The organism is Saprospiraceae bacterium (genome assembly GCA_016709995.1).
Lineage (GTDB): Bacteria > Bacteroidota > Bacteroidia > Chitinophagales > Saprospiraceae > JADJLQ01.
Map to the genome: position 1 here is coordinate 57,672 of JADJLQ010000003.1, position 57,671 is coordinate 115,342.

The 57,671-nt window shown below is 41.6% G+C and carries 45 protein-coding genes, 1 tRNA gene and 2 pseudogenes (2 of these 48 cut by a window edge); 23 read left to right on the forward strand and 25 right to left on the reverse strand.

From position 1 onward, the window contains the following. A protein-coding gene (locus IPJ09_19455; GenBank protein MBK7373569.1) for a hypothetical protein crosses the window boundary here: on the reverse strand, nucleotides 1-90 show its start. Its footprint begins 450 nt before the window's first position; only the first 90 of its 540 coding nucleotides appear in the window; its start codon is at nucleotides 88-90; its stop codon lies off the left edge, out of view. A gap of 414 nt (nucleotides 91-504) precedes the next feature. Here IPJ09_19455 and IPJ09_19460 point away from each other — a divergent pair, with 414 nt between their 5' ends. After that, nucleotides 505-2,013, forward strand: a complete 1,509-nt coding sequence (locus tag IPJ09_19460; protein MBK7373570.1) for a hypothetical protein — start codon at nucleotides 505-507, stop codon at nucleotides 2,011-2,013. A 27-nt stretch (nucleotides 2,014-2,040) separates the two neighbouring features. Here the strand turns inward: IPJ09_19460 and IPJ09_19465 are convergent, their stop codons facing one another. Continuing rightward, a complete protein-coding gene (locus IPJ09_19465; GenBank protein ID MBK7373571.1) occupies nucleotides 2,041-2,325 on the reverse strand; it encodes a hypothetical protein in 285 nt (94 codons plus the stop codon). Between the two features lie 292 nt (nucleotides 2,326-2,617). On the opposite strand from IPJ09_19465, the gene IPJ09_19470 reads away from it, so the two are divergent. The 15 genes from IPJ09_19470 to IPJ09_19540 all read left to right on the forward strand — a co-directional run bounded on the left by IPJ09_19470 (nucleotide 2,618) and on the right by IPJ09_19540 (nucleotide 19,483). Then, a complete protein-coding gene (locus tag IPJ09_19470) occupies nucleotides 2,618-4,030 on the forward strand; it encodes a hypothetical protein (GenBank protein MBK7373572.1) in 1,413 nt (470 codons plus the stop codon). Between the two features lie 1,455 nt (nucleotides 4,031-5,485). Then, nucleotides 5,486-5,656, forward strand: a complete 171-nt coding sequence (locus IPJ09_19475; protein MBK7373573.1) for a hypothetical protein — start codon at nucleotides 5,486-5,488, stop codon at nucleotides 5,654-5,656. Between the two features lie 20 nt (nucleotides 5,657-5,676). After that, entirely contained in the window at nucleotides 5,677-5,895 is a 219-nt protein-coding gene (locus tag IPJ09_19480; GenBank protein ID MBK7373574.1) for a hypothetical protein, read from the forward strand. Between the two features lie 89 nt (nucleotides 5,896-5,984). Then, nucleotides 5,985-6,671 carry a CPBP family intramembrane metalloprotease gene (locus tag IPJ09_19485; protein ID MBK7373575.1) on the forward strand — a complete coding sequence of 229 codons (687 nt, stop codon included), beginning with the start codon at nucleotides 5,985-5,987 and terminating at the stop codon, nucleotides 6,669-6,671. Between the two features lie 186 nt (nucleotides 6,672-6,857). After that, on the forward strand, nucleotides 6,858-7,955 hold the full coding sequence (locus tag IPJ09_19490; GenBank protein ID MBK7373576.1) for an HlyD family efflux transporter periplasmic adaptor subunit: 1,098 nt from the start codon (nucleotides 6,858-6,860) through the stop codon (nucleotides 7,953-7,955). Between the two features lie 93 nt (nucleotides 7,956-8,048). Further along, complete coding sequence (locus tag IPJ09_19495; protein MBK7373577.1) at nucleotides 8,049-10,190, forward strand: peptidase domain-containing ABC transporter; 2,142 nt, start codon at nucleotides 8,049-8,051, stop codon at nucleotides 10,188-10,190. A gap of 873 nt (nucleotides 10,191-11,063) precedes the next feature. Next, nucleotides 11,064-12,347, forward strand: coding sequence for a F0F1 ATP synthase subunit A (atpB, locus tag IPJ09_19500; protein ID MBK7373578.1), 1,284 nt, complete (start codon nucleotides 11,064-11,066; stop codon nucleotides 12,345-12,347). Between the two features lie 47 nt (nucleotides 12,348-12,394). Then, nucleotides 12,395-12,601 (forward strand): ATP synthase F0 subunit C, encoded by a 207-nt coding sequence (gene atpE / locus IPJ09_19505; GenBank protein ID MBK7373579.1) that lies wholly within the window; start codon nucleotides 12,395-12,397, stop codon nucleotides 12,599-12,601. 89 nt (nucleotides 12,602-12,690) lie between these two features. Beyond that, nucleotides 12,691-13,203: a F0F1 ATP synthase subunit B gene (gene atpF, locus IPJ09_19510; GenBank protein ID MBK7373580.1), complete on the forward strand. Its 513-nt coding sequence runs from the start codon at nucleotides 12,691-12,693 to the stop codon at nucleotides 13,201-13,203. Then, a complete protein-coding gene (atpH, locus tag IPJ09_19515; GenBank protein ID MBK7373581.1) occupies nucleotides 13,203-13,790 on the forward strand; it encodes an ATP synthase F1 subunit delta in 588 nt (195 codons plus the stop codon). Before atpF ends, atpH begins: the two co-directional genes overlap by 1 nt. Before the next feature lie 27 nt (nucleotides 13,791-13,817). Then, entirely contained in the window at nucleotides 13,818-15,407 is a 1,590-nt protein-coding gene (locus IPJ09_19520; GenBank protein MBK7373582.1) for a F0F1 ATP synthase subunit alpha, read from the forward strand. 6 nt (nucleotides 15,408-15,413) lie between these two features. Then, nucleotides 15,414-16,307 (forward strand): ATP synthase F1 subunit gamma, encoded by an 894-nt coding sequence (gene atpG / locus IPJ09_19525; protein ID MBK7373583.1) that lies wholly within the window; start codon nucleotides 15,414-15,416, stop codon nucleotides 16,305-16,307. Between the two features lie 321 nt (nucleotides 16,308-16,628). Further along, nucleotides 16,629-17,573, forward strand: coding sequence for an RraA family protein (locus IPJ09_19530; GenBank protein ID MBK7373584.1), 945 nt, complete (start codon nucleotides 16,629-16,631; stop codon nucleotides 17,571-17,573). Between the two features lie 172 nt (nucleotides 17,574-17,745). Further along, a complete protein-coding gene (locus IPJ09_19535; protein MBK7373585.1) occupies nucleotides 17,746-19,023 on the forward strand; it encodes a mandelate racemase/muconate lactonizing enzyme family protein in 1,278 nt (425 codons plus the stop codon). Between the two features lie 142 nt (nucleotides 19,024-19,165). Then, nucleotides 19,166-19,483 carry a 2Fe-2S iron-sulfur cluster binding domain-containing protein gene (locus IPJ09_19540; GenBank protein ID MBK7373586.1) on the forward strand — a complete coding sequence of 106 codons (318 nt, stop codon included), beginning with the start codon at nucleotides 19,166-19,168 and terminating at the stop codon, nucleotides 19,481-19,483. A gap of 166 nt (nucleotides 19,484-19,649) precedes the next feature. Here the strand turns inward: IPJ09_19540 and IPJ09_19545 are convergent. From IPJ09_19545 to IPJ09_19565, 5 genes are all read right to left on the reverse strand, one after another. Further along, nucleotides 19,650-19,722 (reverse strand) — tRNA-Lys (locus IPJ09_19545). Between the two features lie 161 nt (nucleotides 19,723-19,883). After that, on the reverse strand, nucleotides 19,884-20,267 hold the full coding sequence (locus IPJ09_19550) for a DUF3127 domain-containing protein (GenBank protein ID MBK7373587.1): 384 nt from the start codon (nucleotides 20,265-20,267) through the stop codon (nucleotides 19,884-19,886). A 13-nt stretch (nucleotides 20,268-20,280) separates the two neighbouring features. After that, nucleotides 20,281-21,612: a xylose isomerase gene (xylA, locus tag IPJ09_19555; GenBank protein ID MBK7373588.1), complete on the reverse strand. Its 1,332-nt coding sequence runs from the start codon at nucleotides 21,610-21,612 to the stop codon at nucleotides 20,281-20,283. A gap of 6 nt (nucleotides 21,613-21,618) precedes the next feature. Next, nucleotides 21,619-23,799, reverse strand: coding sequence for an alpha-L-fucosidase (locus tag IPJ09_19560; GenBank protein MBK7373589.1), 2,181 nt, complete (start codon nucleotides 23,797-23,799; stop codon nucleotides 21,619-21,621). Further along, complete coding sequence (locus tag IPJ09_19565) at nucleotides 23,796-25,286, reverse strand: carbohydrate kinase (GenBank protein MBK7373590.1); 1,491 nt, start codon at nucleotides 25,284-25,286, stop codon at nucleotides 23,796-23,798. The genes IPJ09_19560 and IPJ09_19565 overlap by 4 nt, the downstream gene beginning before the upstream one ends. Before the next feature lie 139 nt (nucleotides 25,287-25,425). Between IPJ09_19565 and IPJ09_19570 the strand changes: the two genes are divergently transcribed. Then, nucleotides 25,426-26,334 (forward strand): EamA family transporter, encoded by a 909-nt coding sequence (locus IPJ09_19570; GenBank protein ID MBK7373591.1) that lies wholly within the window; start codon nucleotides 25,426-25,428, stop codon nucleotides 26,332-26,334. A 71-nt stretch (nucleotides 26,335-26,405) separates the two neighbouring features. Here IPJ09_19570 and IPJ09_19575 read toward each other — a convergent pair whose 3' ends face one another. The 15 genes and pseudogenes from IPJ09_19575 to IPJ09_19645 all read right to left on the reverse strand — a co-directional run bounded on the left by IPJ09_19575 (nucleotide 26,406) and on the right by IPJ09_19645 (nucleotide 46,425). Beyond that, on the reverse strand, nucleotides 26,406-28,622 hold the full coding sequence (locus IPJ09_19575) for an alpha-L-fucosidase (protein MBK7373592.1): 2,217 nt from the start codon (nucleotides 28,620-28,622) through the stop codon (nucleotides 26,406-26,408). Nucleotides 28,623-28,908: 286 nt separating this feature from the next. After that, nucleotides 28,909-29,961, reverse strand: coding sequence for a 2-oxoacid:ferredoxin oxidoreductase subunit beta (locus IPJ09_19580; protein ID MBK7373593.1), 1,053 nt, complete (start codon nucleotides 29,959-29,961; stop codon nucleotides 28,909-28,911). Continuing rightward, complete coding sequence (locus IPJ09_19585; protein MBK7373594.1) at nucleotides 29,927-31,780, reverse strand: 2-oxoacid:acceptor oxidoreductase subunit alpha; 1,854 nt, start codon at nucleotides 31,778-31,780, stop codon at nucleotides 29,927-29,929. Before IPJ09_19585 ends, IPJ09_19580 begins: the two co-directional genes overlap by 35 nt. Then, the gene (locus IPJ09_19590; GenBank protein ID MBK7373595.1) at nucleotides 31,768-33,552 is read right to left on the reverse strand and encodes an FAD-dependent oxidoreductase; all 1,785 of its coding nucleotides are present in this window, start codon (nucleotides 33,550-33,552) and stop codon (nucleotides 31,768-31,770) included. Before IPJ09_19590 ends, IPJ09_19585 begins: the two co-directional genes overlap by 13 nt. Nucleotides 33,553-33,898: 346 nt before the next feature. After that, nucleotides 33,899-34,533 (reverse strand): annotated as a pseudogene (locus IPJ09_19595) (peroxiredoxin). Nucleotides 34,534-34,604: 71 nt separating this feature from the next. Next, nucleotides 34,605-36,071, reverse strand: a pseudogene (moeB, locus tag IPJ09_19600) (molybdopterin-synthase adenylyltransferase MoeB). An 18-nt stretch (nucleotides 36,072-36,089) separates the two neighbouring features. Then, entirely contained in the window at nucleotides 36,090-36,521 is a 432-nt protein-coding gene (locus tag IPJ09_19605; protein ID MBK7373596.1) for a M67 family metallopeptidase, read from the reverse strand. Then, nucleotides 36,522-37,448, reverse strand: a complete 927-nt coding sequence (locus IPJ09_19610; GenBank protein ID MBK7373597.1) for a PLP-dependent cysteine synthase family protein — start codon at nucleotides 37,446-37,448, stop codon at nucleotides 36,522-36,524. Nucleotides 37,449-37,853: 405 nt separating this feature from the next. Continuing rightward, on the reverse strand, nucleotides 37,854-38,684 hold the full coding sequence (locus IPJ09_19615; protein ID MBK7373598.1) for a hypothetical protein: 831 nt from the start codon (nucleotides 38,682-38,684) through the stop codon (nucleotides 37,854-37,856). 15 nt (nucleotides 38,685-38,699) lie between these two features. Continuing rightward, nucleotides 38,700-39,098, reverse strand: coding sequence for a DUF3276 family protein (locus IPJ09_19620; GenBank protein ID MBK7373599.1), 399 nt, complete (start codon nucleotides 39,096-39,098; stop codon nucleotides 38,700-38,702). 136 nt (nucleotides 39,099-39,234) lie between these two features. Beyond that, nucleotides 39,235-41,022: an ABC transporter ATP-binding protein gene (locus tag IPJ09_19625; GenBank protein MBK7373600.1), complete on the reverse strand. Its 1,788-nt coding sequence runs from the start codon at nucleotides 41,020-41,022 to the stop codon at nucleotides 39,235-39,237. 86 nt (nucleotides 41,023-41,108) lie between these two features. Beyond that, complete coding sequence (locus tag IPJ09_19630) at nucleotides 41,109-42,191, reverse strand: helix-hairpin-helix domain-containing protein (protein MBK7373601.1); 1,083 nt, start codon at nucleotides 42,189-42,191, stop codon at nucleotides 41,109-41,111. Further along, nucleotides 42,188-44,239: a ComEC/Rec2 family competence protein gene (locus IPJ09_19635; GenBank protein MBK7373602.1), complete on the reverse strand. Its 2,052-nt coding sequence runs from the start codon at nucleotides 44,237-44,239 to the stop codon at nucleotides 42,188-42,190. Before IPJ09_19635 ends, IPJ09_19630 begins: the two co-directional genes overlap by 4 nt. 24 nt (nucleotides 44,240-44,263) lie before the next feature. Further along, on the reverse strand, nucleotides 44,264-45,517 hold the full coding sequence (fucP, locus tag IPJ09_19640) for an L-fucose:H+ symporter permease (GenBank protein MBK7373603.1): 1,254 nt from the start codon (nucleotides 45,515-45,517) through the stop codon (nucleotides 44,264-44,266). A gap of 50 nt (nucleotides 45,518-45,567) precedes the next feature. Then, nucleotides 45,568-46,425, reverse strand: coding sequence for a diaminopimelate epimerase (locus IPJ09_19645; GenBank protein MBK7373604.1), 858 nt, complete (start codon nucleotides 46,423-46,425; stop codon nucleotides 45,568-45,570). A 162-nt stretch (nucleotides 46,426-46,587) separates the two neighbouring features. On the opposite strand from IPJ09_19645, the gene IPJ09_19650 reads away from it, so the two are divergent. Next, the gene (locus IPJ09_19650) at nucleotides 46,588-47,466 is read left to right on the forward strand and encodes an OmpA family protein (protein ID MBK7373605.1); all 879 of its coding nucleotides are present in this window, start codon (nucleotides 46,588-46,590) and stop codon (nucleotides 47,464-47,466) included. A 1-nt stretch (nucleotide 47,467) separates the two neighbouring features. Beyond that, nucleotides 47,468-48,079, forward strand: a complete 612-nt coding sequence (locus IPJ09_19655; protein MBK7373606.1) for a hypothetical protein — start codon at nucleotides 47,468-47,470, stop codon at nucleotides 48,077-48,079. A gap of 17 nt (nucleotides 48,080-48,096) precedes the next feature. On the opposite strand, the gene IPJ09_19660 is transcribed toward IPJ09_19655, so the two are convergent. Further along, nucleotides 48,097-48,798, reverse strand: a complete 702-nt coding sequence (locus tag IPJ09_19660) for a rhomboid family intramembrane serine protease (protein ID MBK7373607.1) — start codon at nucleotides 48,796-48,798, stop codon at nucleotides 48,097-48,099. 57 nt (nucleotides 48,799-48,855) lie between these two features. Then, on the reverse strand, nucleotides 48,856-49,821 hold the full coding sequence (locus IPJ09_19665; GenBank protein MBK7373608.1) for a KpsF/GutQ family sugar-phosphate isomerase: 966 nt from the start codon (nucleotides 49,819-49,821) through the stop codon (nucleotides 48,856-48,858). A 163-nt stretch (nucleotides 49,822-49,984) separates the two neighbouring features. Here IPJ09_19665 and recQ point away from each other — a divergent pair, with 163 nt between their 5' ends. Together recQ and aroQ are read left to right on the forward strand one after the other, a co-directional pair. Beyond that, on the forward strand, nucleotides 49,985-52,261 hold the full coding sequence (gene recQ, locus IPJ09_19670; protein MBK7373609.1) for a DNA helicase RecQ: 2,277 nt from the start codon (nucleotides 49,985-49,987) through the stop codon (nucleotides 52,259-52,261). Nucleotides 52,262-52,331: 70 nt separating this feature from the next. Then, nucleotides 52,332-52,766 (forward strand): type II 3-dehydroquinate dehydratase, encoded by a 435-nt coding sequence (gene aroQ, locus IPJ09_19675; protein ID MBK7373610.1) that lies wholly within the window; start codon nucleotides 52,332-52,334, stop codon nucleotides 52,764-52,766. A 48-nt stretch (nucleotides 52,767-52,814) separates the two neighbouring features. Here the strand turns inward: aroQ and IPJ09_19680 are convergent, their stop codons facing one another. Further along, nucleotides 52,815-53,306, reverse strand: a complete 492-nt coding sequence (locus tag IPJ09_19680; GenBank protein ID MBK7373611.1) for a hypothetical protein — start codon at nucleotides 53,304-53,306, stop codon at nucleotides 52,815-52,817. A gap of 175 nt (nucleotides 53,307-53,481) precedes the next feature. Here IPJ09_19680 and IPJ09_19685 point away from each other — a divergent pair, with 175 nt between their 5' ends. Then, nucleotides 53,482-55,206, forward strand: a complete 1,725-nt coding sequence (locus tag IPJ09_19685; GenBank protein ID MBK7373612.1) for a M14 family metallopeptidase — start codon at nucleotides 53,482-53,484, stop codon at nucleotides 55,204-55,206. 117 nt (nucleotides 55,207-55,323) lie between these two features. After that, nucleotides 55,324-57,671, forward strand: partial view of a gliding motility-associated C-terminal domain-containing protein gene (locus IPJ09_19690; GenBank protein MBK7373613.1) — the 5' portion only. It continues 100 nt past the right edge of the window; the window shows 2,348 of its 2,448 coding nt (coding positions 1-2,348); the start codon lies at nucleotides 55,324-55,326; the stop codon falls past the right edge of the window.

Sequence of the window (57,671 nt, forward strand, 5' to 3'; positions counted from 1 at the left end):
AACCTGTGACTCTGAGCGACTTACACCCCAAGTGCTGGCCATGATACCCCAAGCTTCGATGAATTTGTGATTGGAATCGGGTTGATGCATTTTTTTTGTTTTAAAATCCTTCAGGTTGAGAAACTACTGCAAATGCAGCAAAAGTCCCTAAATAACCAATTGCTAATATTAATAAACACATAGTTTTGTAATTTGATAACAAAGCTATGACTAAAAGACTGCTGCATATTTATCTAAATTATTAAATTTAGGACATAGCAAAAGTTTAAAAATTATGTGATTAATATATTATATTGCTGATTATCAATAAGATATTACTGTTTTAGTGATAATACATATCAAGAATATTTAATCCGACCTACTTTTATGCTACAAATGTATTGCTTAAAATTGCAAAATATTTTATCATAAAATCCCATATTAGGACATATCAGTTAGGTGGGATTATTAAAATTTTTATACATAATTAATTAATAATCTGTTATTTATAATAAATTAATTATAATGAAAGATATCAAAACAATTGTAACTTTTTTAGATAAAGCAAAGATCGATAAATCAGAATTATTTACTTCTGATGATTTTCAAGGATCTAAGTCTAAGATGGCAAAAATATTTAATCTTATAAAAGAAAATAATTTTCACGATAAGAAAGAACTTGAAAAAGCGATGTATGGCAAAGTATTGGATGATTGGGGTTTTAAAAAATTATTTTATAGGTTTAAAGATAAATTGACTAACACCTTATTTTTTGCTGATACAAGTTCGCCGCTATTCAGTGAAAGGACCAAAGCTTATTATATATGCTCAAGAAGAGCTTTTTTATCAAGAATGCTTGTTGAAAGAGGAGCTAGAGATATGGCCATTGAGTTAGCAGAGGGTACTATATCTGTTACTCTTAAGTATGAATTTACAGATATAACAGTCTTGTTATCCAGGTTCTTGATTAAGCAATTTAGTATAATTCAACCAGACGCAAGAAGGTTTATAAAATACTTCGAAATTTTTAAAAAGAATTCACAGATACTTAAAGATGAAATTGAAATGGAGGAAATAATGTGCATATATTCTTTAAATGCCCATACCAAGGATGTTAAAAAACACTTAACTAACTATTTGAGAGAATCTGAAACTATCGTTTCAAGAACTCAAGAGTTATCCCAAAATGAGCCTTCTATTGAGCTTATCCTTTCTTGCTCTTCTATTTTATTAGAACATTATAAGATAAGCAAAGATTATAGAAGTTTTCAATTGTGGTCAGTTTATTTTGCAGATAAAATACTTTCAAAACAATTTTTATCTGTTGTTACTTTAGAGGTATTAGTTCACACACAATTGAGAATGGCTTTAATTTCAAAGGATGACAAAATAGCTAAAATATTATTTGAAAAATATTTTTCATTTCAAAATGTAGGTAATTATAATTGGTTTGTAAGTTATTATTATTTTATTATGATAATGTTTCATTCGAAGGAATATGAAGTAGGATATCACAATTTGATTTTTATCACAGAATATAAGACATTTAGAAACCAATCCCTTACTATCCGCTTATATTTTTATATGTTACTAGCATATGCGCACTTTTTAAAATTAATAAAAAAGTTAGAAGATGATGCTTCTAATAAGCAATTTAGGTTAAGTAAATTTCTAAACGAGGTTCCTGAATTTACCAGGGATAAACAAGGAACCAATATCCCGATTATCCTTGTTCAAATTTTATTTTTCCTCGCTGATAAAAAATACAATAAAATCATAGACCGTATAGAATCTTTAAACCTCTACTCCTACCGCCACCTCAAAAAAGATGAAAACTTCCGATCCCAGTGTTTTATCCGAATGATCTCAGAGATGGTCAGGGCTGATTTTCGCAAGACAGGTACAATATTCAGGACCGAAAAATTATTTAATAAACTCCAGGCGGTTCCGATAGAGACCTATCCTAATAGTGCTGCGACGGAGATCATCCCGTATGAGGATCTTTGGGCGATGATCTTGGAGCGGTTGGATTAGTTTGGTGGTGGAGACCACTACTTTTAATTAACCACTAAGGGAAGTAAGGGCACTAAGGAGGGGATATGGGGGTAGTGGTTGAGAGCCAATTTGAGTAAATTGGATAAATCTTTCAGTCTGTGGTACCTGTATGGAGTCGATGAGTGGCAGTGGAGGTATAGCCCAGTTTTCCCTTATAATATGCTGATTATCAATAGATATAAGCCCTCGGGGTATATTCAGTCCGGCTTGGTGGAGCTTTCTTTGTAGCGTCCTGAGGCTGATGCCTAATTGTTCAGAGAGCTGGTGCTTGGTGAGGGCGGTTTTGTTCATGTTTTGTAAGTTGTGATATCTAGATGGTTGAATTTTATTCAACCAAAATTGGTCTGATTAAAAGCTAATTCTTCTATCATTTATTTACTTTTATGAAGTGGTAAATAATGAGAATAGATGATATATATTTTATAAATAACTGAAAATCAATATTATATACTTTTAATCATAAATAGAAATGGACAAATTTTCTTTTGAGGAGGATAAAATTGTCGTCAAAATTATCGAGAGATCTAATATTGATGAACTGCAAATATTCTCTCGCCAGGATTTTGGGTCAAACAAAAACAAAATGACTCAAATTTTCGATTTGATGAGAAAGGATGCATCAATCTCTCTGCATGAGCTGAGGTCAAGAATATATGGAGCCACGATAAAATCCGAAAAAAGTTTTTATAGATTATATTACAACTTTAGAGAAAAGCTTATCAATACACTATTCTTCGTCGATACCAATTCTCCCTTATTCAGTGAGAGGGCTAAAGCATACTATAATTGCGCGCGAAGGACCATTGCTGTCAGAATGCTTGCAGAAAGAGGGGCCAGAAAAATGGCTATAGATCTTGCAGAAAGTACTATCCCGGTGACCATTAAATATGAATTCACTGACCTTACTGTATTATTAGCCAGGTTTTTAATTAGGCAATTCAGCACCACATTTGTAAATCCCAGAAAATTTGAAAAATATAGAATAGTTTTTACGGCAAATAACGATATGTTGTTCAAAGAGCTTTCGATTGAAGAAATTGCCGGTGAAATATTATTGAGGCAAAACTCAAATAAACCAATATCTATAAAAGGCCGTAATAAATATAATCCATCTGAAAAGGTCCAAAAAGCCATGAACCTAGCCGCTGGGCCTCTGTCCATAGAATTAATTCTTATGTGCTCTTCCGTCATTTTGGATTTTTATAAAGAGCAAAAGAATTTTATTGAGTTTAAAAAATGGACGAAATATTTTGCAGACAAAATATTTTCTAAACCCTTTCTTGCCGTAATTACACTTGAAATTTTAATTACCTCTCAATTAAAAATTACTATTATTTCGAAAGATGCCAGTACAGCTTTGGAGATCGATGCAAACTATTTTGATAAATTGAATATTGGAAATTTCAATTGGTATGCTTGTAATTATTATTTTATTCTCACTATGTTTCACACCAAAAGATATTTTGAAGGCGCTGACCGCCTAATCAGTGTTGCCTCCTATAAAACTTTCGCCAAACAACCCACAATAATTACGGAGTTATATTATATATTACAAGCTTATGCCAGCTTCCTTTATAAAATCGAGAAAATAACCACTTTAATTAAGCTGGAGGATTTTAGAATAAATAAATTTTTAAATCAGGTACCTGATTATTCACGTGACAAACAAGGGACTAATATCCCTATTATTCTTGTTCAGATCCTATTTTTCCTCGCGGATAAAAAGTTCAACAAAATTATCGATCGCATCGAATCCCTAAATTTATACTCCTACCGCCACCTCAAAAAAGATGAAAATTTCCGTTCGCAATGTTTTATCCGTATGATCTCAGAGATGGTCAGGGCTGATTTTAAAAAGACCGGTACTGTATTCCGGACTGAAAAGATATTTAATAAACTCAAGGCGGTACCTATTGAGACCTATCCCAATAGTGCAGAGACAGAGATCATTCCGTATGAGGATCTTTGGGAAATGATCCTGGAGCGGTTGGATTAGGTAGGTGGGGTGACCACTAATACTATTTAACCACTAATGGGAGTGAAGGCACTGAGGAAGTGAATAGGTGGGCATTTTGGCTCAGCTTTTGGGCGTAGGTGTGAAGTTCATATAAACCCCACTCTGTCTCTCCCTGACTACCTAAGGCAGCCCCTTCGGAAAAAGGGAAGAGGACCAAGTTCTTGGTATTCAGGCTGGATTCTTATTAAATGATCGGAGTCCACGCATCTGGTCACCGGACTGACAACCTAGGTGAAGATATTTCAGCCTATTTCAAGGATTCAAGAGCTTGAAAGAAGGATCTACAACTAATCAACCCCTCTCTGTCTCTCCCTGACTACCGAAGGCAGCCCCTTCGGAAAAGGGGAGAGGACCAAGTTCTTGGCATTCACGCCAGATTCTTAGAAAAGGTTCGACTTTAGTTTTAACCACCTATGCCGGGAAAATGCGTGCCCATCCCTGGAGAAGGCCTGTCCGGCTTTGGACGGGGAAGGGACGGGATGGGTTGATTTAGAGCGAAGCTCAATCAGAATCAACCACACTCTTTCTCTCCCAGACTACCGAAGGCAGCCCCTTCGGAAAAAGGGGGAGTACCAACTTCATGGCATTTAAGTTGGATTCTTAGAAAAGGATCGGATTCCTGCTTTAACCACCTATACCCAGAACATGCTTACACTTCCACCTTCCAGTTCACGTTCCCCAAATAGACCCTACCTGGCACGGCACTCAACTTTCCAGGTCTTGTTCGCACTAAATAAACTTACTTGTCTTCAAGATCATACCTGAATAAATAACATCTCTCAAGCATTTTTTACCAGACCATCAATCATATACCAGCTCCAAGAACCATTTTTTTAAGTCATCGGACCAAAATTTTCGCGCCATTTCGTGCCATTTCGCGCCATTTCATGCCATTTCACGCCATTTCACGCCATTTCGTGCCAAAACGGGCTGTACAGTTGTAATTCTGGATGCTTAGATAGTATTTTCGTTAAAAGTATTTATAGAAGTATCGATACTTTTCAAAAATCTCGTAGCCTGGTATAATATCATTGGTCGTAGCCTGACGATGGTGGTTATAACAAGCTTTGGTATTGGCTATTCTCTAAGTCTCTGATCTAGCGCTGGATGGGAGTACGACTAAGAGAAATTCAAACCAATTCAGATATCGTATAAAGCGGGTGAAGTATTTGTAATCGATACTTCTTGTGGCTAAGTTCCGATACAATAGATTTTAATTGATCTTATGCTAATCGTCGAGCTTTGCTACAAGGGTAATAAATACAAGGACGGAGCCACAGGCTATGCTTTGTTAAATATCTGCTTGAAACAAAAGTTGTGATGAAAACTCAATTGTCATAATGAAGGAAATGATACGCCCTCGAATGAGGGGTATGCCTTTCGTGGCCTAAAAAGGGGAAAGGAAAAATCGAAATTTTTAATAATTTTATTCTTATGGAAAATTTAAAAGACTTAACACAAAAGGAAGTAAGTGAAACAGAAGGAGGTAATCCTGTTTTAGTAGCATTAGGCGTTGGTATTTTACTAGTTGAATCTGCACAGTACATTAAAGAATTTACAGATGGATTTTTTGACGGACTTCGCAATTCTCTTAAAAATTTTTAACAATTATAATTTTTATGCATATGAAAAACAATGTTGAATTTTCGCAATTGACGACACTTGAAATTTCAGAAGTTAATGGTGGATCTGGTTCATTTTTAGGCGATCTTGGAACGTTCGCAGGCAACTTAGTTGGGGGTGTTATTCGCCTTTATGGTGCAGCATTAGGATCGGGTATGTACGCAGCAGGACTCAATACTGGTGATCCATTTGGTGGTAGTCCATCTTTTGGAATATCCTAATCTTTATCTAAAAAAGCAATAATAAACTATTTTTTTGTACCAGTTAAAATCTACGCCTAAACATAGTTAGGTGTAGATTTTTTAATATTATGATATCATTTTTTATAAAGCCATTTAGCAAAATATATGAATTTATCTTTAAATTTAAATATGATTATAATGTAAATAAAATTATTGTACTTCAATTATTAATAATAAATATTCTTTTAGCAATTATATGTTCTGTTTTTATAAACTATTTTAAAGTAAATCTAATAAATGTAAATGATATTGAGAATATAAATTATGAGGTAATTTTTGGTTTTATCCTAGGAGCACCTATAATTGAAGAATTTATTTTTAGATATCCTTTAATTTTAAAAATTGGTATTAAAGATAAAACTATATCATTTTTGACTGTTATTACATTTTTTATATTGATTTTTTTAAACAAACAAATAACTCCTGAGTATTATAAAGGATTTACTCATTTTTTTATTATATTATTTACTATTTTTATTATTTATTTTAATAAGGATGTCTTCTTTACCAAAGAATTACATATTAGTAATCAAGTCTATTATTTTCATTTTCTTAATTTGATGTTTGGTGTTTTTCACCTTCTAAATTTTTCTAACTTAAAAGATATAGCATATTTAACTCCTATTTTAATATTGCCACAACTTTTTTTAAGCTATGTATGTTCGTATATTTTTCTTTCAACAAAGGACATTAAATTCCCTATTTTATATCATGCCGTTTACAATTTTTGCCTTCTGTCATTATCATATTTTTAAAAATATCATCTTTTAAAGAGCTTCTTAGAATCTTATATTCATAATGTTGATTGTAAAATATGATTTCACAGAATAAATTTTCTTATCTTGAATGAGAAAATAACCTATTGTTAAGTCTTAATTTAATTCATTAATCATATCAACATATACATCTAGATTGATTAAATTAAAGTTATCATTTTTAAAATGAAATTTTCATTTATTTTTACTTTTATTTTTTTCATCAGTTTGTCGGCTTTGCTAATTCACTTTTCCACCCTCCCGATCTCCACCACCCTTCCCGCCATCATCCGTCCTCTTCAAGAGCGTACCGAGATTATATCTCTCTCCAGCGGCCTCATCGATACACTCTATTTGCAGGAAGGCGATAAAGTCAGAGCTAATAGTATCGTGGCTTTGCTCAAAGATCCTGATCGGGTCAATAGAGAATCCTTGTTACAGTATGAAATGGCCTGGAGGCAAAAATTGATTGCAGACCTCAAAGCATTGAACAGAAATGCACTCAATGGATCCCTGCTGATTAAGATCCAACATCCTGCTTTACGCCAGCAACTCCAAAAATATATGTACCGCAGAACAGAATTGGAGACTACCCTCCTCAAAGCCAAAAAAGAACTGGATATGGCATCCTACCTGTTTAAAGAAAAGGTCATCGCATCCAAGGAGTTTTTTGATAAAGAAAACGAGTACGATAGGCAAGTAGCTTCTCGGGACGCCTATCTAAGGGAACAACCGGGTCTGTGGGAACAAGAACTGGCCCTCAGAGAACAGGAGCTCGCACAATATCAATCACAATTAGAACAACTCGAAAACAGCAGGTACCTCTATGAGATCAGGGCTCCGGTAGCCGGGACGATCCAGGACATTGGCAAGTGGTACCGTGGATCAGCCATACAAGCGGGGCAAGTCATAGGCTCCGTGTCACCGGATGTCGAATTGATAGCAGAGTGTTACGCGGGTACGCGTGATATCGGCTTGCTGTATAGGGGGCAGGAAGCGAGATTCCAGGTAGATGCTTTTGACTATAAATACTTCGGCATACTCACCGGGAGGATCATCAGTATAGACAATGATTTTACAATATTAGATAATAAGCCGGTGTATAAAGTGAAATGTTGTTTGGACCATACCCAGATGCATCTGAAAAATGGCTTTACCGGAAATCTTAAAAAGGGGATGACTTTGACAGCGAGATTTACGATCGCTGAGCGCACACTTTGGCAATTGCTCTGGGATAATATGGATGATTGGTTAAATCCTTCGGCCCCGATAGTCATGAGGTAAATTAATTTAGTTAGACATTGTTTTAGATCCAATGCCATCCTCAGTTTCATGCGAAGTGATCAGGCTACATAAAAACTAAACAGCATAGTGAGTATTCCGTCGAGAGTCCGGGTAAAACAAAGAGATATCACCGACTGTGGTGCTGCCTGCCTGGCCTCGATCGCCGCCTACTATCGGTTGCAAATGCCGGTAGCGCGCATCCGCCAAAAAGCGGGTACGGATAAAAAGGGTACCAATATCCTGGGCCTGATAGAAGCAGCCGAATACTTGGGATTTGATGCACGGGGTGTTAAAGGCCCGTTTGAAGCGTTGAGTACAGTACCCCTTCCGGTCATAGTACATGTGGTGGTTAAAAAGACATTGCATCACTATTATGTATTGTATCGGGTTGATAAAAAGACAGTCACGATCATGGATCCGGGGCAGGGCAGGCTGATCCGAATGAGCCATGAAGCATTTAAGCAAGAATGGACCGGGGTGGTAGTTCTCCTCTCCCCATCCCAGCGATTTCAAAAAGGCAATCAGAAAACATCGCACGGATCAAGGTTTTGGCAATTGATCCGGCCGGAACTGGGATTGGTAGCTGGCGCATTACTGGCAGCGATCATTTATACGGTATTGGGGCTGTCCACAGCGATCTATGTGCAGAAGATCGTCGACTTTGTACTGGTCGATGGCAATCTTCGACTGCTCAATCTGATGAGTGTGATCATGATCGGGCTGCTGCTGTTTCAGCTGGCATTCGGCATGTACAAATCAGTGTTTTCCCTCCAGGCCGGGCAACGAATCGATCGCAGACTGATCCTGGGCTATTACAAACATTTACTGCGCCTGCCGCAGCGATTTTTTGACACCATGCGGGTGGGTGAGATCATCAGTCGAGTCAATGATGCTGTCAAAATCAGGGCTTTCATCAACGAGGTAGCGCTGAGCCTGATCGTCAATATACTCATCATCGGTTTTTCCCTGGCGGTGATGTTTATTTATTATTGGAAGCTGGCCTTGCTGATCCTGGCCGTCGTGCCTTTTTATATCCTCATCTATATGATCAGCAATGCGGTCAATAGACGATGGATGCGCAGGCTCATGGAGCAAAGTGCTGAATTGGAGGCACACCTGGTAGAGAGCCTTCATGCGGCGGGTACCATCAAACGGTTTGGTATTGAAATGCAAGCCAATGAAAAGACGGATACTCGATTTTCTACCTTATTGGGATCTATCTATCGAACCGGTATCTATGGGATTTCTTTAGGTACCGGCTCTGAACTGGTCACCAGGATATTTACGATCATCGTATTATGGGCAGGATCTTATTTTGTATTACAGAGGCATTTGTCTCCCGGCGAATTATTATCTTTTTATTCGCTGATCGCCTATTTTACCGGTCCAGCATCGTCACTTATCGGTGCCAATAAAGCTATTCAGGACGCTTTGATCGCGGCTGATCGGTTATTTGAAATCATCGATCTCGAAATAGAGCAAAGTGACGAACCCAGAATCACCCTCCTTCCTGAATTGATGGGTGATATCCTGTTTGACAATGTGTTTTTCAGGTATGGTACACGTACAGAAGTTTTTAAGGGACTGAATCTCGCGATCCTTAAGGGGCAGTCCACGGGGATAGTCGGCGAGAGTGGGTCAGGCAAATCTACGTTGCTATCTTTGTTGCAAAACCTGTATCCACTGCAGGAAGGCAAGATCCGTATTGGTCAGTTCGATCTCCGGCAGATCTCCAATGCCAGCCTGCGTCAGGTGGTAGGCGTGGTACCTCAGGACATTACTTTATTTACCGGTACCATTATTGAGAATATTGCCCTGGGAGACTTTAATCCTGATTTAAAGAAAATAGTAGAACTGTCGGTGCGTCTTGGAATTCACGAATTTATAGAAAAGCTCCCCTATAGTTATGGTGCTACCGTCAGCGAACACGGTGTCAATTTCAGTGGAGGACAAAAACAGCGTATCGCGATAGCCAGGGCGCTCTATCGTGATCCGGAGATCCTGATCCTGGATGAAGCAACCTCTGCACTCGATCCGGTAGCAGAAGAAAAGGTACAACAAACGCTGCAATGGTATAAATCACTTGGCAAGACGATCATAATCATAGCGCACAGATTAAAAACCGTGAGGCCATGCGATCGGATACTGGTATTGCATCAGGGGAGCTTAGTTGAGGAGGGCAGTCATGATGAGTTGATGGAAAAGCAGGAAAGATATTTTCAAATGAATTTATAGAGTGTATGAATGTAGTTTTTTATAATTTTAGTTTGGCCAGATGGGTATTCTGAGTTTTAAAAAAGGCATTCAAACAATGACTCAAATTTTAAAAATAAATCACGCGGGAAAACTACCCTGGCTATCTAATACAAATAGTACCTTATTTTGAAAATCATCTATGGTCTATTGTAATGAGGTTTAGATCAGGCAAATTATTTTAAGATATCTTTAAGTGTGCCACCGAATCAACCCCACTCTGTCTCTCCCCTTGGGAATGGGAGAGGACCACGTTTCTGGTCACCGAGTCGACAGCCAGGAGGAAGATTTTCAGCTTATTCAAGTAGGCTGCCAAGCTCTGGCCACCAGGCCCAAAAGCTTGGAAGTTGTGTGCGATTAGACCCGACAGCCTAGAAGGAAGATCTACAGCCAACTTCAAGCAATCCGCCAGGCTCTGGCATCCCCTTCCCTCGGGAGGCCTGTCCGGCATCAGACGGGGAAGGGCCAGGGATGGGTGCGATTAGAGCGATTACACTCTTAAGCACCTGCGGTGCCACCGAATCAACCCCACTCTATCTCTCCCCTTAAGAATGGGAGAGGACCACGTTTCTGGTCACCGAGTCAACAGCCTGGAGGAAAGTATTTCTGCTTATTCAAGCAGTCTGCCAAGCTCTGGCCACCTGGCCCAAAAGCTTAGAAGTAGGTTGCGATTAGACCCGACAGCCTGAAAGAAAGATCTACAGCCCAATTCAAGCAATTCGCCAAGCCAAGGCATCCTCAGGAGGGAAGGGCCAGGTATGAGTACGATACCCTCAAAAAATCTCAAAACAAACCTCTATTCCACCCCTTTACCTACCAACTAATTTTTGTACATTTGCATCGATTTTTAAGAAAATGATTAAATCAAACAAAATTATCCTCCGTAAAAATCTGATATTCAGTTTATTGTTCTCTTTCTTTGGGGGTTTTGTCTTTGGGCAGGCCCATGAAGCGAGCAGTGCTGCGGAGCAGCATGATGTAGAGCATCCTGCGGGAGAAGGCGAGGGCCATCATGAGTTTGATCCTGCTGCTACCGCCTTTCATCATATCTCAGATCAAAATATATATAGTATAGGCCCTTTTAATATACCGTTGCCTTGCTTTTTATACACCAAGGGCAAAGGCTGGGATGTGTTTTCTTCATCGAGATTTGGTTTTGATGGTTTTGGACACGGTGACGGGCATAAAGCTTATAACCAGTTTGTCCTGCACGAAGGTCAGGTGATGCGGGTGCAGGATCCATCCTTTCCCAGCGGCGAAGTGGAATTGGCGGGATTTACACATAAGGAGGAGTTGAATGAAAAAGGCAAAAAAATCGATATATATTTTGCTGATTATCAGGGTAATGAATATAGATTAGACAAAAAAAGTACTGCCGATGGTGGTTTATTTGGTGGGGGAGTGACTTCTTTTTACGACTTTTCTTTGGGCAAGAATGCCATTAGTATGCTATTGGTTTGTCTTTTGTTAGGATGGATGTTTATCCGTATTGCCAATGCATACAAAAACAATCCTGGCAGAGCACCAAAAGGTATTCAGAATTTTATCGAACCTGTGATCCTGTTTTTAAGAGACGAAGTAGCCAAGCCATTTATTGGTGCTAAATGGGAGAAGTTTTTCCCTTTCCTGCTGGCTCAGTTTTTCTTCATATTAGGCCTCAATCTTTTTGGACAAGTACCGTTCTTCGGAGGGTCTAACGTGACGGGTAATCTCAGTGTCACGATGGTCCTGGCATTGATCGCCTTCATTCTCACTACCATCAATGGCAACAAAAACTATTGGCAGCATATCCTTTGGATGCCTGGGGTGCCAGCTTGGGTCAAAACCATTCTGACACCTGTGGAGATCCTGGGTATTTTCATCAAGCCATTGACTCTGATGCTCCGACTCTTTGCCAATATCACTGCTGGTCATATGACTTTGGTAGTATTCGTAAGTCTAATCTTTATTTTCGGCAAGTCCGGCCAAAACGTAGGCGGATCCTTAGGTGCCTCGATAGGCTCAGGATTATTGTCCGTATTTATGATGGCGATAGAACTCCTGGTGGCCTTCATCCAGGCTTATGTATTCACGCTGTTGACTGCCTCTTATTTAGGAGCAGCCACTGAGGAACATCATCATGCAGAGGAGAAACATTAATCGTATACAATGCAAACATTATTCATACATATAAATTTTATTAAATTATGACAGGTTCAATTGCCGCTATTGGGATGGGTTTAGCCGTGATCGGCGCCGGCATCGGCGTAGGTACTATCGGTGGTAAAGCTATGGATGCTATCGCTCGTCAGCCGGAAGCTGTGGGTGATATCAGAGCAAATATGATCTTGACTGCTGCTCTTGTAGAGGGTGCTGCTTTGATCGCATTATTGTTATCTTATCTTTCAGCTTAATCCATTTTTTCAGAAAAGCTACTACCTGGTATCTACGATTGGTTTTTGCCAGGTAGCTTTTAAAAATTTAAATCATTAATAACGATCTCATGATATATCTAGCAGATTTCAGTCCCATCAAACCTGAGTTTGGTTTGTTTTTCTGGACTGTTTTATTCTTCGTATTGTTTTGGTTGTTGATCGGTAAGTATGCATTCAAACCCATTACGGAATCACTCAAGCAAAGGGAAAATGATATCCAGGATGCGATCGACTCAGCCAAAAAAGCCCGCGAAGAAGTGAACAATATGAAAGCGGAGAATGACCGTATTCTCGCCGAAGCTCGAGAAGACCGCGCTAAAATCTTATCGGAAGCCAAAGACACCAAAAACAGCATCATCAACGAAGCCAAAGAGAAAGCCAAAGAAGAAGCTTCCAAAGTGATCAACAGTGCGATGGCGGATATCGAGAATCAGAAAAAACTCGCCATGGTAGAAGTAAAAGATCAGGTAAGCAAACTTGCTCTGGAAATTGCAGAGAAAATCATTCGCAAAGAATTACAAAGTAACCCGGAACAGCAAGCATTCTCCAAGAAAATGGTAGATGAACTAAATCTCAACTAATGTCACTCACCAGGATAGCATCCCGATACGCCAAATCTCTCATTGATTTTGCCCAGGCTCAAGGCAAACTGGACAGGATATATGAGGATATCCTCAATCTTAAAGTTGCTGCTGACATCAGGGAGTTCAATTTATTGTGCAAAAGCCCGATCATAACTTCAGGTAAAAAGTCGGAAGTGTATCGGGCATTGTTCGAGAAAATTTTTGACCCCATCACTTTTGGGTTTTTTAATATCCTGGTAAGGAAAGGACGAGAAGAATATATGCCAGAGATCGCCCACGAATTTTTAAAACAATACGACGCCATCAATAAAAAAACTAAGGTGGTATTGACTACTGCTGAGGGTATCGATCCTGAATTGGTCGAGACCATCAAAGCCAAACTGACCCAGGCTGTTTCTACCCGGGACAATATCGAGCTGGAGACCAAAGTCAACCCCAAGCTGATAGGTGGATTTATGATCGAATACGATGATAATCTTTATGACGCCAGCATAGCACATCAATTACACAATATGAAGAAAGCTTTGGCTGGTGCAGAAATCACCTCTGAAAGTTCCTCCTCTGACAATCCGAAAAAAAATTAACTAATCTAATATCATAATATAGTAGCTATGGTAAATATTAAGCCCGATGAAATATCAGCGATTCTGACACAACAATTGTCTGGTCAAAAAACGCAAGCTGAATTGGAACAGATTGGAACTGTCCTGCAGGTTGGTGACGGTATCGCCAGGGTATATGGACTCTCCATGGTAGAAGCCGGAGAGTTGGTAGAATTTGAAAACGGCGTGCAAGCGGTCGTACTCAATCTCGAAGAAGATAATGTCGGGGTCGTATTGATGGGCCCCTGGGATGGTATCCATGAAGGTAGTGTCGTAAGAAGGACAGGAAAGATCGCTTCTATCAATGTAGGTGAAGGATTTCTCGGTCGGGTTGTAGATGCTCTGGGCAATCCTATAGATGGCAAAGGTCAGATAGCCGGCGCTACTTATTCTATGCCCCTCGAACGGATCGCTCCTGGTGTAATCTATCGTCAGCCTGTCAACGAACCATTGCAGACAGGGATCAAAGCGATCGACAGTATGATCCCTATAGGCCGTGGTCAAAGAGAGTTGATCATCGGTGACCGACAAACAGGCAAGACAGCCATCGCTATAGACACGATCATCAATCAAAAAGAATTTTACGAAAGGGGAGAACCCGTATACTGTATCTATGTGGCTTCAGGCCAAAAATCTTCTACGGTAGCCAATGTGGCCAAAACCCTGGAAGAATACGGAGCTATGCCATACACCGTGATTGTGGCCGCTTCTGCCGCAGATCCGGCCCCTATGCAGTTTTTTGCTCCATTTGCCGGCTGTGCAATAGGGGAATTTTTTAGAGATACCGGCCGACCAGCATTGATCATTTACGATGACTTGTCTAAGCAAGCAGTAGCTTACAGGGAGGTATCCCTCCTGCTCCGTAGACCTCCCGGGCGTGAAGCATATCCTGGTGATGTATTTTATCTGCATAGCCGATTGCTGGAGCGAGCTGCCAAAATCAATAGCAATGATGATATAGCTCAAAATATGAACGACCTGCCTGAATCATTGGTCAAAGCAGGTATGGTCAAAGGTGGGGGCTCACTGACTGCTCTACCTATCATCGAGACTCAGGCAGGAGATGTATCCGCCTATATCCCAACTAACGTGATCTCTATCACCGATGGACAGATCTTCCTGGAGTCCAGTTTGTTCAATGCAGGTGTGCGACCGGCCATCAACGTAGGTATCTCGGTATCCCGCGTGGGAGGAAATGCCCAAATCAAGGCTATGAAAAAAGTGGCAGGTACACTCAAATTGGACCAGGCTCAATTTCGTGCGCTGGAAGCCTTTTCAAAATTTGGTTCCGACCTGGATGCAACTACTCAAGCTTCACTGGAGAAAGGCAAGCGTAATGTGGAGATTTTAAAGCAGCCTCAATATTCTCCGGTTTCGGTAGAAAAGCAAGTAGCGATGATCTACTTATGTACCAACAATCTACTAGCCGCTGTGCCATTAGATAAAGTGGGTGAATTTGAAGATATGTATCTGACCAACCTGGAAAAAAGATATCCGGAGACCCTGGCCGAATTAAAAAAAGGCCAATTGACTGCAGATGGTGAAAGCAAGCTCAAAAGCCTGTCTGCAGAGCTCTCAGGAATGTACCGCAAAAAATAATCTCCAATGGCTGCCAATTTAAAAGAAGTTCGGGAACGGATCAAATCAGTGATCAACACTCAGCAGATCACCAAAGCCATGAAGATGGTCTCCGCTGCCAAGTTGCGCAAAGCGCAGCAAGCCATCGTGCAGATGCGTCCGTACAATACTAAGCTCAATGATATGCTCGGTCATGTAATCACCAGCCTGGGTGGAGATGCCGAGATTAAATTGGCTAAAAAAAGAGAAGTCAAAAATGCTTTATTGATCGTGGTGACCTCCAGCAGAGGATTGTGCGGAGCATTTAATACCAATATCATAAAAAGTGCAACTGCAGCCATCGCCAGTCAATATGCAGAACAGCGCAAGTCTGGTCATCTCACCATGCTCTGTATAGGCAAAAAAGGATTGGATTATTTCAGCAAACATTATGCTGACTGTACGATCATCAGAGACCATGTCACTATGATCGAGTCTATTCAGTCAGATACTATCAATAAATTAGTTGATTCGCTGATCGCATCTTTTAATGAAGGTAAGTACGACAGTATACAGGTCGCTTATGGCAAATTTAAAAATGCTGCGACCCAGTTTCCAACCCTCGAACATTACCTACCGGTACCTAAAATTATTCTTCCAGATAAAGCCGGTAAGCTAAAAGCGGACTACATTTATGAACCAAATACTCAAACGGTATTGGAATCAATGATCCCGTCGCTGCTTAAAATCCAGATGAAGCGATATATTTTTGATACTTCCGCTTCTGAGCATGGTGCCCGAATGACTTCCATGGACAAAGCGACAGAAAATGCTGAGGATCTTTTGAAAGAATTACGAATTCATTATAACAAGGCCCGTCAGGCTACTATAACCAATGAATTGATGGAGATCGTAGCGGGTGCTGCTGCCTTGAATGGTTAATTTTCTTCAAGCAAGGATATTCTTTATCTAATATTCTTTGAGTTGCCGGTGGTTTATTACTAGGTAGCCCTTGCATACTGTCAAATAAATATTTTTGGATCTGAGGCCTGCCTTAATTCCCACATTGTGGGACTCAAATGCTTTTTCATCTCTGCACCAGAGCTGGGGTACATCTCATTCTTGAAGAAAATTAAGGGCTTGCCTTAGGAGTTTGATACCAGGGATCATGCACAGGATATAAATTAATACTCATACTATGATATTTATCTGTTTTAATCTAACTATTTTAGTGGAATATTAAATTCGATAACATAGTAGTATATGAATGTAAAATCTTTGTTTCTCCTGGTATTGATATGTTCTGCCTTAAATCTATTTGCTCAGCAAATCAGCAAAGAGGAATTGATTTTTCTCACACCGCAATGGAAAGGCGAACGTTTTTCCGATGGTAGACCTAAAGCCCCGGATGCTTTAATCCAACGATTAAAATCGGTGACCCTGGAAGAAGCATGGGCAGTACTCCGCAACGAAAACTTCAAACATCAGTACGATGACGGATGGCAGGTGATCAACCCGGACAGTGTCCTCGTAGGCAGAGCAGTTACCGCCACCTTCATGCCCGGCAGACCAGACATACACCGGGTCATAGATGACAAAGGTCATACCAGGGATGGTAGAGTCAAGTCTCAAAACTCCTGGCCGATCGATCTATTGGTAAATGGCGATGTCTACGTAGTAGATCAGTTTGGTGCTCATGAGGACGGGCCTACTATTGGCGACAACCTTGGTAATTCTATTTTTGCAAAGACTGGCCGGGGTATCGTCTATAATGGCGCCGTGCGGGATATAAATGGCCTTAAAGAATTGGGAGGGTTTACTTCCTTTTTCAGAAGTTATCATCCTTCTCATCATCTCAATAATCCGGATGGTCAACTCAATACCACCCTGGTTGGTATCAATACTCCTACGCGTATAGGCTTGGCGACGGTCATGCCGGGAGACATTGTCTTAGGCAGAGATGGTGGTGTTTTATTTATTCCTCCACATCTTTTAGAGAAAGTAGTCAAGACATCAGAGATAGTTAGATTGAGAGATATGTTTGGCCATGAACGACTGCGAGAACAAAAATATACTCCGGGCCAGATTGACAACCGATGGTCAGATGAAATAGAAAAAGATTTTTCACAATGGTTAAATGCCCATATAGACAAACTCCCGGTACCTAAAGAACAGATCCAGGAATATCTGAAGACAAGAACGTGGTGATTTGGAGGCATTTAGGCATCCCGAGACTTCGGAAGACAATAGGCAATGGGTAATAAGCAACAGCAAAAAAATAGAAAGAACCTGCGAAGTTTGATCGATAGCCGGTGCGAAAAACAACCTTGCAGGTTTATGCAAAACTGTAAATATTGAGTAAATAAAAACTTAGATTGTAATGAAAAATAAAAGACGGGAGTTTTTAGCAAAAAGCATCGCGGCTGCTGGTCTCACAGCAAGTCCCTTGCTCAGCTTTGGCAATAAATTTACCGAAGCCATACGACGCAACGAACAATATTCTTTGCCGAGTGAGATCAAAATCACCGATATTAAATGTGGATACATCCGCAATGGTCATAGTTTATTCGTCAAGATATACACAGACCAGGGTGTCTGGGGTTGCGGTGAAGGTGTAGACGCTACTCCGGGCACCTATCACCTGGTGAAAATGATGGGGCAAAGGCTCAAAGGAAAGAGCCCCCTTAATGTAAATAGACTTTTTGAGGATATTAGAAAGTCCGGATTTTTTGAAGGAGCGCAATCAGGCATGTTTGTAGCGGTATTGACAGCAGTAGAGACGGCACTTTGGGATCTGGCAGGAAAGATCCTGGGTCTGCCCGTCTATCAATTGCTGGGAGGAAAATTTCGGGATAAAATAAGGGTCTATCTTGATACTGCTTTGTATCAAAGCCAAAACCCAAAACCGGAAGAGTTTGCTGAGGCAGCTAAAAACGCGGTCAATATGGGTTTTAATGCCATCAAATTTGATGTAGACCAGGCCAATGATCCTAATAAATATGATCGATACAATTGGACAGCCAGTCCCGCCGAACTCAGGCGAATGGTCGACCAAATCTCTGCAGCCAGACAAGCTGTAGGGCCTGATATAGACATCTGCGTAGATATGCATGGCAAGTATGATGCGATCACCGGAGAGCGGGTCGCCAAGTTATTTGAACCATTGAATCTAATGTGGCTGGAAGAACCGGTGCCGGCAGAAAATCAAGAAGCCTATAAAAAAATAACTGATTCTACAAGTACTCCTATCTGCGCCGGAGAAAATCATTACCTGGCCCATGGATTTAGAAGATTATTGGAGATCGGAGCGGTCGATATCATTATGCCGGATCTGCAAAAATGTGGTGGCCTGGGAGAAGCTCAGCGTATCGCCAACCTGGCCAATCTATATTATGTGCCCTTTGCACCACATATGGTAGCTTCCTACCTCGGTGCTATGTCTTCTGCCCATGTGTCAGCCTCAGTACCTAATTTTTTGATTATGGAGTGGCAGGTTTATTTTCACACGGATCCTATGTTTAAAGATCTAGTCACCTATGATGGGGCCTGGGTAGATAAGAGTTTTATCACAGTTTCAGACAAACCAGGTATTGGCGTGGAGATCAATGAGGAAGGGATGAAAAAATATGCTACACGCGGTGTACCATTCTTTGAATAATGATGTTCCACTTTATTAATTAAGGCTTAGTTTAAAAGTGCATTGATTTTAGGCAATGAATAATTTATTGCAGTTAATTTTGTTGGTAAAAAATGGACCTTTTTCAATTAGAAGCCATTTCAATAACTCATGGATATTTTAGATGATTACTGTTCACATAACTGATAGAGAAGGAAAAGTACATGATATAGAGGCACCGACAGACCTCAATCTTAATATGATGGAGCTCGCTAAAGCCAATGAACTCCCTGTGGCAGGTACCTGTGGGGGTATGGCATTATGTGCGAGTTGTCATATGTATGTCACCAGTGATCATGATCTTCATGAGCCAAGCTATGACGAGATCCTGATGTTGGATCAGGCATTTTTCGTGGAGCAAAATAGTCGCCTAGGATGTCAAATCAAATTATCCGATGATTTGGATGGATTGGCGGTGACTTTGGCACCGGTAGGGGAGTGATTTCAAAGGATTTAGTCAACCAGGCAGCCCGTTGCTTTCCAATATAAACTGCCAATCGAGTTCGTTTCTTACCAATGCATCTATGGTGGCTGGAGGAATGTAATTTTTCCCCACTTACATTGAATGAATAAAAAAGGCGGCCATATGCCGCCTTCCAGATCTTAAGTGACTCCGCTGGGACTCGAACCCAGGGCCCATACATTAAAAGTGTATTGCTCTACCAACTGAGCTACGGAGTCTACTTTTCGTTTAAAGAGCTGCAAATATATAGCTTTTTGTCAATTCTACAATGCTATGATTGACTTAAACCCAAAAAACGAAAAAGCGTGATTTGAGATCCGATAGGATAAAACCATTGAAATAATATTCAATGTACTATCAGCGTATAATTATACCTGTTCTAAAAGGGCAGGTCTTCGTCGAAAGAATTCATACTGGCTGGAGGTGCATCAGGGAAATTGTTGTTGCGATAAGCGGCCGGTGCTGAATTAGATCCTGATCCGGCTCCAGCTCCTCCTGCTTCTCCTGAGGCTACTCTCCAGGCTTTGACATCGGTATACCATTTGCCGTTGTATTCACGACTTTCTACATCAAAGTCAATGGTGAGCACCTCGCCAGGTTCCAATTTCAGGTGATTAAGCTTGTCACCCCAGACGGATACACATACCTTTTTGGGATATTGGCCATCAGTCTCAACGACGATATCTTGTTTTTTCCATTCTCCATTTTTTCCCTGTCCGGTTTGAGCCGGGAGTACCTGGACTAATTTGGCAGTTAATTGCATTTATTAAGATTAATTAGATGTATAAATTGATTAGTTGTTCGAATAATTCTTGTTTGCCACTTTTAATAGCAGGCTCACCTAAGTCGATGGCCAGGGTTCGGAGTTGCTCGAGACCCAGTTTTCCGGATTCAAAGTCTTTGCCATGTCCTGCATCATAGGACTCATACCTTATCTTGCGCAAAGTCTCCATCGGAGAATTGGTCAATAATTGATCAGCGATGACCAGGGCCCTCGCAAAGATATCCATGCCATGGATGTGAGCTATGAATAAGTCTTCTAGATCTGTACTGTTGCGTCTGATCTTGGCATCAAAGTTAATACCGCCACCTTGTAAACCGCCTGCTCGAAGGATGACCAGCATAGCCTCCACAGTCTCATAAAGATTTATGGTAAACTGATCGGTATCCCAGCCGTTTTGATTGTCACCTCGGTTAGCATCAATGCTGCCCAACATGCCGGCATCAGCCGCCGCTTGAAGTTCGTGTTCAAAAGTATGTCCTGCGAGAGTCGCATGATTGACTTCTACATTGAGTTTAAAATCCTTGTCTAGATCATGGGCCCTAAGAAAACCGATCACTGTCTCCGCATCATAGTCATACTGATGTTTGGTGGGCTCCATAGGTTTGGGCTCAATAAAGAAATTACCTTTAAATCCTTTTGCGCGCGCATAGTCCCTGCTGATCTGTAAAAACCTGGCCAGGTGCTCCTTCTCGCGATGCATGTCGGTGTTGATGAGGGACATATATCCTTCACGCCCACCCCAAAACACATAGTTTTCTCCTTCCAGGGCAATAGTAGCATCCAAAGCATTTTTTACCTGAGTGGCGGCATAAGTCAAGACCTGAAAATCAGGATTGGTCGACGCTCCATTCATGTACCTGGGATGAGAAAAAAGATTGGCTGTCCCCCATAGTAATTTCACTCCAGATTCTTTTTGTTTCGATTTGGCATAATCAACGATGGCCTGTAGCCTGCGTTCGGATTCTGCGATGGAATCACCTTCTTCGATCAGATCAAAATCATGAAAACAATAGTAAGGGGCACCAAGCTTGGTGATGAATTCAAAAGCTGCGTCCATCTTATGTTGTGCACAGTTGATGGCATCCGTACCATGGATCCAGGGCATTGGCCTGGTCACCGAGCCGAATGGATCTGCATTGCCATTGCAGAAGCTGTGCCAATAGGCCACCGCAAACTTGAGGTGATCTTCCATGCGTTTGCCTCTGACTACCCGGTTGGGTTCATACCATTTGAATGCGAGCGGATTTTTGGAGGAGGCCCCTTCAAATCCTATCTTTGGAATACCTTTAAAGTACTCCTGATTTCCTAAAGTTATTTTTGTCATCGTACATTATTTGTTTTTTCTTTCAGAGATTATAATTTTAATGTTTGGCGTACCCATATTTTCGTGCGGATTGGAGGGATTGGCCAGGGTGAGTTCTATATGATTTAGTTTTTTTGGCATGAGCGTGGTGTACTCAGCAGGTTTTTCAAAATGAATCTGATCTATTTTTTGGCTAAAAAAAGTTTTGAAATCACCTTTTACATTAAGATGTTTTATAATCAAGGTATTGGATTCACCTTCGAGAGGCAGGTCGAGAAAAACTACATTATTCGGCACCGGGTAGCCTGTCGAGTAAAGGAGTCTGCCATTGAGCCATGCCATAAAGGCGTCATCAGAGCCAAAGGCAAAAATGTAACTCGTTGGTGTGGAAGCCAATATATTCATCAGATAATAATAAGTCTGCATAGGCTCCAGTTTGCGATTGATATACTGGCCTTGCTCCAGGTTATACACTTCGTCCCACAGTTTTCCTTCAGGGCCCCAGGGAGCGCCAGGCACAGCCCAGCTCAATGCACCAATTTGCGAAGCCATATTAAGACCTGTGTAAGGGCCTTGTGTGAAAATATTGCTCGGTATGGCTGCAAATGACTGATCTGCATGTCTAAAGGTCTTGTATTTGCTGAGATCTATCTGTTCGATATGCTCATTGATTTTCAGGTTGAGCACTTTGTCCTTTTCCTGTTGGGTATAGAATAAGGTGATATCATAAGGGATCTCTTTTGGGGCAGAGATATCCCAACTCATGGACACCAGGGAGGGAGCAGTCGCGTAATAATTGGAACCATCTGTACTCCAGCCAAGATTGGCATGAGTATAATTGAGCTCGTATACGTTTTGGGTATTGGTGCTGGTCACCCGGGCTGGTACCATATCAAGATCACCTTCATATTGAATTTTAAAGGAAGTAGATGGATCAAACTGTAAGGGAGCCAGACCTAAGTCAAATGTGTAGGTGGCACCTGATTTTGATATACCCAGCTCTGTGAAGGGTGTCACCATGCCAACGGCTCCTGTCACGATATTATTTAGTCCGTACAGTAATATTTTCCCTTCGTCAGGAGTAGACATTACATGAGCATAGATATTGCCATGGTTATAGGTAAGTCCTCCCCAGGATTTGTCGCCACCCGGCAATGGTCTGGTATCATATATTGCTTCTGCATTGCCAGCATCAATCCAACTGCCAATATATTCAATCACTTGTTTTTCAAAATCTTGGATGGATCCATCTCCTTTAGGTCCAATATTGAGCATATAATTTCCTCCCAGATACACCGTCTTGATCATTTTACCCAAGTGTTCGACTGCTTTAGCTTTGGCATTGCCTATTGGCTGCCATGATCGGTATCCCCAGGTATTGTCATAAATAGAATTGACGGACTGCCATGGGGTCTCATACTTCATATCCCCGTTGACATTGTCGGGTGATACTATAAAATCACCTTGCCCGTTGCCTATCCTTCCTCCGATCATACAATCTGGTTGTAAGCTTTTTACGAGGTCGCGGATTTCTTTACTTTGTTGTAGGGTCAAACTACCCATATCAAACCAAATTTCACTGAGATCGCCATAATTACTACAGAGTTCTCTTACCTGGAGGAGATTGGCTGCATGCAAGGCCGGGGCAATTGTATCTGCATTATGACTCGAGATGGTAGTAGCTCCTTCCTTGGCATTCCAATCTATCAATGAAAAATAAACCCCAAATCCCAATCCCGCTGCATGACAAGCATCTGACATCTCTTTCAGTATATCTCTTTTAAAAGGCGTGCTGGCTATGGAAAAGTCTGATTGCTTAGTATCAAACATATTGAATCCATCATGATGCTTGGCCGTGAAAATCACACTTCTAAATCCGCCCCGCCTGGCCAATTGAGCGATCGAGTCTGCGCTGAACTGCACAGGGTTAAAGTTTAATGCCATTGCCTGGTATTCCGCAGGAGGGATAGCGGCATGAGCCATGATCTGCTCACTATAACCTTTAGTCACCGGCTGTCCCTGGTACATACCTCCAAGCATAGCATATGGACCAAGATGGACCATCATACTGAGTTTTTGATCTTTCCAGTGGCTAGTGGTAGCAGATTCGAAAGTGCTACTAGTACTTTTAATGGATAAGGGATCTTTTTTACAAGATATGCATGCCAGGATAACAGTCAATAATATGGCAAGATTAAGTTTATTCATAATGCTTCGAGAGTATTCAATTTTTGTTTCCATGGTTCATACAATTCTTTTAATTGGATATGATTGATAGGGTCGGGTAATATTTCTTCAATTTTCTGCAGGGATGAAAACGCATTGTCTACAGTATAATACCCACTCCCTATGCCCGCACCGCGAGCTGCTCCGGTGGCCCCATCCGTGTCATAAAACTCCAGGGGCACATTGATCAAGTCACTAAACATCTGCCTGAACACAGGACTCAAAAACATATTGGCTTTGCCGGCTTTGATGGTCTTGGGTTGAAGCCCATTTTCTTTGAGAATATCAGTGCCGTAATGTAAGGCAAAGACGATGCCTTCCTGAACTGCCCTGGATACATGACTTAAACTATGTCGGTTAAAATCAAGATTTAATAATTGGGCCCCAACCATTTTGTTTTTGAGCATCCGTTCTGCGCCATTACCAAAAGGAAACATCGTCAACCCTGCTGAACCCATAGGCGCCATACTGGCGAGGTCATTTAATTTTTCATAAGACATATCCCCGTTGTGGTTCAATAATTTTTTTATCCAGGAGTTGGCTATGCCGGTTCCATTGACACACAATAATACACCGATACTGGGCTGCTCACTGCTATGATTGACATGAGCAAATGCATTGACCCGCGACGCAGGGTCGGTACTTAGATGCTCTTGTATACCGTAGACCACCCCACTGGTGCCTGCGGTAGTCGCTATTTCACCAGGCTTCATTACATTTAGTGAAAAAGCATTGTTAGGTTGGTCACCTGCTCTATAAGTCACTGGTGTTCCTGGTTTCAGTCCCAGCTCTTTGGCCACTTCTGTCATCACAGTACCTTGTACAGAAAAGGTAGGTCTGATAGTCGGAGTCCAAGACAACGGGATATGATATAAATCGAATAATTCTTTAGAGAGGGATTCGTTCTTAAAATCCCAAAACATCCCCTCACTCAGAGAAGAAATCGTAGTGTTGATTTCTCCGGTGAGTTTAAAATTGATAAAATCTCCGGGCAACATAAATGCATGAATCCTGGCTGCGATATCTGGCTCGTTCTCTATGACCCACCTCAATTTGGATGCAGTAAAATTGCCTGGAGAATTAAGTAAGTGACTTAGGCAAAAGGTGCTGCCGATGCTTTCAAATGCTTTATCCCCAATAGACACAGCTCTGCTGTCACACCAGATGATAGAAGGCCTGAGAGTCTGACCAGCTTTGTCTAGCAGCACCAATCCATGCATTTGATAGCTAATACCAATAGCTGCTATGGAACTGCCATCAATCCCGGTCTGGTGAATTAATTTTTTAATAAGAGTTTTGATCTCCAGCCACCATTGATTTGGTTCCTGTTCAGCCCAGCCGGAATGCCTGGCTATCATTCCCATTTCCTGATCAGGTACGGAAGCAGACCCTACCCTTTTCTGAGTATCTGCCTCTATCAGTGAAGCCTTGATAAACGAGCTTCCTAAGTCAATTCCAAGAAAGTACATATTAAGTCCGCAAAAATACTATTATATAACCAACCCTGAGAGCATCGACCCTTCAAAATTGGGTTCAGAGATTCCAGAAAGCTGTCAGAAATCAGTGCAGGATGCATAGAGGTGCCAAAAGCCTTTGTATTTTGGGGCCGTGCAATCTACCTCCGCCCCTCGTGATATCAAGATCATTTTTGCTTTCGCATCTATCTATATCATCTGGGGATCAACTTATCTGGGTATTTACTATGCGATCCAGTCGATACCTCCGTTGATGATGGCTGGTATACGATTTGTGGTCGTCGGGATCATATGGTATCTGATCACGAAGTTGTACTACAAAGAAAGTTTTAACTATCATCTTTGGAGGTTTGGAGCTATCTCCGGTTTTTTATTGTTTTTTATAGGAAATGGTGCTGTGGTATTGGCTGAGCGACACCTCCCTACTGGCCTGGTCTCCATACTTGCAGGTACAGTACCTTTTTGGCTCTTGATCATGGACGCCCGGTCTGGTATGAGTCGATTCAAAAATCCTCTGACCTGGCTGGGGCTCATCATTGGATTTGCAGGGGTATTCATATTGTTTAGTGACAAAATCAATTTCAATAATCATACCCCGGGGCTGACTTCGAGTTTAATAACCATGGTGATTGGGGCGATCTCATGGGCTTTGGGCACCCTGTATTCAAAATATAGTGAAGTAAGGGGTTCTACTTTGGCCAAGGTCTCTGTGCAGGCTTTAACCTCTGGTTTATTTTTATTGATAGGTGCAGCCTATACGGGTGAGTTTAGTGATTTTCACTTCAGCCAGGTTACAGCTGTGTCATGGGGCGCTTTGGCTTACCTGATTTTGTTTGGCTCTATGATGGGATATTTTTCTTATTTATGGTTATTGTCCAAAGTATCAGCGCATGCGGTGGGTACCTACGCTTTTGTCAATCCGATGGTGGCGGTGGCTCTAGGGACTCTGATCGCCGGCGAATTATTTGTGGTGAGAGAGTATATCGCATTAATTGCTATTATCCTGGGGTTGGTGGCCCTGTATTTTAGTAAAAAGTATTAGACGCTTGATCCCAGGGACTGAGGATTACTTTAATTAATTAAGGTTGCCTCTTCAAGATTCCACTACGCAGGTTAATTTAAGATTTCGATTTCGCTGACGAATAACCATGGAGCGGCAGGATTTTCTGGTTGTAAACCTCCTTCATTTTCGATTAATATTTTTATGTACCTGGCTGATTTATTGATCTTAGGAATGGAAAGTGAAAGTAACTGTGAGTTTGTATTTTGAATAGATTCAGGAAAATATTGTTTGAATAATTTAAACGAGCCGTCTGGCTGATCTGAGCCGTAGATTAAAATTGATTTTGGTTGGTAGATCGAAGCAGATGCTTGGTGGATCGTATAGATATTGATGCTCCTGATCTCAAGATCTTTTCCCTGGTCGAAGATGACCTCCAGGTGCTGACCCTGATAGCCTAACCATTTGCCGGACTTCAGATTTTTATCTCCTTTGACGCCATCACAGAGTTGGATTCCACCTTCATTGAGAAACTCAGGACTGGGCGTGGTGAGGAGATCGACCTCATACTTTGCCTTAGAATAGAGCTCATCTTTGACGAATCCAACCCTGCCGTCCGGACTGATCGCTGCAGCTAATAAAGGTGACCCCGAAGTGAGCCGGAGAGGTGAAGTATACAGATTGGTAGATGCAGAGGGCAGCGTATAATTTTGTGAATAATGTATGGTCGCATCCGGATTGTTGGTGGAGAGGTAGATGGTCAGGCTGTCTACAAATGGTTTGCCTTCGGGACTGATAGTCACCTGCGGAATATCCTGGTAAAAACCAATCTCTGCTATGTTTGGGGTAAGTCTAAATTCCGAAAAAATCATCCGTACTTTATTAGTCATGATATAAGGAAAGCGGATCAATCGTTTGTAACCTATGGTAGTGCCTGATACTTTGGTCACCCAACTATCATTTTCATAGACCTCTAGTTGAAATCCGCTGACACGCTGACCAAATTCGATTTGTTCACTTAAGCTTAAGATATTGAACCAAATCGGTTTGGGCCATTCAAAATGCAGATATGGGGTATTATTGGATGCATCAGGAGCCCAATACGTATTCATTTTACCATCTAAGACTCTGGAAGGCGGATGATTAAAATTAAATTCATTGTCACTTACTTCTGCCTGTGAGCCCAGATTTTGAGAAAAAATCTGCTTAAGGCTATAATTAAATACTTTAAGAATAGTAGCATCTTTCTCGGGAATCAACCCATTTTTGTCAGGTGGAATATTGAGCAGCAAAGCACTGTTTTTTCCTATGGAGTTGAAATAGATATCCAATAATTTTTCGGGTGATTTGACTTGCCCATCCTCTGCAGCATGATAGAACCAACCTGGTCTGATGGATACATCGACTTCGGATGGGTACCATTTTAAGGCATATGCCTGGGCGAGTTGATTGATGCTGGCGATCTCTTCTGCAGTCTCTTTGATGGCAGGTTTGATGATATTGTCCTGCGCATCTGTGGGAGTAAGTTGGATGCTGTCTGCTATGGGTATCACGCTCCATTCTGTATCCCTGCCGTACCCGGTCTCCGTACCCACCCAACGAATGTCAGGACCCATCACTGCTATGACAGCTTGAGGTTGTAAGTCTCGTACTATGCTGTAAAAAGATCCCCAATCATAGATTTGCTTTTTACCGTTCGGCCCCTCACCCACAGCCCCATCAAACCAAACCTCCGATATAGGACCATAGTTGGTTAAGAGTTCACGCAACTGGCTTCTGAAATATTCATTGTAGGCATCGGATCCATATCGGGGTTCATGCCGATCCCACGGGGAGAGATAGACACCAAGGGGCATATTTTGTTTGACACAGGCATCGGCTAACTCTTTGATCACATCGCCCTGGCCGTTTTTCCATGGGCTGCTTTTGACACTATGACTGGTAAAAGCACTGGGCCAAAGACAGAATCCATCGTGGTGCTTGGCAGTAATGATCACCTGTCGGAACCCTGCTTCTTTGAGTACCGATACCCACTGTCCTGCATCGAGTTTGGTGGGATTAAAAAGAGCCGGGTCTTCATTGCCATCGCCCCATTCCTTGTCAGTAAATGTATTGATGCCAAAATGCAAGAATGCCGTAAGCTCACGTTGTTGCCAGGACAGTTGTCGAGAAGTCGGCACCACATGGGCTGCTTTTAGGAGGATGGCTTCTTTGGTGTCTGTGGTGGAGATAGATACCAGGTTGGCAAAAGGACTTTGCTCAAAATAGATATTGCAAGAAGGTACCGTGATGAGTAAAATGAGAACGATCCAGGTTTGATATTTTGGCATGTTTGATGTCAAAAATAAGGAATCGTGGGGGAAGACGGGGCGGTATTAAAGTCTCGGCCTTATCCCCACACTTGTCCCAAATCCGGATTCAAGGTACATCCTGCCCGCAGAATTAACTCCAGAGGCCAGTGGAAAAGATCAAAACTGTACAAGCACCAGGGCAAAACCTTACCTGAACATTCTATAAAATATAAATACTTCTATAGCTATAACTAGCGTTTTGGCATTGATATAGCTGAAAAATTAGCAATAAATTAGCTGTAAGTCTTATTGGAGCTTAAGCCTTTTACCTCATCTCTGCATTGAAGGCCTCCAATACTCCTGAACCCGGGCAAAGATCAGCATAGACCATTTCGTTAAGCGGCTTCATCGAGGTATTCAAAATGTCATGCAAAGCATCCCGACCGGTTTCATAGTAAAGTAGACCGGTGACGATTTCATTGACAGCTCGGGAAGTATGGATTTTGGTCATGGCCGAAAGCCTATTGGTGGGATCCCAATCCAGATCCAGTTTGTTGATATTGAGATAAGTACCATCATGGAGCGTGATCCGTTCGGTGGCACCGCTGGCTATGGTCGCTGTGATCTCTTCTGCGGGAGGTACAAAATCCAGATCAGATACAGCATCCATATGTGCCCGTACGTAATCATAGGACTTGGTAGATCCCTTATTATTATTAAAGGTGACACAAGGTGAAATCACATCGATAAAAGCAAACCCTGGATAGGACACAGCTGCTTTGATGAGTGGAATCAATTGCTCTTTATCCCCAGAAAAACTTCTGGCTACAAAACTGGCCCCCAGTTCTAAAGCCAGGCCTGCCATATCGATGGTCTGGAATAAATTGGTTTCACCGGATTTATTCATGCTGCCACGATCTGCGGTGGCAGAATCCTGGCCTTTGGTGAGACCATAACAACCATTGTTCATGACGATATAGACCATATTGAGATTGCGACGCACCGCGTGGACAAACTGGCCCATGCCTATGGATGCAGAATCGCCATCTCCGGACACTCCCAGGTACAGCAGGTCTCTATTGGCCAGGTAAGCTCCGGTAGCCACCGAAGGCATACGACCATGTACAGAGTTGAATCCATGCGAATTGCCCAAAAAATAAGCAGGTGTCTTCGAACTGCAGCCAATCCCTGACAATTTAGCAATACGATGAGGAGGGATAGAAAGCTCGAAAATGCCCTGAGTGATCGCGGCACTGATCGAGTCATGTCCGCAACCGGCGCACAAAGTCGATAAAGCGCCTTCGTAATCTTTTTTGGTAAATCCCAGTTTGTTTTTAGCGGCTTCAGGATGCCGAAACGCTGGTTTTATATAAGTCATGCTGGTTGTTTGATGATGAAGAATAACCCATGTGGTGATATATCTGGTCGTAAATATGCTGTGCAGTGATCGGCAACCCATCATAATTGAGCACCGGGATCAATTTGTTGGGATCGACGGATAATTCATTGATTAATAAGGTACGCATTTGGGCATCACGATTTTGCTCTACCACAAATACCTTATCATGGGCGTAAATAAATTCCTTTAATGAATCCTGGAAAGGAAAAGACCTGATGCGCGCCAGGTCTAATTGAATGCTATCGTTAGCCAATAAATCTGCAGCCTCTTCTGAGGAATACTCTGAAGTGCCAAAATACATCATGGCAAACTTACTTTTTTGAGTACCGATATATTCCGGAGAAGGTAAATAAGATTTGATAGTCTCCCATTTTTTCAAAAGCCTATCCATATTGCGTACATATGGTTCTGATTCTTCAGTGTATCGCGCCAATTCGTCCCTGGAGGTGCCTCGGGTGAAAAAACTTCCTTTGGTAGGGTGAGTGCCCGGAATGGTCCTATAAGGTATACCGTCACCATCCACATCTTTATACCGGCCAAATTCCGCCAAAGTCTCTAATTGTGCAGCATTTAATACTTTTCCCCGGTGATAGAGTCTTTTGTCATCCCAGGTAAAAGCGGGAGTGCTGTGTTCATTCATGCCCAAATCCAGATCTGTCATGACGATTATCGGGGTCTGGAGCTGTTCAGCCAGATCAAAGGCATCCGCTGTCATTTCAAAACATTCTTTTGGAGAACTCGGGAAGATCATAGGGTGCCGGGTATCTCCATGGGAGGCATAAGCACAAGCCAGAAGGTCTGATTGTTGAGTACGGGTAGGCATACCGGTTGAAGGTCCCCCTCGCTGCACATCGATCAAAACCAAAGGTATTTCTGCAAAATAGGCCAGGCCTAAAAACTCTGTCATGAGAGAAATCCCAGGACCACTTGTAGCAGTAAACCCCCTCGCACCGTTCCAATTAGCACCAATAGCCATACCGATAGCCGCCAGCTCATCTTCTGCTTGCACGAACGCATATTTTTTCTTGCCATCGGCATCCCTTCTATATCGGGAAGCGTAATCATCAAAAGCAGACATCAGGGAAGTAGAAGGGGTGATAGGGTACCAGGCACCCACAGTGGCTCCACCAAATACTGCTCCTAATCCACAGGCACTATTGCCGTCGATCATGATCTGATCTTTGTTTGCCTCCCGACTTTCTATTTTAAATGCTGCTGGCAGTTCATAATGCTCCTTAAGATAATCGCCTCCGAGATGTAAAGCTTTGACATTGGGGGCTATTAGTTTTTCTTTTCCTTGAAACTGGTCAGTAACCATCTGTTCCAGCACGGACATATCCATATCCAATAAGGTAGCCAAAGCCCCTACATAGACCATATTTTTAAATAGAAGCCGTTGTCTTGGATCGGTATAGTTTTGAATACATATCTCCGTCATTGGGATCCCGATATTGGTGATGTCTTCTCTGAGGTATTCTTTGCCCAGGGGCTTAGTACTGTCATAGATAAAGTACCCACCAGGTAAAATATTATGGACATCTTTGGCCAGGCTCTGTGGATTGATGCTGACCATAATGTCTACACCAGCCCGTCGGCCCATATACCCTTTATCACTTACTCTGATCTCATACCAGGTAGGAAGGCCTTGGATATTAGATGGAAATATGTTCTTGGGAGATACAGGCGCCCCCATTCTAAAGATTGCCTTAGCAAACATATTGTTAGCACTGGCTGATCCTGTGCCGTTGACATTGGCCAATCTGATGACACAATCATTTATTTTAATTACGCGTGACATGCACTTCCGGCTTTAGCAGTATTATATAAAAATCGCTGCATATCCCAGGCAGCAGTGGGGCATCTCTCCGCACATAAGCCACAATGCAGGCATACGTTTTCGTCTTTGACCATCACTCTTTTGGTAGGCAAAGGGGAGGAGACATATAGGTCTTGACTCAGCAGATGAGCAGGTTCATTTAATCTCGAACGCAGATCTTCTTCTGTGCCATTATTAGTGAAAGTAATACAAGATGTAGGACAAATATCGGCGCATGCATCGCATTCAATGCAGCGATCTGTAACAAATATAGTTTGTACATCGCAGTTGAGGCAACGCTGAGCTTCTTTAAATGCCAGCAGATCATCATAACCCAGTTCCACTTCTTTTTTTCGATTAGACAGTGTCTCCTGTTTGCTGGCATGAGGTACTTTAAATCGTAGATCAGAGGTCACCGTACTATCATAACTCCACTCATGAATCCCCATTTTTTGACTGAAGAGGTTGGTCATCGGATCAGGTCTGTTGTGAATATTATCTCCATCGCAATATAAGTCGATAGAGATCGCTGCCTGATGACCATGGGCTACTGCGGTGATCACATTTTTAGGCCCAAAAGCAGCATCCCCTCCAAAAAATATCTTTGGGTGAGTAGAAGAAAATGAAATCGTGTCGACCACCGGCATACCCCATTTGTCAAATTCAAGCCCTAGATCTTTCTCGATCCATGGGAAGGCATTTTCCTGGCCTACCGCTATGATCACATCATCAGCTTCAAAAAACACATCTGGTTCTCCGGTAGGTACCAGGGACCGTTTTCCATTGATATATTGGGCAGCTACTATTTCAAACAACATGCCTTTTAGTTTGCCCTGCTCATGGACAAAAGCTTTCGGATTATGACAATTGAAAAACGGAATGTCTTCGTGCCGGGCATCTTCTATTTCCCATGGAGAGGCTTTCATCTCATCAAAAGGGCTGCGGACGACTACTTTGACATCCGTACCTCCTAATCTTCGGGAGGTGCGACAGCAGTCCATTGCTGTATTACCTCCACCCAATACGAGGACTTTTGGACCGATTTTTTCAATATGGTTAAATGCGACACTTGCCAACCAATCGATACCAATATGGATATTTGAATGAATGTCGGCCCTGCCTTCTAATTTTAAATCTCTTCCTCTCGGAGCGCCTGTGCCTACAAATACCGCATCATAGCCTTTGTCCAGCAAATCCTTCATGCTGCTCACATAGGTTTTGTAATGGGTGGTGATATTGCCAATATCCAGGATGTAATTGACTTCCTCATTGAGTACAGTCTCTGGCAATCTGAAGGAGGGGATCTGTGATCGCATAAATCCGCCGCCGAATTCCTGCTCATCATATAAGTCAATTTCATAACCCAATGGAGCGAGGTCCCGCGCGACAGTGAGGGAGGCAGGTCCGGCGCCAACTAAAGCGATACGCTTGCCATTGCTTACCTCTGGGGCCTTGGGCATGCGAGATTGCACCTCGCCTTTGTAGTCAGCTGCTACTCTTTTGAGTCGGCAGATTGCTACAGGTTCTTTTTCTATGCGACCTCTTCTGCAAGCAGGCTCACATGGACGGTCACATGTGCGCCCTAATACACCGGGGAATACGTTGGATTCCCAATTGATCATATAAGCATCACTATACCGTTCAGCGGCGATGAGTCTGATATATTCAGGTACCGGGGTATGGGCGGGACAGGCGTATTGACAATCGACTACTTTGTGAAAGTATTCCGGGTCTTTAATATTTGTCGGTTCCAAACAAGTAAGGTTATTATTTGAGGCCGCTAAAGTAAGGTTTTATTAGTTAGACTCAAAGGATTATTAAGTGGACAAAGACACTATTCGAGTATGATTTTTTTGGGATGGTACTTTAACTTAAAAGCTCAATACATCTTAATTCTTTATCATATTAAAAAAAACAAGTTTAGTGTAGATCAAAGGAGGGCTTAAGAAGCCCTTGGAGTTATATTAATAATTCAATAAAATCAATAGGTATGATACTGATATATTGAAAAAGTACATTTTATATGATTTTGATAATCAATTGTATAAAATAAAAATGGCCAGCATAAGCTGACCATTTTTATTCATACCCATTGACCATTTACAAATTAGGCTGTGGTGTATACCTCAGGTAGGGCTTAATTTTTCTGAATCCTTTAGGAAATTTTTCTCAGCATCTGCATCTGATACAGAAGGCAATATGATTACATCTTCGCCATATTTCCAATTGACGGGCGTAGCTACACTATTGTGAGCTGTTAGCTGAAGAGAATCTATGACTCGCAGGATTTCGTCAAAATTTCTACCGGTAGACGGGGGATAAGTCAATGAAAGTTTTAATTTTTTATCAGGACCTATAATGAACACACTTCTAACGGTTTGTTTCTCATTGGAGCCGGGATGGATCATATCATAGAGTTCTGCTACATGTTTGTTTTCATCCGCTATGAGAGGATAATTGACTTTGGTGACTTGTGTCTCTTCGATATCACCGATCCAGGTGGTATGAGATGCTAAAGGGTCCACACTCAATGCAAGGATCTTGACATTGCGTTTGTCAAATTCTGGCTTGAGTTTAGACATATAGCCGAGCTCAGTCGTACACACCGGCGTAAAATCTGCAGGGTGAGAAAATAAAACTGCCCAGCTATCACCGAGCCAATCAAAAAAATCTATTTCCCCCTGGGAAGTTTGCGCTTTGAAGTTTGGGACTAAATCCCCTAATCTTAATGCCATTTTTATTTGAGTTTTAAAAGTTTAAAAATTTTATTCGAAAGTTGATTGTTAAGAATTGAATTAACCAAACCCTAATAGGTTGGCATGGTGTGATCTATTTCTTTGGCCCAGGCCAGGATACCTCCTTCGAGATTGTACAGATTGTCAAACCCGTATTGATCTTGAAGCAATTCTATGACATCTGAGCTGCGTTTGCCGCTACGACAATGTACCACGACTTGTTTATCCTTGGAGATTTTTGGGATATAATTGGTGACTTCACTTTTGGGCATCAGCTCACCCTGAATATTGGCTATATCGTATTCGTAGGTTTCTCGGACATCGACTACCTGAATATTGGCTTTTTCCTGTAGCAATTGATGGAGTTGTTGGACATTGATAGATTTGACCGGTTTTTTCTCAGCAGTGTGATCGGGCAGATTGAGACCACAAAATTCCTGGTAGTCTATCAGCGTAGTTTGCGTCGGATGCTCACCATTGAGCGGATTGTCTTTGCGCCGCTTTATTTTCAAAGTACGGGTCTCGAAGCTGGCTGCATCAAAGAGGAACAATCTTCCACTCAGAGTGTCACCGACCCCGCTGATGACTTTGATGACTTCACTCGCCTGAATGCTACCAAGGATGCCTGGCAAAACTCCTATCACTCCTCCTTCTGCACAACTAGGCACAAGCCCTGGAGGTGGAGGAGTTGGGAAAAGATCGCGATAATTAGGTCCTAGCTCACCGGCTTTGTTGGTAAAGTTAAATACCGTAGCCTGTCCTTCAAACCGATATATAGAGGCGTATACATTGACTTTGCCCAATAATACGCAGGCATCATTGACGAGGTACCGGGTAGGGAAGTTGTCTGTACCGTCAGCTACTACATCATAATCTTTGATGATATCCAGGGCATTTTCGCTAGTTAAAGCAGTCTCATAGGTATTGAATCGCACATATGGATTGAGTGCTTCTAATCTTTTTTTAGCTGCCAATACTTTTGATTGCCCGATATCCTCGCGTGTAAAGAGGACTTGTCGCTGAAGGTTGCTATCATCTACTACATCAAAATCTACCATGCCGATCGTGCCTACTCCGGCTGCGGTGAGATAAAGGAGCAGGGGAGCGCCAAGGCCACCAGTCCCGACTACCAGGACTTTTGCTTGTTTGAGTTTTTTCTGGCCTTCGATGTTAAATTCAGGTAGTATGAGGTGGCGACTATACCTGGCCAATTCTTCGGGGCTAAATTTTATTTCTGTACTCATTACTAAAGTTGTTTATTAGTTTTTTCCACCGGCTATTGCAGGAATAATGCTGATTGTATCACCCTGGGCTACATTGGTGTCATTGCCCTGCAGATCTTCGATGTCGTCTTCTCCGAGAAATATTCTTACAAATCCCCGGAGTTCTTGTTTTTCGTTGAAAAGGTGTTTAGCCAATTCTGGAAATTGAACGGTCAGGTCTTTGATCGACTCAATCACGGTGCCTTCCTTGACAGCGACGGCAGCTAGATTAGAAGTAAATTTTCGTAAAGGTGTCGGGATAATGATTTTTGCCATAATGATTTAAATTCTTGGTTATTTATTTGAATAATTAATTTCTATTTGTTCTTCGATGAAAACACGGTCTTCTGTCAATCTCCATGACCGGGTATCGATGGCCTGGCCCTGATGTACATTTGTTATGAAGTAAGATAGCTCAGGCAAGGCATCTTCTAAATCTCTCCCGGAAGGTCTGGGAGGATGGTCAGGGTGAGAGTGAAACACTCCTAACAATGCTTTTTCCTGTTCGAGGGCATATCGCTCTGCTTTCATAAATGCTTTTGGGGGAATAGTATAATGCACTTTTTTATTCTCGACACTATCATTGATGACTTCTGTCGCTTCAAGCACATGGACAAGTTCATTTTCGATATGGCCATAAAAAAAACCACAGCATTCGTAGGGGTATGATTTTTCAGCTATATCGTGGATATCTCTTAGGGCGGAGGGAACTATGAGTATTTTCATTTATTTGTAGATTTCCTGATATTTTGAAGCATCATCAGCAAATAAAGTGACGATATGACCTTGCTCCATGGTATTGGCTACCTGGATCGCCCCGGCGAGATTGGCTGCTGCTGATGGGCTGATCAAAAGGCCTTCTTGTTTTGCTACCTTATCTATGAGTTTGAAGGCATCGTAAGAGGATACTTCCAATATCTGATCAGGTAGGCTAGCATCGTAGATGCCTGGGATCTCCGCAGTCTCAAGGTGTTTCCACCCTTCCAGCCCATGGAGAGGCCCATCCGGCTGCAGTGCAATACATTGTATGAGCGGATTGAGTTGTTTTAATCGCCTGGTCGTACCTGTAAACGACCCGGTGGTCCCGAGGCCTGCTATAAAGTGAGTGACAGCACCGGAAGATTGCCTCCAGATCTCAGGACCGGTACCGTTAAAATGTGCCTTCCAATTGTTTTCATTATTGTACTGATCAATGTAAAAATAGGGCTCATCCATGGTCGCATAGATTTCTCTGGCCACTTCTCTTGATTCGTCAGTACCTCCATAAGGTGAGCTGAGCACCAGATCTACACCAAGTTTTTTAAGTATTAATTGTCTCATTTTAGAAGCATTCTCCGGCAACACCAGCTTGATTTTTAATCCAAGATGAGCTGCTATGGTAGCCAGGGCGATTCCGGTATTGCCACTGGTAGCGTCGAGTATGGTGTGATGTGCTGCGAGGTCGCCTGACAGTATGCCTTGTTTTATCATATTGTAAGCAGGGCGGGTCTTGACACTGCCACCTAATTGTTGCCATTCAAGTTTGGCATATATTTTTACTTTTTCGCTAGAAAAACTATGGAGTGGATATAGAGGCGTTTCCCCAATCCATCTACCAAGCGATTCGACAGGTTCTACCAGGTTTTTCTTAGAATTGATAATAGTTTTATTCATTTATATTTTGCTTTAAAACACAAAAGCCCTTCGGATGTTTATTTCGAAAGGCTTTTGTGAATTTATTTATTTTATATTTTATTGATATCCAAGCTGTCCTTTCGAAATATAGGTTTGACAACAATAATACGCACAAGCACAGCCGATCACTGCCTCATTTAAATTGTTCGTGTATATATAATTACTCTTCAACTTTGCAATATTAGTCACTAAATCAAAAAAGCCTTCTGTACATTACTGACCAGAAGGCTTATTGATATATTTTTAAATGTAATCTATCAATCTTCTATGCCAGATGTAGATGCCCTACAGCAACAACAGCAACATGCACAACAAAAAGACAAAATAGAGTTCATTGTTTTATTTCCGGTGTCAAATATACAATCATCATGCCATTATTTCAAATCACCTTAGGCAGTAGGGAGTTAATTCATTGTTAAAACTCCTTATGAATCTGGTATCGTTTAGAAAGGTCTTGCCTTCTTTCAGCGATAATGCAAATTCTTTTTGAGTACCATCTACGGCAGCAAGGAATAAAATAGGTACACCAGCATCATCGTGGGAGATCTTCCAATTTCCCGTTAAACCTGAAGGTAGATCCGGATGGATATATGAAAATTGATGGTCTGAATAGCAAAGATCAATGACTTCTCGAGTTGCCAATGGGTTTGAAGCATCTCCGGAGATGAAATGGGTCAGCCTTGAATTGGATAATACTTTTTCCCAGCTGACTAACAAATTGGCAAGTTTAGAATTTTCAAATTCAGTACTGGAGGCTATTTCCAGTGCTAGTTCTTTATAGTGACTGTCATATAGTTTTGGGGAGGATCCACTGATGATATTGATACCCATGCCTTGCGGATTGAATAGGCTAAGCATAAATATTTTTGCAGCTTGAAAAGTCATCAATCCTGAAAGAGACGACGCATATCCATTGGGGTGAAATTTGATCACTCGTCCAGTACTAGTCATAGAGGTGCCTTCCCCATCGTATAATCCTTTGAGTAGATCAATTTTTACTTCGTCCAGCGATCGGTGTGTATGTGTTTCGATGATGATATACCCTGGGTCTTTAGAATTGGTGAGTAAATAGCTATCAGCATGTTCTGTAACTAACCAACCTTTGGGGACTTTAAAGCTGATACCATATAGAGTATAAATGGAATTGACCTTGTATTGGGCAAAGACCAAAAGACTTAAGAATGTAAATAACCCGGAAAAAAAAGTTTTTTTCATGAAAATGAAAAAAGATTACCAATTCATTTGATCGCTATCTTCCTTGTGCCCCGAGGCATCACCTTCAGCTTTGTGATCTGGAGAGTCTCCTTCGGCCTTATAGTCGTGGTCCCCACCATCCTGCTGATCTCTATGAGCAAACTGGTCATAATCAAAATCAGGCAATAGATCATTTTTCACGTGGTTGATAACATCCTGAAGACCTTCAGCAAATCGGTTAAAATCCTCTTTGTACAAAAAGATTTGATGTCTGGTGTAACCTATCCCATCGTTGCGACGAGTACTTTCGGTAAGGGTAAGATAATAGTCATTACCCTTGGTCGTCATGACATCAAAGAAATAAGTTCTTTTTCTTCCGGCTTTTACTTTGTGTGAATAAACGCTGGAATTTCTAGTGGTACCTTCATTTTCCACGGCAATTAGTATTTTAAGAATTTGTTATTCAAATATAACAAATTTTGACTTTATAGATGAAGGGAGTCTGTATTGGCATCTGAGAGCAGGCTAAAATAGGTGCCCCTATCGATCTGAGAGCAGTTATAAACTAAAATCAGGTCAGTGTGCCTAATTCGGCAGAGGCTTTGGATTCTTCCCATTTTTGCTGTTCCATTATGTCAAAATACAAACCTTTGGACTGCAATAGGTCTTCGTGAGTACCGACCTCCGCCAACCGACCTTTGTGTAAAACCATAATCAGGGAGAAATTGGCCAAATGACTGATTCGATGCGTGATCAATATAGAAGTTTTAGAGGCCAAGGCTTCATCAAATTCGCCAAGGATGGCTTTTTCAGTCCGGGTATCTACGGCGCTCAGACAGTCATCAAGTAGGAGGATATCAGGATTTTTGATCAAAGCTCTGGCTATCGCAACCCGTTGCTTTTGTCCTCCTGATAAGGTCACTCCTCTTTCTCCGAGGATGGTTTTTTCTCTCTCAGGTAATCTTTCGATTTCATCCAGAATCGCTGCGTGCCGGGCAGATTTGAGGACCTGGTCTGTATCCGCTTCAGGCGCTCCAAATTTGATATTGTCTTCTATGCTTTCTGAGAATAAAAATTGATCCTGGGGCACATAGCCAATTTTGGATCTCAGGGCATGTATATTATATTGTCTTATATCGATCCCATCTATTAGAATCTGGCCTTCCTCCGCATCAAATAATCGCAAAAGGAGTTCTGCGATGGTCGTTTTGCCGGAAGCTGTACGGCCGATTATAGCTACTCTTGCCCCCGGCTCTATTGTAAAAGAAAGATTGTCCAATGCTTTTATACCAGTATTGGAGTATACAAATGATACATTTTTAAATTCGATTTTACCTGACAGATTTGCAGGTTCAAGGTTGCCTGTATGACCAAGATTTGAACTAGTATGCATAAATTCATTGATCCGCTTCATGGAAGCTTCGGCTTGTTGGACTATGGAGGCTAGCCATCCTATAGCGGTGACCGGCCAGCTGAGCATATTGATATAGATCACAAACTCTGCAATATTGCCGGCAGTGACTACACCTGCCTGTACTCTGTAAGCACCTGCCCATACGATCACAACTGTACTTATACCTGTAAGCAACATGATCAGGGGAAAAAATAAAGCATTTACTTTCGAAAGGTCCCAGGTAGCTTCCTTGTAAGTCTCCGCTTCGCGGGAAAACATAGAAGACATTGCCTTTTCCTGGGCATAAGATTTGACGATCCTGATGCCTGAGTACACCTCTTGTGCTATCGTCGTCAGTTTGGAGAGTTGCTTTTGAATTTTAGTACTTCTTTTATTGATAATTGTACTGACATAGTAGATCGAGATGGATAAAAAAGGCAAGGGGAGGAGAGTCAGTAATGACAGGGTCAGATCGACTTTGACCATACTGGCTACCACGAGTACGATGAGTGCAGCCAAGTCTATAGCATATAAAATAGCCGGACCAAGATACATCCGCACTTTTGAGACATCTTCAGTGATACGGGACATCAAATCACCGGTAGTTTGTCCACGATAGAAAGTCTGGTCTAACTCAGAATAGTGGTTGTAAATAGCTTCCCTCAAATCGAATTCGATCAATCTGGACATAACGATGATCGACTGTCGCATGAAATACATAAATAGTCCCATTAAGATTGCACACCCGAATACGATCAAGGCAAATCGTAACAGTTTGGGGCTGAGAACAGCAGCTGACTCCGGTGAAGGATTTTTAAGTTCTGCCACCACCAGATCCAGGGCAGAGCCGATCATCTGTGGTTGCACGATCCGGAAATAATTCATCAGGATTACAAATGCTATTCCAGCCAAAAAGCGCCACTTGTAACGGATGAAATATTTATTTAAAGTCCAGAGTTCTTTCAAGTTGTAGTAGTGATGAAGGTGCAAAAATAACTGATTTTTTTTTGTAGGATCTGATCCATCAGATTTGGCACTCTTCCATACTAAGATCAGGGTGGTGTAAACTCAAGGTAGGGTAGGAGCCTATCCCAGAAAGCAGCATCAAATGCCAGGATTGGTTTAAGATCATCACTCCCTTTGAAAGCCCCATGTTGTGCCCTGTAGTTTTTGACGATCAACGCATCTTTGTAAGATAAATAAGGATGTTTCAACAGGTGGATGGAATCTGAATTAATATTTATTTTTTTGACTGGTGTAGCGAGGATCAAATTGGGGGATATTTTTTCTATCGTCGAATCAGGCAGATGATACACTTCCTTAAGTTGTTGGAGACTATGGAAACCCCCTAGTTTGTCTCTAAATCGTACGATCCTACTGCTCAATACACCGCCAAGTCCGGGCAAATTTTTTAACAAAGTAGTATCAGCAAGATTGAGATCAATTGGTATTGAAAAATTCACACCTGGCGATTCCGGGCGAGAGGGATATTGTACTAAGGAGGCCACCACTTGAAGGATGGAATCAGTTATGCCAAATATTTTAGCCAGATCTGATGGAGCATAAAACTTGCCACCTTTCATCCTGTAATTGACCAGGTGAGCAGCGACAGGAGCAGGAAGACCTATTTGTGTCAGTTCACTCAATGAGGCTACATTAGGGTCTACAGGTTGAGGCTGAATAATAATTTCCGGCACTATTTTCTTTTCAGGGGGCTTTTCAAAAGATAAATAGGGTTTTAATCTTTCTATGGTCTCTGATGAAAGACCGAATATTTTGCTTAGATCACTGGGGTTGCGGAATTTTCCCGCTTTTGCAAGATACTTCACCCAATTGGATGCAGCTTTTGGAGGTACACCCATGCTGGTCAATTCTGCTTGACTTACGTGATTTGGATCAAAATTTTTAAAGGTGGGGGAAAAGACATGGTTTGAAGGATTCAGCTTTTGTACTTCTTTGAGTGTGTTACTGTCAGGGACTTCAAGCGGTTTGATGTCTATGTTTGAAGTGACGGGTCTGTTAAAAATATAGAGGTAGGCAGCGGATAAAAACACTAAGGTTAAGAACAGGTAAAGAATGGACTTTCTTTCCTTAAAAGTGTGAATGAAAAATTTATTTTTAGGATATTCTTTCATTTTAAAGCGACCTGAAGATAGGGGTTTTTAGTGTGGATGATCTGACTCCGAGTTGAGATTTTATCCAAGGTAGTATAAGGCTTGATAGACGGTATGAAAATTTTGTCAGGATAGATGGCCGGAGTAGTATTATTCCAATGTCGGGTAAGAACGAATAATATATGATTAGACAAGGAAGGAATAGTATCAGTGCGATGATCAAGCCAGGTATAAACTCCATGCTCAAAATGGATCGAATCTGCGGTAATGGTGGTATTGCCTGTTTGGTATTTATATCCGGGTGATACAGGTATAAAAGATTTAAGATGGTATTTGGCGGCGTAATTTGATGAAGGAAGCAGGCTGTCTGTGGTGACTTGAAATACGGTTTGATGATCCTTGACCCAAACGATAGGGTGTCCGCGATTGTAGCTGGCGATAATTTCAGATTTATTTTGATTTATGACCTCCTCTACTATCAAACAACCAATGGTCAGGCATAGAAACAAGAAGAACGGTTTGATAGATGAAGCTGATTTTTCTTTTAGTAAGTTTCCAAAAGTAATGGACACTGTGATTAAAAGTATACAGTCTATTATAGAAGGCCACCAACCACCGACCCTACCCAGTGGCAGATGAAAAATCCAGTCAATACTGTTATTCATCCACCTGACTGCATACACTAATGGTAATGCAAGCCATTTTAAAAATAGTATCTTAAAATAGAATATAGGTAATGCAATCATTCCCCCGAGTATAATCACGTAGGCCAGATAAGAAGTGATCAGACTCGTCAGCCAAAAGAAAAAAGCAAATTGGTGAAAGTGGTATCCAACGACAGGGTATATCATCAACTGTGCAGAAAAAGAGATGGCCAATATCTTCCACAGGATTTGTGTAACGCTACCAGTCGGGGTGATCAAAGTCCGGATCGGCTCATAGAGTATAAATATTCCCATCATAGCGCCAAATGATAATTGGAATCCTATATTGTAGATGTCAAAAGGATTGAGAAGGAGCAATACAAAAGCCACTCCGGCAAGGATATTCAATGGAGAGGCATCCCTTTGCATGTAGCGGGCGAAAATAAACAGTGAAAACATGGATGCAGCACGTTGTATAGAAGGGGTTGAGCCGGTAATAAAGGTGTAGATCCAAATGATAGAGATCAGGGCAAGGCCTTTGAATAACATGGATCGCCTGTTTTTTGATAAGAAATATCCTAACAATAATTCAAGGATGGATACGATGATGCCAACGTGCATACCGGACACTGCAAGCACATGAACTGCACCAGTGGCGGAATAAGCTTTATAAAGTTCTGGATCCATTTTTTTTCGAAGGCCGATCAACATGGCAGAAGCTACTGGATAGTCCCGGTCACTATCAAAGATTTCTTGTATAAGTTGATCCGTCGTGGCTCTAAATCTTTCAAGCCAATTTTCTGGCGCATCGTGTACTATTTTCATCAAGGTAGTATCTACATAAGCTATTTGATGAATATTGCGTGAGGCCAGCAGATCATTCCAGTCAAATTCAAAAGGTGCCGAAGCATGATCCGGTGTCATGAGGTTGATTTTGACCTGAACTATATCCCGTGAGCCGGGGACATAGGAGGAAGATTTAGGGAATCTCAGAAGCAATAGACCGTTCTTTGGGCTAACAGTATCAGGTTTGACTTCGTGCAGTACCGTGGAGTAGCTATCCCAATATTTTTGTTTTTCTTCGATGTAGTCTACTCGTGCGACTAATTCTACAGTTTGGTTTTCTTTGAAATGATTAGGTCTGAATCTTTCGTTACGAAGGTGAGCCCAGGTATTGCCCATTAAAAAATAAACGAAGAACATGCCGATGCCAAAATAAGTACGATATGCGGCTTTTTTCTTTGCCAGTCGATGCATGAAATAAAAGCCAAGCAGTAAAATCAGCGCAAATCCCAGTGTCCTCAGATTTAAATCCAACACCCAGGTTTTCGCAAAAAGGATACCTAATATAAAAGGCAATAAAAGTCTGACAAAGGGATATTTATTCCAAGGGATTGAGATCGATGTGGCGTTCTTCCATAGCATGGACCGGAAAAATTATCATTAAGGCTAAGTCGGTAATGTTATTTTATACTTGAATCTGCCAAAAAACCACACTACACCAAAACAAAGTAGCGGTATTATGTAAGCTTTCTGGATGCTTCCGGTATAATCTGAAATGAGTCCCATAAGAATAGGAAATATAGCACCTCCAAAAATAGCCATCACCAAAAAGGAGGAGGCTATTTTACTTTCTTCACCCAAACCCTTGATTCCCAAAGCAAAGATGGTTGGAAACATGATGGACATAAAGAAAGGAACGGCAGCGACAGCATAAATAGCTACTTGACCTTGGGTAGTAAGAGCAATAGCCAGCAAGCCAATATTTATAAGGCTATAGATGGACAACAACCTGGCAGGAGAAATATATTTCATGAGCCAGGTGCCGACAAAGCGGCCTACCATGAAGCCTACCATGGCGATGCTTCCCCAGAGAAAAGCAGCATTTTTTTCATTCATACCAATCAGAAACTTTGACAACCGGATAAAAAAACTTCCTACACATACCTGAGCACCTACATAAAAAAACTGAGCTATGACTGCCCAAAAAACATGGGTGTGCCTGAATACTTTAGTGGAAAAAGAATGCTGCTCAGAGATGTTATCATTTTCTTTTATTTCAGGAATATGTGAGACCAAAAAAAACATGGCGACCAAAAAAACAATGCCGGCCATGATCAGGTATGGGAGCTTGACAGTAGCTGCTTCTGATAGTAAATATTGATTGAGCTGGTCTGGACTCATACCTTGAAGTTCGGATTGGGTCTTCTCTATCCCACTCAAAATGACCTGGCCACCTACTATCGGAGCTAAAAAGGCACCGACCCCATTAAAGGACTGAGCAAAATTCAGTCTTTGCTCTGAAGTAGCAGGATCACCCAACTTAGTAATATAGGGATTAGCCACAGTCTCTAAAAAGGTTGCTCCGCTGGCTATGACGAACAGGGCAAAAAGGAACATGGCATAACTCCTCGATCCGGCAGCTGGATAAAACATCAATGCACCTACGGTGTAAAGCCCCAGCCCCAGAAGGATTCCATTTTTGTATCCATATTTATGCATAAACCATCCTGCCGGCAAGGCCATCAAAAAATACCCAAGGTATACTGCTGAATCAATATAAGCTGATTGGGTATCAGAGAGCTGACAGGCTTTTTTCAAGTGAGGTATGAGGATGGGATTTAGGTTGTGCAGAAATGCCCATAAAAAAAACAAGCTGGTGACCAGAATGAATGGGATGAGATATTGTTTTTTATTATTCATTGTAGTATAATTCTAATAATATAAAGAGGTAATTAATAAATTGATTAAAGTTAAATTAAGAAGTTGCCTTCAAATATGTATTGAGCTCCACCGCATAACCAGATATCCTCAAAATGCCCTGGTCCCAGGCGATTGAATTTGACTTTTAAAGGGCCTCCTTTGGCATGAAGATGGATGGAGTGCAGGTCATACTTCTTGACCATTTCCACATAAGCAAGTGCCGAAGCAGTAGCCCCAGTGCCGCAAGCCCAGGTCTCGTCTTCGACACCCCGCTCATAAGTCCGGATGAAAAGGTCATCTTCCTTCGGCTCGATAAAATTGACATTTATGCCTTGCGGAAAATCTGCTCCATATCGAATACGGCTACCATGATCAAAGACGGGATAATGTTCCAGGCCATCTACTATCTGTACATAATGCGGTGATCCTGTGTCCAACACTGCATGATCTCCATAAAGATTGATCAAGGTAACCGGACTCATTTTTAACTCTATATAATCACCACTGATGATCTTAGCTTCGTGTATACCATCTGAGGCTTTAAATCTTGTGTGAAGTTTGGCTATACCGAGTCTGTGAGCTAACGCGACAATGCACCTACCTCCATTGCCGCATAAGCTGCCGAGGCCACCATCCGCATTGTGATACACCATTGTAAAATCTACCTGGTCGCCCAATTCAATCAACATAAATCCATCTGCACCAATGCCAAACCGTCTATGGCACAACGCCGCAATTGTATGCGGATCTTTGATCATATCATATTCGCCTGACCTATTGTCGATGATCACAAAATCGTTGCCGGCGCCATGGTATTTATAAAAAGGAATTTTCAAAGCGTAAGGAGAATTTTTTATTAAAAATAGGAATGTTTTTGAATCTTTCGGGTAAGGTCCGGAAGCAATCATTGTACATTTTGCTTTTTCGATAATTATATATTAATTCTTTCACTCATATCTGATTAGATGAAATAAAAATCCGAAAAGTTTACGCCGATTGTTTAAATGCTTTTATATCTTGGGGACTTATATAACAAAACAGGTCGGGCCATTATTACAAGGGATTAAAAGATGCGGATATTGTTGTTTTTTATATGGATTACGCTTGGGCTGGTCTACTTCATGATCTGGGGTCAGCGTTCGAGTTGTTGCGATGGACATCTGGAACAGTCGCAGGGATCCAGGCTAGGTCAGATAATCCCACCACCTATCCTGAAATCGGAACGATTAAATGAAACAGTTGAAAGTATCATACTCGAAGAAGAACCTGGTTGTGTGTTATTTGGCTGGGGGAAAGCGGATCCGGTTCTAAAGCCATGTTTTGATTTGTTCAAAGACTCTATCCTTCAAGACCTGGGGCCTTATAAAACTTTGGAGTTGGGGAGCGAGTATTTCGAAGCAGAAAACAAAATTATGTCATCTGGTGACCTGGGATTGGTCCGGGCATCAAAACTTAAGGAACTTTTTGGACAGAATCTCGATCCCAGTCGAATCCGAACGCGAAGTTTTGCAGTATCTGACAGTACCGGTAAGCTTCATAAGCTTTTTCAAACACTCCGAATAAGATTGGTATATATGAACGATCAGGTCAAAGAGCTGGATGATAAGACCCTGATATATTTTAAGTATGCTTCTAATGAACATCTGGACAATAAATTGGTAGAAGTTTTTGCAACAGATCTGGCGGCTAAACTCAAAAATACTCACGATATCGTCCAGTTGGTTGGGCATACTGATGATGATGCCACGGCTGAGCACAATATGACCCTGGGATTGAGGAGAGCTAATCTGATAAAAGCGCTATTGGTCTCCAGGGGTATCAGCGGTAGCAGGATCAAAACATCGTCTAAAGGTGAAGAACAACCTATAGCCCCTAACGATACGGAAGAAAATAGAAAATTAAATCGCAGAGTGGAGTTAACCATCGTACCTCCTGCACAATCTAAATAATATGGAATCATTGAATGTGTCTTTGTGTGATCTACCCTGGTGGGCGGTATTGGCATCCTGGCTGCTTCCCGCACTCCTTGGATATTTTTGGGGTATGCTTCAATGGAGCCGTTATAAGTCCAAAAGCAATAAAGCAGGGTTAGAATTGTCTTCTGCAAGTAAAAGAATAGTCAATCTGGAAAATGAAATCAATGAATGCAGAAAAGTCTACGAAAAAGTCACCAAAGAAAAAGAAAAATTGAATGCGGAGCTGGCTGCGATGTCAGGCTCCATGCATTCAAATCCTGGCGGAGCTGGTACTCCCTCCACCATAGGAAGTGCTGCACATTTTTCCGAGATTATTCATAAAACCAAGCCGGTTTTTGGATTTGCCATCAAACGAAATGATCTCAAAATTATTTCAGGTATCGATCCTAATATTGAAAAACTACTGCATGAAATTGGTATCCAGGATTGGCATCAGCTTGAAAAAGCGGACCTCAATCTTGTGACAAAAGTCATGGCCGAAGCAGGGCTTTCACCTTCGCAAATCCAATCATGGCCGTTCCAGAGCTCGCTTGCCAGACAAGAGCGGTGGGAAGAACTTAAAGAATACCAGGAGAAAAATAAATAAGCAGGACCAAACAGGGGTCACACAAACTCCTCCCTATTTTGTGAAACTGCGGGTGACACATTTTCAATCATTCGACGAGCGACTAAGCCGGCTACGATGCCAAATGCAAAGCCTCCAATATGCGCCCACCAGGCTACTCCGCTAGTCTGTGCCTGTGAAGCTGATGAACCCAGTGAGAAAAAACCGCTGATCAATTGTTGAAGGATCCAAAAACCTAGAAATAATACCGCTGGCATATAAAAAGACCTGAAAAAATAGAGGACAAGTACTTTGATCTTAGATGATGGAAACATCACCAGATATGCTCCTAATACCGCTGATATAGCTCCGCTTGCCCCCACAGCTGGTATATTGCTGCCTGGCCCTGACCACACATGAGCCAAGGCTGCTGCCAGGCCTCCGATCAGATAAAAAAGTATAAAATTAAAATTGCCGATGACAGCCTCAATATTATCTGCAAATACCCATAGGAACAACATGTTGCCTATAAGATGCATCCATCCTCCGTGCAAAAACATGGAAGTAAATAAAGTAAAAAGATGATTGCCATGGGATATGTCTGCAGGTATAGACCCATAATTCATAATAAATTGCTCAAGTTGTGTAGGACCCATCATAGCCTGGAATATAAATATCAGCACATTGATTCCTATAAATGCATAAGCAAACATAGGTTTGCTGCCCCCTTTTACCTGATCATCACCTATAGGGAAAATCATTTTTGATGAATGTTTTGTTGAAAATAAGTTAAAATTAAGGCAAAAAACCAAATACTATCATAACAATCCTTCTCTCACCAAATCATGTAAATGTATCATGCCTACATATAAATTGTCTTTGTCAGTCACCACGAGTTGGCTTATATTATTGGAGCGCATGATTTCAAGTGCTTTAATGGCCAGTTCATCTGAGGAGATGGTCTTTGGGTGCACATTCATAATATCACTTGCTTTTAACAGATCAAGTCTTGGATTATGCTCAATCATCCTTCGGAGATCACCATCTGTGATGATGCCTAAGGGATGGTTTTGTTCGTCTGTGATGACAGTAGCTCCCAACCTGTTTTTAGACATCGTCAATATAACTGCAGACAGGTCATCAGACGAATTATTTGAAGGCTTATTGTGCTGAGGATACACATCATATACATGCAGGTATAATTGTTTCCCCAGCGAACCGCCAGGATGAAACCTTGCAAAATCAGAAGGGGTGAATCCTCTTAAATGCAATAAACAGACGGCCATAGCGTCCCCCAAAGCCATCTGGGCAGCAGTACTGGCTGTAGGTGCGAGGTTATTAGGGTCAGCTTCCTTTTCTACAGGCGTATATAGGAGGTAGTCGGCATGCTTAGCCAGATAGGATTGGGTATTGGCGGTGATGGCGATAATCCTGCAACCTACATTTTTGGCAATAGGGATAATAAGCTTAATCTCTTCCGTTTCACCACTTTTAGAAAGGCAACAAAGAAAATCGCCGGCACTTAAGATGCCGATATCGCCATGTACGGCATCTGCAGCATGTAAAAAAGCTGCCGGCGTACCTGTTGAATTCATGGTAGCAACTATTTTTTGAGCGATTAAAGCACTTTTGCCGATCCCACAACAAACTACCCGCGCACGAGCGTTATGGATGTCCTGGATGCATGTTACAAAAGAGTTTTCTAAATGATTTGCTAATGAAATCAGTGCTTTTTGCTCGATTTCAATACACTCCCTGGCTATATCTAATATGGACTTTTTCAAATGAAAAAAAAATTGTAAATTCGGCTCCCTTTTTAAAAAGCCCTAAAGTACTAAATCAATTTCAGTCAGTGGCCACTATTTGGATTGTTACTTTTTTTAACCAGATTTTTTCTAAATATTATTATTTTTTATTATAAATTATTTATTGTAAATTAACAGTGAGATGAGCGATATCACCGTACAAAAAAAATCAAAAAAAAATCAATCAGTTGCCAATGTTGCACCCTCAAGTGCTCCTTCCAGCTATAGCACCGAAGATCTTCAAAGTGCTTTACAAAAGCATTTTGGATTTAATCAGTTCAAAGGATCTCAAGAAGACATTATTAGAAATGTGCTGGATGGTAAGGATACCTTCGTCATCATGCCTACCGGAGGCGGAAAATCGTTGTGTTATCAGCTGCCGGCGCTTATGCTGGAAGGCACTGCCATAATTATTTCACCTTTGATCGCTTTGATGAAAAATCAGGTAGATGCTATCAGGGGATATAGCCAGGGAGATGAGATCGCTCACTTCCTTAACTCATCATTAACACGAACACAAATTAAACAAGTCAAAGACTCTATTTCTGCCAAGCATACCAAATTGCTTTACGTTGCTCCGGAGACCCTGACCAAGGATGAAAACCTCGAATTTTTAAGGGGTGTGAAAGTGTCGCTGATCGCTGTCGATGAGGCTCATTGTATTTCTGAGTGGGGTCATGACTTCAGACCTGAATATCGGCGCATCCGGGAGATGATAGATGCCTTAGGTCATTCTGTGCCTGTCATGGCACTTACGGCCACGGCGACGCCTAAAGTACAATCAGATATTGTAAAAACACTGGACATGCATGCTCCGGGTATTTTCAAAGAATCTTTTAACCGTACCAATCTATTTTATGAAATCAGGCCAAAGGTCAATAAGGCGCAAACCATCAAAGAAATAGTCCAAATATTCAGAACCAAACCAGGTAGTTCTGGTATCGTATATGTACAATCCAGAAAATCAACAGAAGAGTTGGCTCAGACGCTGGAAGTGAATGGTATCAAAGCAGCACCCTATCATGCCGGCCTGGATACCAAGCTAAGGGCCAAGATTCAGGATGAGTTTCTGATGCAGGACATTGATGTCATCTGCGCGACTATCGCCTTTGGTATGGGGATTGACAAACCTGATGTGCGCTTTGTCATACATTACGACATTCCTAAGAGTATTGAAAATTATTACCAGGAAACAGGTCGGGCTGGCAGAGACGGTTTGGAAGGAAGGTGCGTGGCTTTTTATTCTGCCAAGGATATACTTATACTTGAAAAATTTCTCAGAGACAAGGATGCCGCTGAGCGCGATATGGGTGCCCACTTATTGGATGAAGTAGTAGCGTTCTCAGAGACTGCTGCTTGCAGGCGAGTCTTTCTGCTCAATTATTTTGGTGAAAACTATGGTGAGAAGGATTGTCAAAAAATGTGTGACAATTGTAAGAATCCTAAAGAAAGGATGGAAGTTAAGAATGATATGAAAACTGCCCTTCTTGCCATTCAGGAGACCAAAGAGCATTATCTCACTTCACTCATGGTAGAATTTATCACCGGTAAGGCTACCAAGGAAATCAAAGACTATGGATTTGATGAATATGAACATTTTGGAGCCGGAGAAGATAAAGATGCCTTGTTCTGGCATTCTATTTTTAGACAAGGTATGTTGCATGGATTCATCGAAAAGGATATCGAGCAATATGGTGTTTTGAAACTAACCGAAGCGGGCAAAAAGTTTATTCTGAAACCATCCTCCGTTCAAATTGCCATCAACACCAATTTTGAAGCTCCCGGAGAATTTGATGATGAAGATGCAGATGCCCGGGTAGTAGCATTGGATCAGACTTTGTTCAAAATGCTAGACGATTTACGTAAATCAATGGCCAAGCAATTAAAAGTGCCACCCTATGTGATCTTCCAGGACACTTCACTCAATGAGATGGCTACGCACTATCCCATTGCACTGGAAGATTTGGCAAAAGTAAATGGGGTCAATGCCAGCAAAGCTCAGCGATATGGACGAAAGTTTGTAGATCTGATTGCCAAATATGTTGAAGAAAATGATATTGAGCGTCCTGATGATATCCAGATCAAACAGATTGCAGATAAATCAAAAACCAAAGTATCTATCATCCAATGCATCGACAGAAAAATGATGTTGGAGGATATCGCTAAAGCCAATCAATTTAAACTCGACGAACTCATCGAAGAGATGGACATTATAGTTACCTCCGGTACCAAACTCAATCTAGACTATTATCTTGAAGACAATGTCGATGAGTCCATCCAGGAAGAAATCTTTGATTACTTCATGTCTTCAGAATCAGATGACCCGGAGAAGGCATTTAAAAAGCTCAAGGATGAGGATATCACCATCGAAGAAATCAAGTTGGTTAGATTAAAGTTTTTATCCGAAATGGCCATGTAAATGTATTTTGAGATTATAAAATCTATTATACTGAGAAAATTCATTTAATACTCATACTAGCTGGTTTATGATGAAAATCTGGATTGTCAACGGACCTAATCTCAATCTTCTGGGAAGACGAGAACCTGAGATCTATGGCTCCAAATCATTCGAACAATACTTTGAAGAGTTAAAACTTGCATTTCCGGAAATTGAGCTTCACTATTTTCAATCCAACCATGAAGGGGCAATTATAGATCACCTACAGCAGATTGGATTTGGACAATCGGATGGATTGGTATTTAACCCAGCTGCATATACCCATACCTCAGTGGCGATAGCAGATTGCCTTGCAGCGATTGCCTTGCCATGTGTGGAAATACATATTTCTGATATTTATAAAAGAGAGTCTTTTAGACATCATTCGTATGTCAAGCCTCTATGTATAGATAGTATAGTGGGTCAGGGTGTGCAAGGGTATAATCTAGCTATTCAAAAGTTAATATCATATCTGAGCAGTCAATAAAGCCGAGGTCAAAAATCTTATACTGAAGGAAGTAATTGTCTGCCTGCATCATGACTTGGGAGCGACCATCTTGAGATCTATCAGTTTTAAACGATGTCGTTTATTCAATTTTTTCTGACCATTGAGGAATAATTTTGAGTACGCCCAGGTAACAGCTGCAGTGCCTGCTACGATGGCATGAAGCCAACCTAAATGGGGTGCTGGCGGTTTAAACAGAGTCCTCGTAGCTTCCTGGACGCCGCTAAAAAAAGTCCATTGAAGAAGAAACTTACCCGACATTTTAGCCATTTGGTTCCCTCCTTGTGGAGTAAGATCAAAGCCATCAAGCTCCTTGAGTGGAAGACAATAGGTCTCTGATACCTGTATACATTTAGACTCCAGATCAAGGTTCCAGATCGTGTAGCTAGACCATGTCGAGCGGGGCTCTCCTTTAAGATGTACCCGGATCTCCGCCCCAATTGGGTATTTCTTTAATCGGACGCTGCCCGCAGTCTCATATACAAGATAGGCTTGGGCCTTTCCTTGAATCAAGGCTGCCATATAAACCAAAATAAATACGATGCGCATACCAAGCATAAGAACGAAGATAAACTGGATATGTAGGATCGCAACCAGTTTTTAAATTTTCCTTAAACTGAATGCTGCTTATTTTTCATTTGAATGATGATATGTGGATATTTGTCTCAATCTTCGGTTTTGTTTTTAATCTAACCTTATGAAATTTTTCACCGCTTGCATTTTGACTCTTCTGGTGGCAAGGATTCAAGCCCAACCTTATCAAACGGTGTTTGAGTCCAGCCATGGATCCGAGACACCTACTTATCCTCAAATCATTCAGTGGTGGAGCGCTCTGAGCAAGAACGCTCCCAATATACAGATGAAGGTTATGGGGATGACCGACGCAGGAATGCCCTTGCATTTGGTGACTATATCCGGCGACAAAGAATTTGGCTATATTCAGAATCATAAAAAGGGCAAGGTGGTCATTTTGATCAATAATGGTATTCATCCTGGTGAGCCGGACGGTATCGATGCCAGTATGCTTTTGGCCAGGGACATTGTAACACATAAACTCACCTTACCATCCAATATAGTCCTTGCCATCATCCCGGTCTATAATATTGGAGGTTGCCTCGATCGCAGTTCGGATTATAGGGTGGATCAGAATGGCCCGGACGAATTTGGTTTTAGAGGCAACTCTCAAAACCTGGATCTTAACCGGGACTTTATCAAATGTGATTCGCGGGAAGCTATATCCTTTGCGGAAATCTTTCACCTTGTCGACCCTGACATTTTCGTAGACAACCATGTCAGTAATGGTGCAGATTATCAGCATGTGATGACCCTGATCGCAACTCAGCATGACAAATTGGGCGGAGCCATGGGCACTTATTTGAATGAAGTTTTTGAGCCGGCATTATATGCCAGCATGAGACTAAAGGGATTAGACCTCATACCTTATGTCAATGCGTTTGGAGACAAACCGGAGAATGGCTGGCCGCAGTTTATGGATTGGCCCCGATATGGGAGCGGCTATGCTGCTCTTTGGAGTACCTTTTCATTTATTCCAGAGTCACATATGCTTAAGCCATATGACCAAAGGGTGCATGCTACTTACGAATTGATGAAGACATTTATTGATTTCGCTACGACTCATGGGACAGAAATCAAACAAGTTCGTGCTAAAACACGTGATACAGAGAAAACACAAAAACAATTTCCACTTTCCTGGAGTTCTGACAGGAGTATATCATCTACAAGGTTGTATAAAGGATATGAGTCTGGGTACAAATCGTCAGAGGTGTCCGGACTGCCCAGGCTGTACTATGACAGGAGTAAACCATTTGAAAAAATCATACCTTTTTTTGATACATACCATCCGACAGCTTTTGTCGAAAAACCTTCTGCCTATATTATGCCGCAGGGATGGTGGCGAGTCGCGGAACTTCTCAAAGCAAATAAAGTCAAATTTTACCCTTTACAACATGATACCGTCATTCAGGTCGAGGTCTACAAAATTGAAGAGTATAAATCTTCTCCCCGACCGTACGAAAAGCATCATCCCAATAGCCAGGTCAAGACCAGTATCACTACTCAAAATATTTCTTTTCGAAAAGGTGATTTATATATACCTATGAACCAGGTAGCCAATCGATACCTGATGGAAGTGCTCGAGCCTGCTGCTCCTGATTCTTATTTTGCGTGGAATTTTTTTGATAGTGTATTAGGTCAAAAGGAAGGTTATAGTGCTTATGCTTTTGAAGACATTGCAGCCGATTATTTAACAAATCATCCAGCAGCCAGGTTATTGTTGGACGAAGCCAAATTAAAAGATAGCATACTTGCTAAAAGCGGCAGTCAGCAACTTGAATTTATTTTTAAAAATTCTCCCTGGTTTGAACCTGCTTATATGAGATATCCTGTGTATAGAGTAAGGTGAAAGCTATAGCTCAGATGTTGGTATTCGACTTCCAGAAATGGCTTAGGCTACTTGGGTTACTTATCAATTCGGTAAAATTTAGACCTAAGCCGTACTTTTGCCCTGACATTTATACACATGGTAGAACAGATTGGACAAAGAAGGAAGCTTAGAATAGATACCTTTAAGCGATTAGGGGTATTTAAATGGACGGGGTGCTTTCTAAGTGTGTTTTTTCTGAATATCCTTGTCGGACAGTCAACTCAATTTAAAGTAGAGACTAATTATATCGGATGCGATAGTGTAGGGTCCATCCGGATTATGGCAAAAGATCCATTGAGAAAATATCAGTATTCGATGGTGTCTAATGATTGTGGCTTCCCGTTAAGACCAACCCAGGATTCTGGAATATTTACGCATTTGGTACCTTGTCTATATATTATAAAGGTCATCGATAGTCAGGGATCTGTCACTTTAGACCCTATTCGTATTGGATTTAAAATAACAGACCACACTACGTTAAAGTGCAATAGCGCTTTCACAACTTTGTCCCAAATTAAAGTGACAGGCGGACTGGCCGTGGCATATTCTATAGATTTTTTACCAAGGTTTAAATTGGGTCAACCCGACAGTATCTTTAATCTTCCTACTTTAGATTACATATCAGTCCATGAACTCACAGTCTATGATGCGTGCGGTCATTCTGATAAAGTGAGATTAGATCATCTTGGTGCAATAGATAAAACCGTGCTATGTGATGATGTGCAGATTTACTCCATCCCGCTTGCCAAAACTACTTATAATCCGTTTTTTTTAAATGATACATTGATATTTAAATGGACACTGAATGGCAAAACAATAGGTAACGAAAGTTCTGTACATCCCGATAGTGCAGTACCCGGTAATAAACTTGTTTTCCAGGCTAGCTCCAGTTATTGTACTATAATAGATAGTGTGGTATTACAAAATGAACCCTCCAGGAAAATCAGCTTAACAATCAAAGCTGATCGGCAAGTACTATGTAATGAAGATTCCTTATTGTTAAAAGCGGATGTAGCAGTCTCTTTACCTGTCAGATTTGGTTGGAATACAAAGGATAGCAGCGATGAAATATCAGTATATACTGCAGGTAAGTATCAGGTGATAGCGACTACGGACGAAGGTTGCTCCGATACTGCTGAAATATTGATTCGTCATTCGTCTTTGTCACTTACGGCTCAGGTCACACCTAATCTATGTTTTGGCGAAGCCAAGGGGAGCATTGATCTTGTCGTCGCCGGCGGCATTATACCTTATAGCTATACCTGGTCGGATAGTGTAAAAGCCAAAGACAGGCAAAACCTGGGCAATGGTAGCTATCGTGTTTTATTGATTGACTCAGCAGGTTGTGCGTTATCAGATAGCTTTATCATTACCAGTCCACCTCCGATGTCTCTGACCTTATCGGCGTATGCTGCTGATTGTGTGCCAGCTCGCAATGGAAGAGTGACTACAATGATGAACGGAGGAGTACCCCCTTATAGATACCAATGGAGCAATGGGCTCACTGTGCCTAATGTAGATACCTTGTCGCCCGGTTCATATTCTATTACCATCTTTGATCAGAACCAATGCTCCGTCTTTTTTCCTTTCCTTATTGATGATCTCAATCCATTGCAGAGTTTCCCGCGGGATACGATCTGTGCAAATGGATCTTTGAAGGTAGGGCAGTCGGTATATACCAAAACCGGACGGTACAAAGACTCCCTGATTTCTTCCAAAGGCTGCGATAGTGTGGTCACTACATATCTGGTAGTCAATGAACCGGTTGATTTTGCTTTTACAAAAAAAGATCCTTCGTGCAACGGGGTCAAGGATGGGAGTGTGACGATCACAGATGCGATAGGCTATGCAGACTATGATGTATATCTCAATGAACAGTTGTATGTGTCTGCCCAATTAAGTGCTTTGGCACCAGGAAACTATGTGATCAAATTAAAAGACCATTTTGGATGTTTTAAAGAGAAGGGGTTTGCCATGACCAATCCGCCGTTGATTGATTTTGACCTTGGTGGGGACAAGACGATCACCTTTGGAGATACTTTAAGTGTCACCCCTATGACCAATCTAACTCCTGGCAATATTCAGCAAATCACCTGGGCGACGGATCTTCCACAACCGAATTGTATATTTTGCAATGCCATCTACAAATACAAACCGTCAGACGACCACTACCTGAAAGCCACGATCGAAAGCATCACCGGGTGTAAAGTCTCAGATGAAATCAGGATCACCCTTGATCGGGATTTCAAAGTTTTTGTACCTAACATATTTTCACCAGGGTCAGGGAGTTTTACTGAAAATCAATATTTGAAAGTATATGGGGGTAGCCAGGTCAGTAAAATAAATTATTTCCGCATCTTCAATCGATTTGGGGACCTCGTGTTTGAGGCCACTGATTTTTTACCAAATGATACTGGCTATGCCTGGGATGGCCTTTTTAAAGG

What these genes read in the sequence shown, in the direction of transcription:
- IPJ09_19460 (MBK7373570.1), top strand. Translation starts at nt 505, where the DNA reads ATGAAAGATATCAAAACAATTGTAACTTTTTTAGATAAAGCAAAGATC.
- IPJ09_19465 (MBK7373571.1), bottom strand. Translation starts at nt 2,325, where the DNA reads ATGAACAAAACCGCCCTCACCAAGCACCAGCTCTCTGAACAATTAGGC.
- IPJ09_19470 (MBK7373572.1), top strand. Translation starts at nt 2,618, where the DNA reads ATGACTCAAATTTTCGATTTGATGAGAAAGGATGCATCAATCTCTCTG.
- IPJ09_19475 (MBK7373573.1), top strand. Translation starts at nt 5,486, where the DNA reads ATGGAAAATTTAAAAGACTTAACACAAAAGGAAGTAAGTGAAACAGAA.
- IPJ09_19480 (MBK7373574.1), top strand. Translation starts at nt 5,677, where the DNA reads ATGAAAAACAATGTTGAATTTTCGCAATTGACGACACTTGAAATTTCA.
- IPJ09_19485 (MBK7373575.1), top strand. Translation starts at nt 5,985, where the DNA reads ATGATATCATTTTTTATAAAGCCATTTAGCAAAATATATGAATTTATC.
- IPJ09_19490 (MBK7373576.1), top strand. Translation starts at nt 6,858, where the DNA reads ATGAAATTTTCATTTATTTTTACTTTTATTTTTTTCATCAGTTTGTCG.
- atpB (MBK7373578.1), top strand. Translation starts at nt 11,064, where the DNA reads ATGATTAAATCAAACAAAATTATCCTCCGTAAAAATCTGATATTCAGT.
- atpE (MBK7373579.1), top strand. Translation starts at nt 12,395, where the DNA reads ATGACAGGTTCAATTGCCGCTATTGGGATGGGTTTAGCCGTGATCGGC.
- atpF (MBK7373580.1), top strand. Translation starts at nt 12,691, where the DNA reads ATGATATATCTAGCAGATTTCAGTCCCATCAAACCTGAGTTTGGTTTG.
- atpH (MBK7373581.1), top strand. Translation starts at nt 13,203, where the DNA reads ATGTCACTCACCAGGATAGCATCCCGATACGCCAAATCTCTCATTGAT.
- IPJ09_19520 (MBK7373582.1), top strand. Translation starts at nt 13,818, where the DNA reads ATGGTAAATATTAAGCCCGATGAAATATCAGCGATTCTGACACAACAA.
- atpG (MBK7373583.1), top strand. Translation starts at nt 15,414, where the DNA reads ATGGCTGCCAATTTAAAAGAAGTTCGGGAACGGATCAAATCAGTGATC.
- IPJ09_19530 (MBK7373584.1), top strand. Translation starts at nt 16,629, where the DNA reads ATGAATGTAAAATCTTTGTTTCTCCTGGTATTGATATGTTCTGCCTTA.
- IPJ09_19535 (MBK7373585.1), top strand. Translation starts at nt 17,746, where the DNA reads ATGAAAAATAAAAGACGGGAGTTTTTAGCAAAAAGCATCGCGGCTGCT.
- IPJ09_19540 (MBK7373586.1), top strand. Translation starts at nt 19,166, where the DNA reads ATGATTACTGTTCACATAACTGATAGAGAAGGAAAAGTACATGATATA.
- IPJ09_19550 (MBK7373587.1), bottom strand. Translation starts at nt 20,267, where the DNA reads ATGCAATTAACTGCCAAATTAGTCCAGGTACTCCCGGCTCAAACCGGA.
- xylA (MBK7373588.1), bottom strand. Translation starts at nt 21,612, where the DNA reads ATGACAAAAATAACTTTAGGAAATCAGGAGTACTTTAAAGGTATTCCA.
- IPJ09_19560 (MBK7373589.1), bottom strand. Translation starts at nt 23,799, where the DNA reads ATGAATAAACTTAATCTTGCCATATTATTGACTGTTATCCTGGCATGC.
- IPJ09_19565 (MBK7373590.1), bottom strand. Translation starts at nt 25,286, where the DNA reads ATGTACTTTCTTGGAATTGACTTAGGAAGCTCGTTTATCAAGGCTTCA.
- IPJ09_19575 (MBK7373592.1), bottom strand. Translation starts at nt 28,622, where the DNA reads ATGCCAAAATATCAAACCTGGATCGTTCTCATTTTACTCATCACGGTA.
- IPJ09_19580 (MBK7373593.1), bottom strand. Translation starts at nt 29,961, where the DNA reads ATGACTTATATAAAACCAGCGTTTCGGCATCCTGAAGCCGCTAAAAAC.
- IPJ09_19585 (MBK7373594.1), bottom strand. Translation starts at nt 31,780, where the DNA reads ATGTCACGCGTAATTAAAATAAATGATTGTGTCATCAGATTGGCCAAT.
- IPJ09_19605 (MBK7373596.1), bottom strand. Translation starts at nt 36,521, where the DNA reads ATGAAAATACTCATAGTTCCCTCCGCCCTAAGAGATATCCACGATATA.
- IPJ09_19610 (MBK7373597.1), bottom strand. Translation starts at nt 37,448, where the DNA reads ATGAATAAAACTATTATCAATTCTAAGAAAAACCTGGTAGAACCTGTC.
- IPJ09_19615 (MBK7373598.1), bottom strand. Translation starts at nt 38,684, where the DNA reads ATGAAAAAAACTTTTTTTTCCGGGTTATTTACATTCTTAAGTCTTTTG.
- IPJ09_19630 (MBK7373601.1), bottom strand. Translation starts at nt 42,191, where the DNA reads ATGAAAGAATATCCTAAAAATAAATTTTTCATTCACACTTTTAAGGAA.
- IPJ09_19635 (MBK7373602.1), bottom strand. Translation starts at nt 44,239, where the DNA reads ATGCTATGGAAGAACGCCACATCGATCTCAATCCCTTGGAATAAATAT.
- fucP (MBK7373603.1), bottom strand. Translation starts at nt 45,517, where the DNA reads ATGAATAATAAAAAACAATATCTCATCCCATTCATTCTGGTCACCAGC.
- IPJ09_19645 (MBK7373604.1), bottom strand. Translation starts at nt 46,425, where the DNA reads ATGATTGCTTCCGGACCTTACCCGAAAGATTCAAAAACATTCCTATTT.
- IPJ09_19650 (MBK7373605.1), top strand. Translation starts at nt 46,588, where the DNA reads ATGCGGATATTGTTGTTTTTTATATGGATTACGCTTGGGCTGGTCTAC.
- IPJ09_19655 (MBK7373606.1), top strand. Translation starts at nt 47,468, where the DNA reads ATGGAATCATTGAATGTGTCTTTGTGTGATCTACCCTGGTGGGCGGTA.
- IPJ09_19660 (MBK7373607.1), bottom strand. Translation starts at nt 48,798, where the DNA reads ATGATTTTCCCTATAGGTGATGATCAGGTAAAAGGGGGCAGCAAACCT.
- recQ (MBK7373609.1), top strand. Translation starts at nt 49,985, where the DNA reads ATGAGCGATATCACCGTACAAAAAAAATCAAAAAAAAATCAATCAGTT.
- aroQ (MBK7373610.1), top strand. Translation starts at nt 52,332, where the DNA reads ATGAAAATCTGGATTGTCAACGGACCTAATCTCAATCTTCTGGGAAGA.
- IPJ09_19680 (MBK7373611.1), bottom strand. Translation starts at nt 53,306, where the DNA reads ATGGCAGCCTTGATTCAAGGAAAGGCCCAAGCCTATCTTGTATATGAG.
- IPJ09_19685 (MBK7373612.1), top strand. Translation starts at nt 53,482, where the DNA reads ATGAAATTTTTCACCGCTTGCATTTTGACTCTTCTGGTGGCAAGGATT.